This is a genomic window from Niallia yueguangensis (genome assembly GCF_052663115.1).
Genome location: NZ_JBQTCX010000026.1, coordinates 1 through 57,671, shown reverse-complemented (window position 1 = coordinate 57,671; position 57,671 = coordinate 1). Strand labels below are relative to the sequence as shown.

The window sequence follows — 57,671 nt, the reverse complement described above, 5'->3', positions numbered from 1 at the left end:
GCATGAACTGAAATCGTTTCAACTGTTGTTCTAAATAAGTAGAATTTAATTCATCCGCTGTTGCAAAATGTGTAAAAACTCCTTCAATCTTTATATTCTTATGGGGGGTTATTAGTCTTTCTACTTCTTTTATCTCTTCTTTATCCCTTAAACCAATTCTGCCCATTCCTGTATCAATCTTAATATGTATTTTCAAAGTATTTGCAGGTTCTAAAATTTCTACTGCCTTCTTAAGCCATTCTACTTCAAACATAGTCATGGTTATATCATATTTTACTGCAATGTTAATATCCTTATAACGAATCGCACCCAAAACTAATATTGGCGCCGTTATGCCCTTTTGTCTTAAATGAATGGCTTCATCTAAAAATGCAACTGCTAAATAGTCCGAACCAGAAAGCAATGCAGTTCGGGCAATTTGCAGCGCCCCGTGTCCATAACCATTTGCTTTTACAACCGCAAATAATTTACTGCCATGATTTAATCTTTTTTTTAATTCACTAACATTGTACGCAATACAATCTAAGTCAACCTCTACCCAAGTATCTCTGTGCAGCCTTTCATTCTCTAACATTATGGAACACTTCCTTTTTCCAGCAACTATTTCATCATATAATTAAATTATTCTACTCTATGTATGGCTTGTCAATATAAGAAAAGCGGAAGCGCCTTGCTCAGCACCGAAGAAAAATTTCTCTTGACTTAAAAAGTATTTTTTACTTTGGCTGTTTTCGTATAGATTGTTGCTTTTAAACTCGCAGCCTGAATACACTTCGTCCGTTTAGCGAGCGTCGAGCCTCCTCGTCGCATACGCTCCTGTGGGGTCTCGTCTTTCTCGCATTCCCACAGGAGTCTACGTGTATTCAGTCTGCTAAGTACTTCTTCTCCCATTTTTTCACGTGAAAAATAACAAACTTTGAGAAAACAGCCTTTACTTTTAGAGTTAAGAGGTTATCTTTCACAGGGGCTAGGCGCTGAAGCTGGATGCGGACACAACCGCCAAGTTATCCACAATCCCATTTCGTTTATAATTTCCTATACGAAAAAAAACAGCTTCTTAATGGAAGCCGTCTTTACTTGAAGTTATTTAATTGCTTCTCCTTGAACGGAACGGGCAATGCTTACCATTTCATCTTCTGTTAATGCAGTTGAAGCAATAATATAATCTACTCCTCCAAACGTCCATGAAACTTTATTGGCTGTAACTGCACCTATTGTGAAACCAAGGTCGACTGGATTACCAGTAACAACAATCGGTCCGGCAGTTGCTGGTGCAATTTCTGCTTTTTCCTCAATAATCGTGAATGATTTTTTTCCGTCATACGTTAATACAACACGACTTCCATTCTCTGTTGCTACTTTTTTCTCTTCCACCAAGCTTACACCTTCTAATTGCTCTTCAGGGTATTTAACAGAAAACGTTTTGTCTTCCACTTCCCCCATTACCGGAACAGCTAACTTAGCAGCCGTCATGCTTTTTTGCAAGTCAAAATCCTTCTTATCAAAATTCACATCAAATTTCACATTAGAAAATTTTACGGTAACAAGTGCATTTCCTTCTGTATCTTTTACTTTTACACTAACTGGGGAAAGGTCTTTTTTATTCAGTGTGATCTCTTGTGTTGGCAACATTTTATTATTTTGATAGCGTGTTTTTGTATCAAACACATAATACTTATCTGTTGCCTTAAATGACGACTCTTTATCTTCTTGTATATCTTTTACCAATGACTCATATAAATACGCTTGACTGCTGTTTTCTGGCCATTCACTCTGAAATTTAAAACTTTTGTTTAATGCAGGTGTTAATACATAGACCCCTTCATCATTTTTTAAAATCATTTGACTTTGATCTTTTTTGGCATTTTTCAGATTAACACGATAATAAGAAGGATCTTTATGCCAAATTTGCACTTCATATGTTTGCGGTTCTGTTCCCATTTTTAAGGTCATTTTTGCATCTGCTTTATAACCTTTTGTGGCAACTTTTTCGTTCAACTCTTTCATAACCGCATCCTTTGATTTGGCACCACAGGCAGTTAACAAAAGCATGACCATCAGTCCTACGAAAAGCAACCATAACTTCTTGTTCATTTTTTCAACTCCCTTATTCTCATTTCACGTCGAAGAAGAAATAAGAAAAGCGGAAGCGCCTTGATCAGCCCTGAAGAAAAATGTTCATTTGACTCAAAAAGTGCTTTTTACTTTTAGAGGCAAAGGGTTATTTTTCACAAGGGCTAGGCGCTGGAGCTAGACAAAGAAAAGCGGAAGCGCCTTTATCAAGATTAACAACTCCTATCTTTTCTTATTTCTCCTATTGCTCTATGAATATATGAGACAACCTAAGGAAATATAACCAAGCTTATTTTTTCACGTTCATTTTTCAATAATAACCTGCGCAAAGGCATACTCTTTACTATGAGTAATAGATAAATGAACACCTTGTTGAAATGGTTTTGCAATAAAAGGTTTTCCCAAACTATCTTTATCCACCTCAATATCCTGAAAACTCAATTTTTTACCAATACCAGTTCCCATTGCTTTGCTAAACGCCTCTTTCGCCGCAAACCGCCCAGCTAAATATTCTATTTGTCTAGTCTTCTGGTAGCTTTTATATATTGTTTGTTCTTTTTCTGTTAAAATACGCTGAACAAACTGTGGTTTTCTATTTATTATTTCTTGCACTCTGCTTAACTCAATTATATCAATTCCAATTCCTTTAATCATGCGGCACATCCTTCTATTTTCATCAATCAGAGCATAAATTTATTGTATCTTTTCCTTTATATTGGCTATTATGTAGGAAGGAGAGAACGAGGAGGTTTTATACAATTGTTTACAAGAAGAGAAAGTTTTAAAGAATATATAACATACTATCCAGTTGTTTCAACCATTTTATTTATTCATCTTCTATTATATATTTTAACTATTTTCCCTCTATTTCCAAACCAATATATTTTAGAAAAAACAATTGGCGTTAATTTATATATTGTTAATGGGGAATGGTGGCGTTTGATTACCCCTATTTTTATTCATGGCGGCTTCTCTCATTTTTTATTTAACAGTTTTAGTATCTTTTTATTTGGACCCGCTTTAGAAAAAATTCTCGGAAAAATTTCTTTTTTGTTTCTTTATCTTGCAACAGGGATCATTGCAAATATTGTTACACTTTTCATTGAACCTTTAACCTATACTCATCTCGGATCAAGCGGTGCCATTTTTGGATTATTTGGCTATTATATTGCTTTAATTGTTTTTCGGAAAGATATTATATCAAGGAATAATTCCCAAACTATCGCAACCATTGCTGTCCTTAGTTTAATTATGACATTTCTTCAGCCAAATATTAATATTACAGCGCATCTCGCCGGATTTTTATGCGGTTTACTTATAGGGAGCATTTTCCAATCTAAAGGAAAAAACATAGTGAACGCCTATAAAGAGGAATTTTCTAATATAAAGACACATGTCTCCTCTCGAAAAAAAACGCCAACTAAAAATGTAGTGATTTGGGCTATTCTTATTATTCTTGCCTTATTAGGATTGTTTAAATAAACTTGTTTCAGGCCGTCGACAAACGCTCGCTTTCTTCGTTGTTCGTCTCGAAAGACAAACGTTTTCGATCAGCCTGAAGTTCCTGCAAAAATGGGTCTCTGAAACTTATATCAGCAAGCCGAAACAAGTTCACTCTTTTTTGGAATAAGAATACCAGCTGTAAACCTTTTTAACATCCTCGATTGGCAAGTCAGAAACTGTACCACCAGACCCGCCGACTCCGGAAGCTGCTATTGCATGTAAAGAAGCTAAATCCACTCTTTTCTGCAAAAAACCTTCCTTATAACCAAGTGTTTGAATCCGATTTTTTCTCATAATTAAGGTTATTTTCCCTAAGTGCCGAAAAGAAATCGTTAACTGCTTCTGAGCTAAATGCCATCCTGCTGCACGATAGTTAAGATAACCCCAAAATGGTAATATCACCAGTAAAATAATAGATAACCAACCCCATACAGGGAAAAAGAACAAAGAAGCAGCAATTACAGGCAGTGCAATCCAACTATTTCGAAATATATATCTCCATGCAGCAAACTTTGGGGGCGTATGCAAAGCATCTGTTATATGATAATCGGGCAAAATCACACCCAATATCTTTTTCATTTTCTCTTTTTTAATAATAGGCAATACTGCCACACTCGATGCTTCATTATCTGATAAAGATCCTCCAGCACTTTCCAAATGGACGGTCGCCAGACGAAATGGCTGCCTGATTACATTTTCCGTTATTTTTACTGCTTGTATACGATGGAGAGGAATCGTTATTTGTTTCTTTTCTAACAACCCTCTCGTTATGACCAAATCATCCCCTACTTTTGAAACTGTAAAATTCGCGTATTTCAGCATCGTCATCATTAACGAAATAATCCATAATACTAAAAACACTAAAAAGACCAAAAATGTGATAATGGCAACACTGTTTGCTACAATATGCTGAAATTCCTGAAATAGTTTTTTGTATGGAATAAAGTCGTCAAATTGTGAAACAGTTGCGATAATTGCTGAAAAAACAACACCAACTCCACCAGATGTCGTCGCTAATAAAAGGAGCTCTTTTTTATTCATTTTATATAGTTCTTGCCTTGTTTCTTCTTGCTGCAGCTCTCCCGATAATTCGCGGTTCACTGACCTATTTTTATCTTTATTTATATACTCTCGCAATTGCTCTGCATTTTCCTTTGATATGGCAGTTAAAATCGCTTCCGCTTCGTTAGCTCCTCCAGCGGTTTCAATTTTTACTTTTACTAATCGAAACGGTCTGTGTAAAATTCCTTCTGTAAAATCAATGCTTTGAATTCTTTCGAACGGAATATAACGTTTCTTTTTTACAAAAATGCCGTGTTCAATTCTCAGTTCTTTTGATTGTAAATGATAGGTAAAGAAAAACCATGAAAGAATGCCGCTAATAATCGTGATTATCCCAAAACAAATGATGCCGATATTATAATAAGAATCCCATTTTGAAGCACTGCCGCCTACTATAATAACAGCAAGAAATGGAAAAATTATATCTTTAAGCTGTTTCAAAATATTAAAGACAATCGTGACGGGATGAAGTTTTTTCGGTTCAAACATCCTCTTCCGCCACCCTTGCTTTTTTTGAAATATAGTTCCTTAACTCCTCGGCTACATCCGTCCCCAAAACAGGAATTTCATGTACTGTGGCAGCAGTAGAAATAGATACAACAGCAAGATCATATTTTCGAAGCACTGGTCCTTGTTTTGTATCAACATGCTGAACACGAACCATTGGTACTAGCGTTCTTTTCACTACAAAAACCCCGTGCTGTATTTCTATTTCATCTTCCCTTACTTCATAGCGCCATCTTTTCCACTTTAATGTTGGCAATAATCCAACAAAAAAATAAAACCAAATAATAAAAAATACTACACTAAAAATAGAAAATAATATGTACCAGTCAAACAGAATCGTAAATGTAATAACCGCTGCACTTATAATCAATGGAAATAAGCTTGAAAGCATCCCTGATATTCTCCATACATTTATACCTTTTTCTGATAAGCGATGTTCAGGCTGGTTAAACATAAATGGAATCCCCCCCTTTTTTTCTCGTTCATTTTGATTAACACCCTTTATTATTTACGTGACTATCCCTAGATAGTTTCAAAAAAAGAAAATTAAGCACTTGCAAACTCCAACATTATAAAGGTGGTGCGAGGAAAGCCCTTTTAACACAGCAAAAAGCCCTTGTGAAGTTAGTTGCTTCACATGGGCTTGGCTTTTAGCGGTAAGAATTAGATTTTGAATTAGAATAATTTTTATTATTTGTTTGACCTGTTCGTTTGTTGCTGTAGCCTTGACGTTGACGAGAATTGTAATTTTTTCTTCCTCTGTCTTTATAACCGTTGTTTTTGTCATAAGGCTTGCGGTCACGCTTCATTGGCAATGGTTTTTCTTCTGTTAACTTAACTGGAGTTGTATCCGGTTCTTTTGTTAACATTTTAAGAACAGCTGCAACAATGGTTCTTGCATCCTTTTGTTCTAATAACTGATCCGCACTTTCTTTGTATGAATCTAAGTTATTTTCATCCACTGTTTGCATAATTTTTTCCATCACCGCTTTTTGTTGACCTTCTAACGCTTGATCAACTGTTGGAGGAATCATTTTCTCCATTTTTCTTTTTGTTGTATTTTCTACAACTTGAAGATATGATCTCTCTCGATACGTAATAAATGTAATCGCTACTCCTTCTTTACCAGCTCTTCCTGTTCTTCCAATGCGGTGAACGTAGCTTTCTGGATCTTGAGGAATATCAAAGTTATAAACATGTGTTACTCCTGAGATATCTAACCCACGAGCAGCTACATCTGTAGCAACTAATACATCAATTGTTCCTTCTTTAAACTTTCTAAGTACAGACATGCGTTTAGCTTGGCTTAAATCCCCGTGAATTCCTTCTGCTGTATATCCACGTAAATTTAACGCTTCTGAAAGTTCGTCAACACGACGTTTCGTACGGCCGAAAATAATTGCTAATTCAGGAGCCTGTATATCTAAAAGTCTTGTCAAAATATCAAATTTAGTTTTTTCTTGTGTTTCTATATAATATTGATCAATTAATGAAACAGTCATCTCTTTTGCTTTCACTTTGACAACTTGCGGCTCTTTCATAAAGCGCTCAGCCATTCTTCTAATAGGAGCTGGCATAGTAGCAGAGAATAATAGGGTTTGTCTTTCTGTTGGTATTTTCGAAAGAATTGACTCTATATCATCGATAAAACCCATGTTTAACATTTCATCCGCTTCATCTAAAATAACTGTTTGCACTTGATCTAAACGCAGTGTTTTTCTGTTAATATGATCTAAAATACGCCCTGGTGTCCCTACAATAATATGTGGATTTTTCTTTAATGCACGAATTTGACGATTAATATCTTGACCACCGAAAATAGAAAGCACTCTTGTTCGTTTTCCATAACCAATTTTGTATAATTCTTCTGAAACTTGAATAGCAAGCTCACGCGTCGGAGCAATAATAATACCTTGTATCACTTCATTTGCCACATCAATTTTATCTACTAAAGGCACGCCAAACGCAGCTGTTTTTCCAGTACCTGTTTGTGCTTGACCAATTAAATCTTTATTTTGAAGACTTAAAGGAATCGTTTCCGCTTGAATAGGTGTTGCTTCTTCAAACCCCATTCTTTTTAATGATTTCATCGTGGCAGTACTAATACCTAGATCTTGAAACTTTACCAATATATCCAATCTCCTTCTAGTCATTAAAAATATTCACATGATGGGTATGCCATCTTACTAATATGTATCCCTTTTCCTATCAACGAAACATATTAAAATGGATGTTGTTTATTATCCACATTCCACTATTCCCCGAATAATTAACTAAAAAACTAAACAAGTTTACATATAAGAGGTTGTTCAAAAAGTTCAAGAACACAAGCTTGTGAATCTCTTCGTTACGTCGTCCCAGTTCTCCCGTAGCAAAACTACCCTACGTTCCAGGCTTCGTGACTTCCGCACTTAGACTTCTCCGCTCAAATCGTCCTCTTTTTTGAACACACACTATAAGAAATGAAAAGTTTTGATAGATTTAATCAATCCATCATTTACTTTAACTGGAGAACTTGAGGCAATATGCTTATTTGTCAAATATAAATAGCATGAGATACCGTAAAATTGAATTCTGCTATGAGGAAATATTTCAAATGACTTCCATATTTTTTTACATTTACAGCTACTGTTTTTACAGTTAGCCAAAGACAAAGAAATTTCTTGTTTGTAACTGCTATTGCGAAATTTCTCTCTATTTGACAACTTTCTTTATACACAACTGTATAGCATGAGGGGCAGCAGCAACCAAAAACCGACCACTTTCGCTTTAAATTTGTTCATTTGACGAAAGAAAATCTCTATTATCAATATACTTTTACACAGCTAATACATGCTATTTTTCCCTATACACTTTAAAAATAATCTTATCACTTACATATTAGCTTTGCAATTATATGGCCTTTTTAAAAATAGGCACTTTTTCAGAAGCTAGGCTGCTTGTTTCTTTCCTATACATTATGGAACAAGGGAACTTAATGTTTTGGATAGGGGTTTTTCAGGCTGTCGACAATCGTTTGCTTTCTTCAGATGCATATTACCTCAACACGTTAACTCTGCTCTTCACAAGACTACATAATTGGAAAGACAAACTTTTTCGATCACCCTGAAAATTCGCAGATAAATTATGGTACATTTTCTAATTTTGAAGAAATACATTATTTTAAAAAGGAAAGAATTTCTGTAAATAGTTTTTCTTTTTCATTGCAATGGCAAATTAAATGATCCGATTCCTTTATATACAATAGTCTTTTTTCTTTTGCACGGATAGTATTATATAAATATTTTGCGCTTTTTATAGGTACTAGTCCATCATTTTCTCCTTGTGCGATAAATGTTGGCACATGTACCTTGCTCAAAAACGGACGAATATAATGCACTAACTTTCGAAATTGAACAGTCGCTGTTATAGGAGTAGACTTCATTTTTCTTCTATATCGACTAAATAGTTCGTTGTTTTTTAAATTACCTTTCCAAAAGTCATTTGCCATATATTTAATCTCGCCCCACATTTTAGATGGATTACCAAAATAAGCAGAAGCGCTCAATAGTATTAATTTTTTTACAGGATAATGAATAGCTAAGTAACTAGCTATTAACCCGCCCATGGAAAATCCAATTACATACACGGTTTTCTCTCTTTGCAGAAGTCTTTTCAGCTCATATTCGGCATGTTCAATCCATTCATTAAAATGAATGCCTTGTAATTGAAGGTTTTCCCCGTGTCCTGGCAGTGTTGGAATCACACATTCCCAATTTGTATGCTGTTCAAGAAAATTTGCCAATGGTTCTACTTCCCTGGGTGATCCAGTAAAACCATGGATACATAAACAAGCAACCATCAGACATACCACCTTTCCTTCCCAACATATATATTAAATAGTATATGAGTATTTTCAATGAACCAAGCATAAATTCAACCGAAATCCCATCTTCACATAAATGCTTATTCAAAAAGGGCCTTCCACAGGATGTGGTGACTTCAACGTTGCTCACAGGACGTGAGCGTTTTTAGTTGAAGATCCTCTAGTTAACGGAGAAGTAATCAAACGAAGAAATTGACCGCTTAACATTTAATGGATTTTCGAACATCCTAAATTATATTTTATACTATTAGTGTAAATATATCCATTATTATAACTTATCATCTACCAACTTAAGGGAAAGCTGATGATTCACTTCATTTAACTGCTCTGCCATTTGTGCTACTTGATAGGATGCTCCTGTTATTTCTTCAAATGTTCGTTGAAATTCATCCATAATTGTGTTGAAATTATTAATTCTCTCGGAATTGTTTTTTACGCTTCCGACTGTGTTATTTAGTATAGAAATAATTTTCTCATTAACAGATCTTAATAAGCTGGCATCTTGAGCTATCCGTTGATAACTGGATTCAAATTTGTCTACCGTATTTTGAACAGTGCTGATTTGCCCATGAATATTGTCTAATGATGCTTGGGTTTGTGTAGCAAGTTTTCTTACTTCTTGAGCAACTACTGAAAATCCTCTGCCATGAACACCAGCTCTTTCCGCTTCGATCGCCGCATTTAATGATAAAATATTCGTTTGATTTGAGATACCTCTGATTGTTTGCACAATCACTCCTATTTCATTTGAACTAGCGGTTAAAAGTTTGGTTAGGTGCTGGGTCTCTTCTATTAAAGTAACAACTGCATCTACTTGTTTTAAGGAAGATGTTACCTCTTGTTTTCCAAGTTCTACTGTCCGAAGTGTATCTGTGGATATAGTACTAATGCCATTTACTTCGGATAACATTTGATTTAACAATTTCTCTTTATCAAAAATAGCAGATGTAGTTTCTTCTGCTCCCGCTGCCAATGTCGCTGCGGAATCATCCAACTGCTGCTGCAATATTTGAATTTCACTTAATTTCATCATAGATGCTGTATATGCTTCTATATAAGTAGAGATCCCAATCTGCATATCAAAGGAACATAATTTTTGAAAAGAAAAATATAATTGTTTTATTTTGTTTATTGGTAAATTTTCATCTAATAAAATGGTAAAAAGTTCATTCTGTATTAATGTATATGCACCAATATACCATTCCGGAAATAGTTTAATTTTATTATGAACCTTTCCAATTCTAATACGATTTTCTATATAATTCTCATCCACTTTACCCGATACCATCTCTAATAAATATTGAGTTAGTGTTTTTTTTAAGCGGTCAATGGTCGAGTGTTCATTGATTATGTTCATTAAATGAGGAATTCCCTGTAACTTTCCATAAAATGCATTTACAATTTTATCAGCATTGTTCACCATAATTGGTTGAAGTTCAAGTAAATGCTCCATATCTTGCTCTGTTAACCCTACAAACTTTGTTTGAAAAGATAAATCTCCATTATTAAAAGTGATTGCTGGTTCTTTATTACTCTTTGAGCTAAAATGTGATGGATAACTAGATTTCTCTTCCCCTTTTTTACGATGCAAAAAACCAAATGGACATCTCGCCATGTTTAGCCCCCTATCAAATATGAATTTATACCTATAATTTCTAGTATAAATGATTTATTTCGACAATATTCTGCTATTTCTGAAAAAATTGTGAATTTTTCAAAAAGTCTCTTTTCGTATAGATTGTTTTTATTTAATCCGCAGTCTAAATACACTTCGCTTTCCGCGGACGAGTGCCGATCCTCCTCGTCGCTTTGCTGAGGTCACTGAAAAAGTGGATGCTATGAAATATAGATAGTGAAAATCCAAGCACTCAGAGGTTTTCGTTCGGTTTTCCGAGGCTTACCAACATGTTGGTCGTTTTCAAACTCTCTATACCATTTTTATCCTACTAAATATAAGGGTTTTACCTATAATTTATATAATAAAACACCTCTTCAGCGGCCTCGCTTTGCTCCTGTGGGGTCTCGTCTTTCTCGCTTTTCTAAGCAGGAGTCTACGTGTATTCAGACTGCTCAGTGCTTCAGCCATGTTTATTATTTTATTCAAAAAACAACAAACTTTTAGAAAACAGCCTTCAAAAATATAAAATAGGACTTCTATCATAAAAGACGAAGTCCTAAAACTGCTTATAGAGGATGTTCAAAAAGTCACCAAATGAAAAGTGTGAATCTCTTCATTAGTTTCGCTTCTAATTTGTTACTTTTTTTGAACACATACTTATATTAACTATTCAGATCGTTATGATAGTGACTTCACTACCTCTTCTAACCTCATTCCTCTTGAGGCCTTTACTAAGACAACTGTTTCGTTATCGATTATTTTTTTCAACGCTGTAATAAGATCATTTTTTTCCGTAAAACTAACTACATGATTTTCTGGAAGAACGGTTTGTGCACCTTTTGCAATAAATTGACCAAGATTTCCATAAGTAAACACATAATCGATTTCGTCTTTCGGTATGCTTTTTCCTACTTCCTCATGATACGTTTCTTCGTCCGGTCCAAGTTCTAACATATCACCAAGCACCAGTACTTTTTTATTAAATCCTGGGAGGTTTTTCAATACATTTATGGCAGCAAGCATAGAAGTAGGACTGGCATTATACGCATCATTGATTATTTGCACACCATTTTGCCCTGTTACCAATTCCATCCTCATATTAGTTAGTTTTAATGTTTTGAAGCCTTCATCCATGTCTTCAAAAGAAATCATAAAATAATCGGCAACTAACATTGCTGCTAACGCGTTAAGTATATTATGATTTCCGAGAATAGGAAGATTATAGACTTTCTGTGTTTTATTTATGTGGAAGCGACTACCGTTCTCCTTTTGCTGAATGTCAACCGGAAATAAATCATTTTTTTCGCCCATTCCAAATGTTTTTATATCCATTTGTGCGATCTTCGTTAATTTATTTGCAAGCAATGGTTCATCTCCGAAATAAACCACTCTTCCTCCCTGCTTCAACCCATTTATAATTTCTAATTTTGCATCTGTAATTCCTTCACGAGAACCTAAATCAAGAAGATGTGATTCTCCTATATTCGTAATAACGACTACATCCGGCTCTGCCAGCTTGGTTAAAAAGTCAATTTCTCCTTTGCTGCTCATGCCCATTTCAAGAACAGCAATATCTGTATCTTCTTTTAAATTCAAAACGGTCAATGGCAGCCCAAGATGATTATTATAGTTTCCTTCCGTTTTTTGCACCTTATATTTTAAGGAAAGCAGATTTGTTGTGATATCTTTTGTCGACGTTTTCCCGTTGCTCCCTGTAATGCCTACTACTTTTACAGAAAGTTCATTACGATATTTTTTTGCTAGCTGTTGAATACTTTTTAGTGGATCTTCTACATAAAGAAGCGGAAGATGCTTGGGAGGATTCGGAACATCTTTTTGCCAAAAAGAAGCAGCTGCACCTTTTTTAATAGCATCCTCTACAAATTGATGTCCGTCTACTTTTTCTCCTTTAAATGGAACAAATAAATTTCCTTTTTCAATTTTTCTGGAATCAATTGTAATTCCATTAATCACGATATCCTCTGCACCATTTATTTCTTCTTCCATGCCAATCATGTTGGCAATCTGTTTTAACGTACGTTTAATCACCTTAAACCCTCCAATCTATCTTTTTTCAAAATTATGTAAATAGTTAATTACTTAAAAAGGTTTGCATAAATTTCATGCAAACCCTTTATGAATAAGACCATTAAATAGTATACTTAATCGTCTGTTTCTCTTCATGTCTTTCTAGCGCAAGTTCCACAAGCTTTTCAATTAATGCAGAATATTCTACCCCGCTATGCTTCCATAGTAAAGGGAACATGCTGAATGGTGTAAATCCTGGCATTGTATTTACCTCATTAATATAAACCTTACCTTCTTTTGTTAAGAAAAAGTCAGCACGAACTAATCCAGAACAGTCTAATGCTTTAAACGCTCTTATCGCATTTTCTTTAATAGATTGATATTCCTCTTCTGTTATATCTGCTGGAATAATTAACGCTGTATCGCCATCTTCATATTTTGCTTTATAATCATAGAAGTCTTTTTTAGGGACAATTTCTCCAGCAACAGAAACTTCTGGATTGTCATTGCCAAGCACTCCCACTTCTATTTCTCTAGCAGTAACGCCTTCTTCAATAATAATTTTCCGATCAAATTGAAACGCTTCTGCAAATGCAGCATCCAGCTCTTCACGATTCGTACTTTTGCTGATTCCAACGCTTGATCCTAAATTAGCAGGTTTAACAAAACAAGGATAACCTAGTTCCTGCTCCACTTTTTCATATGCTGCTTGTTTATCTTTATTCCAATCATTTCTTATAAATGATGTATATTTAACTTGTGAAAGACCAGCCACTTCAAAGATATTCTTCATGATTACTTTGTCCATCCCAGCTGATGATGCCAATACACCGTTCCCTACATAAGGAAGATTTAATAATTCCAACAATCCTTGCACCGTTCCATCTTCTCCATTTGGTCCGTGCAGCAACGGAAATATTACGTCGAAAGTTCGATCTTCTGATGATTGGAATAAACGAGAAGAAAGTGCAGTTGATTGGATTTCATTCTTTGATTGAAACTCCAATTGCTTCACATTTTCTACAGGTCCTGTTAATTGTTCTCCGCGAATCCATTCACCACTCTCCGATATGTAAATAGGATGAATATCAAATTTATCTGTATTTAAGGCTTTTATAACCGCCATTGCTGTTTGCATACTTACTTTATGTTCAGCAGATTTTCCACCATATAATAAACCAAGCTTTTTCTTCATTATAAGTACCTCCAATTTATCAATACACTTGTTTATTCTACCACTAGATAAGCTTCTTCAAAAGAAGAATACTAAAATGGTAATTTCTTTTCATCTAAATGTAATAATTAAATATGTTTGAGATTAATTTATGCGAAATTAGGCAAACTGGTAGCTTATTTCATGAAAAAACGTTGATGTTATGCTCTGCAGTTCCTCTTCCTCGCATTCCTCATACTCTACAAGAAAACAAGTGGATGGACCAGAGGATTTTTTGATGTCCAATGAACAATCAATCCTTCCTTTTACAGACTCATTTAATAAAACTGACAGTTCATACAAAATCCCTTTCGATCCGACAGGCTGAAGTTTATATTTATTCTTTTTAGCTAATGTATAGAATAGAGATAACGGTGCGATTTTATCTTCTTCTTCCACCACTTCATTTCCAACAAGCGGGCTGCCGATAACCGCTATTTTGCTATTTTGAAAAGAATATTCGTTTTCAGAACTGCTTTTCCCAAGCACGGTAACGCCAACTGCCGACTGCTTTAAGGAGAAATTACTTTCCGTACTTCCAGTAATCGCCAATTCCTCACTTAAGTTCAATTCCACGATGCCTTTATTTATCCCTGCCAAAAGCTTTTGCCACGCATCTTCTCCACTAAAATTTTGCAAAATAACAGAAAAAGGACTTCCTCCTGCTGCGATACATTCCATTACTGCAACACGAAAGGAATAATAAGCTACCGTTTCATAAGAGGCTTGCACTATATCCTCTGCTTTCATCCCAATGGCTCCACAATTGTCAGCGGCAATAATGATGTTTTCCTTTTGATTAAAAGGGACAATTTGAATATCTTTCATAGACGACTTTTTCTCCATAACGAAATGGACTGCAATCTTGGTATTAACACATAAGCAGCAGCTGCATTGATGACTGCCCCTATCAATAAAGATGGAATAATCATTGTGTAGAAACCTTTGTTTATAAGAAAAAGAAAAGGAATCGGTAATATAATACTATTTACTATGATAAACACAGCATAAGCAAAATATTTTTTTCCACTTCTATATATATAAGAAAACAAGCATATCAATAAGGACATTTCAACGCTAATAATAAAATGAAATGGACCAAGTGGGAAACCGATAATCAATGCGGATAATAAATGTCCAACTCCCGCAACAATTCCACCACTGATTCCCCCTAACAGCACACCTGCTATTAAACTTGGAAAACTATCCAAGGCAACACTTCCAACATGTGCGGGGATTTTTATATATGCCCCAACAGCTGATAAAGCAATAAATAATGCCAAAATACTAATTTTCTTTCCGTTCATTCTTTTTTCCTCCTCGAAACACTTTAGCACTTCGTTCATATTCAACATCTGTTACATTGCTGCGATAATTAATCACTCTTGCAAGTGCAAAGAAATAATCGCTTAAACGATTTAAATATTGCAAGGAAAGATCAGAAACGTGCGCATCTACTTTTTTCAAGGAGACTACTAATCGTTCCGCTCTTCTTGTCACCGTTCTTGCAATATGAATGCTGCAGGCAGCTGGTGTTCCACCGGGAAGAATAAATCGTTCTAATGGAGGCGCCTCTTCGATAAATTGGTCAATTCTTTCTTCTAAATATTCGATTGTATTTGCAGTTAACTTTAACGGACGATCTTTCAAAACACTTGCTAAGTCGCCGCCGCAATCAAAGAGCTCATGCTGAATTTTTTCCAAATCACTGATGATATCTTCAAATGCTTTCCCCTGTAATTGTACAACCGCCTGACCAACAAAAGAATTTACTTCATCCACCGTTCCGTACGCTTCGATGCGAATATCATCTTTATCTACTCTGCCGCCAATAATGCTTGTTTGTCCCTTATCACCTGTTTTTGTATAAATACGCATTCATTTCCCTACCTTCCTTTATTTTAGTTGATCATTTAAACCATACCAGACAACATCAACACGATCAGCCATTCTTACCGCTTCTTGATAAATTCTTCCCGTCCAATCACGCCATAGCCTGTCTTCCTTTTTTAGCGGCACAATCCCTTTTGTGATATCACTTCCGATTACAATGACTTGATGATTGTCTCCATCCTTTTCCCAATTAATCAATCGTTTGATTAAGACCTGAAAATAATCAAAAGCCTCCTCCTGAAGCGTCGATAACTTATGTTGAATCAAATATTCAAACCCTTCCAACAATAAAACAGGCCTTTTCATTTCAGTCAATTGTTCTAACACATCTATTCGATCTTTTTCATAAAAGCAAACGATTTCCAAGTCTTCACTATCAATCGGAAGTTGATAAAAGTTTAACGCCCATCTCTTTTTTCCATTAAAGCTGCCTCCTGTAATAAAGTGCATCTTTCTCTCCTCCTAAAACTATCGATATCGTCCCATATCAATGTAAAGCCACTTTCTACTGCTACTGTATAATCAAAAAAACCGTTCTTTTCCTTACCATAGCGATGCAGTAAATAACGGATGACCCCACCATGTGTCATAACTGCTATTTTTTGTTCAGCTTTACTTTGATTAATCAACATTTGCCAGCCTGTTTCAATCCGTTTTGTAAAATCAGGAAAAGATTCGCCGTTAGGAGGAGTAATAGTAAAGGGATGATCGATCCAATTGCGATACGATGTATTTTCTTTTAACTGTTCATACGTTTTCCCTTCCCAATTGCCAAAATTCAGTTCCCGAAAGCAAGAAGACTCTATTATTTCCTGATCAGGAAATAGATAGGACGCACTTTGTTTCGCCCGCAGCAAGTCACTTGAAAACAGCTGATCGTAATGATTGGCATCCAGCCGTTTCGCTTTTAATTGGCAAATCCCTTTTTCGCTCAACGGACTATCCATCCAGCCAATATATGCTTTGTTTTCATTCTCCTTTGTTAAACCATGACGAAATAATGTAATAACCATACGGTTGCCCATAATACTAACTCCGTCCCTTCCACTGCCGCTCCCAACAAATCTCCGGTTAAGCCGCCAAACCATTTCACGATTTTTTTCGCTAAAAAGACGTAGCATACAGCACCGCTAATCATTAACAGCAAAATCTCTAAAAACGCCTCCTGATAAAATAAAAATATGATTCCGAAACATACCGCCACATATCCAAAATAAACTGCCGTAATATTTCCAGTAATCGCCCTTTTGAAAAAAGAACCAAGTCCGTCCTTTTTCGCTTCAGGAACACGAATTAAGATAGTTCCCATTACTATTTTTGAGAAAAAGGGAAGCAACAAAACGAGAAAATACGTTTCAGCTTGAATCCCATTCACTATTTCATAAACAAAAAATAATTTTGTACTTAAAAGCACAATGACAGATAATACGCCAAAAGCTCCAACGCGAGGATCCTTCATAATTTCCAAACGTTTTTCACAATCCTGATAAGAAAAGAACGCATCACTTGCATCCATCCAGCCATCTAAATGAAGTCCGCCTGTAATCACGATCATCAGTATCCAGAGAAAAAAGGAAACAGCGAGAACAGAAAATGGTGTGAAATGAAGCAATCCATATACAAAAAAGCTATAAAGCAAGCCTTGCAGTAAACCTAATAAAGGATACGTGCGGATGCTGCTGCTTACAAACTCTTTTTCCATTGGCAGCGTTTTATTGATGGGTACCGCAGTAAAAAACTGTATATTTAATAAAAATCCTATCCATACTTTTTTCATTAATGTGTACCTTTTGTCATCCTTTCTTTCTTATCGGAATACCACTTTCCACTAAATATGCTTCTGTTGCCATTTGAACAAAGGATTGATGCAGCTTGCCAAGCAATCTACTATAAGTGATGATTAGAGGATTTTGCAGTGCTTCAAATGTCACCTCATTGCTGACAACAATAAAAATGTTGCATCGCTCACTTAATGACAAAACGATTTCTTCTATCTTCTGCTGCAATTCCATAAGTACATCATCGTTCCAGGTCTGTTGTTCTTGCTGAAAAAGTTCGTTGCCTACTAATGTTGTTAAGCAATCAAATAAAACAACATCCTTCTTGCTAAAATGGGGCAGCAATTCTTGTAAGTTAGTCGGCTGCTCCCATGTAGTCCATTGTTGTTTTTGATTTTTCCGGATTTTTTGATGACGTTCGACTCGCTCTCTCATTTCATCATCCGTTACGACACCTGTTGCTAAATAGTGAAGCCGAAGCTTGTAGTTTTTTGCATAATGTAAGGCTAAATTTTCTGCAAAGGATGTTTTGCCGCTTCTTACTCCACCAGTGACAAAAATAAAGGTCGGTTGTTGATCCATTTTTTGATAACTCCTTGCAAGTGCTCATTTTCCTGTTTATTTTTAATGGCAAATCGCAGCCATTTACCGTCTAAACCAGGATAATTATATGTATGTCGTGCAACAATGCCTTCTTTTAATAAAAACTGAAAAAACTCCTTTTGCTCATCGAAATTAGGATCTTTTAATAAATAAAAGTTAGCATGTGATTCTGTCATCTGAAATCCAATTTTTTTATAAAATGCGCACAGTTTTTGTTTTTCCGTTTCAATAAATTGGATCGTATCCGCTACAAAATCCTCTTCCGCTAATAACAGTTCCCCAGCATGTAATGCAATGTTATTGACACTCCAATGCGTTTGCAAGGAAGCAAGCTTTTTAATCATCTGTTCATGCGCCATGATGTATCCTAAACGAATTCCTGGAATGCTGAACATTTTCGTCATCGATCTTAAGATTAACAAGTTAGGATAATGCTTTAATTCAGGCGCCATTTTTTCATAATCTTTTACAAAATCATAAAATGCTTCATCTAAAATAAGCAAGCAATCATATTTTTTGCAAACATCTAATAAACGAAGAAGCTCTTTTTTTTCATAATAAATGCCTGTTGGATTATTCGGGTTGCATAAAAAAACAGCCTTTACGTTTTTTAATGATGCTTCCATGTCTTCTATTTGCAATAGCCAGTCTTTATCGTTCACCATATGATAATTCACTTCGCAGTTATTTACTTTACACGCTTGTTCATACTCGGAAAAAGTCGGCTGAATAAGCAGTACCTTTTCCCCTGTCAACATTCTTCCAATTAAAGAAATAAGTTCTGCGGCACCGTTTCCAAGCAATAGCTGATTTCCTTTTATATTTTCTATGTCAGCAATATTCTTAATCAACATCCTCCCTTTTGGATCGGGATAGTAATGGATGGTATTATACAAGCTGGCCCATTTCTGCTGCAAAACAGCAGGAGGCCCTAATGGATTAATATTGGCACTAAAATCAATTATTTGTTGTGGAGGCGTTATATCCATTTGTTCATATAAATAATGTGGATTCGCTCCATGTGATGGCAAATTCAATCAAAAAACCTCCAATCCATAAAAATAAGAGAAAGAAACAAGTCGCTTTCGTTAATATAGTATTGCTAAGGATAATATGCTCTTTATCCAGTTCTGCTTTTGGTTGTCCCATTTTGGCACGGTTGGAAATTTCTCCTTTATAATAATTGATGCCTCCTAACTGCACACCTAATAAAATGGCAGTTGCTGATTCGCCCCAGCCACTGTTTGGCGAAGGATGTTTTTTTGCATCTGCAAACAATGTCTGCCACCCTTCCTTAAATGTATAAAAGGGAGAGCGTAGAATAAGAAGCAATAAGCATGCGGTGATTCGACTAGGGAGAAGATTTACGAGATCATCTAACTTTGCTGAAAAATAGCCGAATTGCTCATACTTTTTATTTTTATAGCCGACCATAGAGTCACATGTATTAATAGCACGATAAACAAGACTTAGAGGAGCACCGCCTATAAAAGCCCAAAATAAGGGAGCAGTAACCCCGTCACTAGTGTTTTCTGCCACTGTTTCAACCGTTCCGCGAACAATTTCCTTTTCCGTTAATGTTTCTGTATCTCTTCCAACAATGTAAGAAAGTTTTAGACGTGCTTTTTGTAAATCATTTTTTTTCAAAGGTTTGTATACATCAAGTGCTGCTTCTTTTAAGCTTTTTTGTGCGATAGTAGTAGCTATCAAACAACTTTCCACTAGGATTCCTATACTAAAATGAATACGATAACTTGTATATACAATAAAAAACGCTATTATATACGTGATTCCTAATACAACAAGCAGCATGTATAATCCTTTTTGTTTGCGATTATTCCCTTTATTCCATTTCTTTTCTAATACTGAGATTAACATCCCCATCCATTTGACTGGATGTGGCCAGTTTGGTGGATCGCCAATTATTTTATCGATAATAATCGCAATTGTTATGCTGATTAGATGATAAAGCATCATGATTGTAACCTGCCATTTCTTTTATTTAATGCCTCTGCTAAACATTCCGCTACACCGGTTGCAATCAATTTTCCTAATAGCGTTATCGTTCCCGCAAACTCTATCTCTGTACCTTCTTGGGTTGCTGCTACTAACATACTGTCTGTTGACGTTCCCGTTGCAATCGTTTCCGTTATCGGGTCGACCACTTGCAAATCACGAAGTACACTTGCTTTTGCTTCTGTTGCGGTCATAATACTTTGAATATATGCTTGGTCTGACAGCTTTCCATTAATAAAAATCCATATATTTATCGTACCTGGATTAAAGTAAGAGAAATGTTCCTTGCTTCTTGCCGCATCGACGGCATTACCAACACCTGCTGTGATCACAATAAAAACAGAAAAATTATCTTCTTTATAAGTTCTATAAGCAACATCTTCTACATAAACAGCCGTCATCATGCTTACGGTTTTTTCAGGGATAAAATCATGTTTAAGCAAATAATTTTTCATTTCTTGCTGATAATCATCACACTGATAATTTTTATTGACATGTCTATTTACAAAATGGGAGTACCAGCCTATTCCAGCACCTGTCACCCCTGATGAAATCGTTTTTAACGATTTAGGAGATGCTAAAGCAACATGTTGTGATGAAAGCTGCAAATATTGTTCATCTATTATCACAGCGCTGCTACCTTCCATTTTTTCAGGAGAAAGGACGATTTGTGGTGCAGCAGTTTGTGGATGAGGCGTTCGTTTTACTTTTGTTTTGTATACCTTCTTAATAGCTGCTTCTTGGAGAACCTCTGCTGGAATAGAATCTGCTTCGATTCTGCCATCATGAAGCAGCAAAAGACGATCACAATATAAACCTGCTAAATTCAAATCATGAAAAATACTAATGATTGTTAATCCTTTTTCACGACTCCATTGCTTCAAATTATCCAACAACTCTTTTTGATAAGATAAATCAAGATGATTTGTCGGTTCATCCAATAATAAGATTTCAGGCTCTTGAGCCAAGCTTTGCGCTAAATACACCCTTTGTCTTTCCCCGCCGGATAATGTTTGAATCGATGCATCCTGCAAATGGGCTACACCTGTTAATCCCATTGCCTCTTGCACGATTGCTTCATCTTCCTGGCTCCAAGACTGCAGCCAATTTCGCTGGTAGGCATATCTTCCAAGTGATACTATTTCTTTTACCTGATAGGAAAAAGACTCTTCTGCATGTTGGGAGAGAACTGCTACTACTTTCGCCAATTCTTTCTGTGTATAAGCTTCCATGCTTTTATGTTTTATGAAAATTTCGCCTTTTTCCCTTTTAAGTATTCCACTAATCAGCTTGAGCAGCGTTGTCTTGCCACTGCCATTTGGGCCTAATATGCCTAGAAGCTCTCCTTTTTTTACGGAAAAGGAAAGATTAGAAAAAATGGTCCGGCCAGAGTATTGAAAGGAGATATTATTTACTTTAAGCATTCTTTTTGCTCCTTCCTTTTCGACGCTTTAATAATATCACCGCAAATATTGGTGCACCGATTAACGCCGTTATTACACCAATTGGCAGCTCTGTTGGAGAAATAATCGTTCTAGCAACTAAATCAGCTAGAATAAGGAAGCTGCTTCCTATTAGCATCGATAGTCCTAGCAAATATTTGTGATCCGGTCCGACTAATATTCTAACTACATGAGGTATTACTAACCCAACAAACCCTATCGTTCCGGAAACAGCTACCGCTGCACCAGTTAAAATCGAGCCCGCCAGCAAAATAAGGATTTTTCTTGTTTGAACATTTACACCTATATGCTGTGCCCGTTCTTCTCCAAAGGCTAGTGCATTTAATTCTTTTCCTTGCAGAAGCAATATACCTGATCCAATGATAAAAAACGGGAGAATAATTTTAATATAGACCCATCCTCTCATGGAAACACTGCCAAGAAGCCAGCCAATGATTTGTCTTAATTCATCTCCAGTTAAAGCAATCATTAAAGAAATAAACGCACTTAAAAAAGAACTGAAAATAACTCCTGTAAGGATAATCGTTTCCACTCGCATCATTTTGTCCATTTTTTGAGCAAAAAGCAGCACACAAAAAATGGTAACAAAGGAACAAAGGATACTTAATAAAGGAAGCGTAAAGCTCCCAATAAACGGGATGCTTACTTGAAAAAACAAGGTGATAACAGCTCCTACAGATGCACCTGACGAAACCCCAAGCGTATATGGATCCGCGAGTGGATTCCTTAACAATCCTTGAAATGCAGCACCTGCTATGGAAAGACATGCACCAACGAGCCCTGCAAGAAGCACACGAGGCAAGCGAATATTTTGAACAATATTAACATACATTGGATCTATATGAGTTAGAAAATCTCCAGGAAGGATCATACTAACAAGTATTTTTATTACGTCTATAACAGGAATGGACACTGTTCCAACCGATATGGCTATAATAATAGAAAAGAAGAGAAAAAAAGCGGCATATAAATAAGCCGCTCCTTTTTTATTTAAATACATCTGGATATACTGCTTTTGCAAATTCTTCTACCCCTTTTACTAAGCGAGGACCAGAACGAGTAACTGTATCAGAGTCTACATCTGCTACTGATTTATTCTTTACAGCAGTGATATCTTGCCAGCCCTTGCGTTTAGAGATTGTTTCAGCAGGATTTTCTGTTGCATAAATGCCATAAGTAGTAATAATTACATCTGGATTTGCTTTGATGATTTCTTCTTGATCTACTTGAATCCAACCTTCTTCTGTTACAACATTTTTTGCATTAATTGTATCTAGCATTTCTTGCATAAATGTATTTTTTCCTGTTGTATAAATACTAGGTTCACCGCTAATTTCAATGTAAATAGATTTTTTATCCTTATCTGCAATTTTAGCTGCTTTATTTTTTATTTCAGCGATTTTATTTTTCATTTCTGCGATAACTTTTTCTGCTGCTTGTGTTTCTCCAGTAGCTTTCCCAATCATTGCAATACTATCATAAACACCTTCAAAGTTTGCTGCATCATTTACAACGATGACATCAATGCCGGCATCACGCAATTGTTGTAATCCTTCTTTTGAATTATGTGCACCAGAAGCATGTGCTAATACAACATCTGGTTTTAAAGAAATAATTTTTTCGACATTAAAATTAGAATCTCCAATTTTTTCAATTTTCGCAGTTTCTGGCGGATAATTATCATAATTAGAAACGCCAACCATCTCTTTTCCTAATCCTAAAGCGAAAGCAATTTCCGTGTTGCTTGGAATTAAAGAGACAATTTTTTCTGGCTTTTTATCTACTACAACTTCTTCATCTAGTGCATCTTTAATGGTAACTGGAAAAGAAACTGCATCTGTTTTTTTAGTATCTGCTGCATTATCTCCCTTTTTTGTTTCTCCACATCCAGCAAGCACGCCGACAGCCAAAAGAAGTGCAAAAATATAAGTATAAAGCTTTTTCATTCATCTTCCATCCTTTTCAAATAATAATTGATAGGCTCTGTTAAATTTCAGTGTTGATTTATAATGGTCAGGAAATTCACTCGCTTTCCGCGGACGAACTAGCAAGCCTCCTCACTCGTACCTAACTGCGGGGTCTTGCCAGCCCGTTTTTCCGCAGGAGTCTCGCAAATTTCCTTCCAAAATCAACATTATTCGTTTAACACAGCCAGTTGATAAATAAAGACTGTTTTCTAAAAGTTTGTTGTTTTTGAATAAAATAATAAACATGGTTGAAGTACTGAGCAGTCTGAATACACGTAGACTCCTGCGGGAAAAGCGAGAAAGACGAGACCCCACAGGAGCGTAGCGACGAGGAGGCTCGGCACTCGTCCGCGGAAAGCGAAGTGTATTCAGGCTGCGGGTTAAATAACAACAATCTATACGAAAACAGCCAACAACAAAAAACATCTCTACAGACTAAATAGAGATGTTGAGATAACTTTAAATGGATTCAAAGCATACTCCACACCTTCCTATCCTCGTAGGTTTTACAGGTGTATAGAAAATGGCAGGTCTCCTGACTTATGATTTTTGCTCCCTGAACCTTCCCGTATCATACAGTGGTTATCTCAGTTCACAATCATTTACAGTGGCGGGACCGTGTTGGAATTTCACCAACTTCCCTTTTAAGTCTCTCATTAGATGGATTTTTCATACGGTTACATCAGTTTACATACTGCCCTAAATAATTGATGTATGTCCATTTCAATATCCTCTCTAATAAAGACACCAATTTTCTAACTATTTCATTTTTCATCACGTTTGATTATACACTAAACAACACGAAATTTGTCTAGTTATCATAAATGTTTTTCGAGATAACAGGAACAGCACTATTTAATGCAATATCTTGTGTCGAGAGTTTACAGTTGTAGCCGATCAACATTACCCCTGCATTCTCTGCTTCTATTAAAGCCTCCGCAAATTTTTTATCAATGTGAGGAGCAGATGTTATTCTTTCTACATCTTCTCGTTGGGCTATAAATAAAATCGCTGTATGAATGTTCTCTTCTTGTGCTATCTTTGTTATTTCTTTCACGTGCTTCGTACCTCTTGCGGTAATTGCATCTGGAAACATTCCAATCCCATTTTCCGCCAAAGTTACACTTTTGACCTCAAGAAGCAGAGATGTACCGTTATAATGCTCCAATAAAAAATCCCAGCGTGAATGTCCATATGTGTATTCGGACTTTATCCATTTATAATCAATTAGCTCTGGAATAATGGATTGTTTCACCATTTTATCAACAAGCATATTTGGAAACGTAGTATTAATGGAAACCAGTCCTTCTTTTGCCTCGACTAAAACTGCTGTCCACTTTGTTTTGCGGTTTGGATTTGTACTTGGTAATACGTAAATTCCAACCCCTTCTATTAATAACTCCTTTAATCTCCCTGGATCGGCTAAATGCACCACTTCTACTGAATGAGTAGTTTGTGAATAACAATGCAAAATAAAACGATTCGGTCTACTGATAAATGTCATTCTTGTCAAAGGGCTTGGAAATTTAACTGAAACGCTTTTTTTCATTAAGCTCACCATACTAAAGAATATCTACTTGCCATTCTTTTGTTTTTTTATCAAAAATAAGTTTTGCATCACAAGCTTGTGTGCTCTTTTTTTCATAATCTTCATACATGCTATCCATGTTAGAAAAATCTTCAATCACCCAAATTGGAATTTCAAGACGAAAACGATTTTGCACTGTTTTCTGTATAGAAAGAACCATCCCTTCTTTCATTAAATCTTTCAATATGGTGATTGTTTGTTTATCTATTGGTGGATAGGTTCTTTTTTTCCTTATTCCAAACAATGTTTTCTCTAATTTCAAATGGGATAATTTGCTTGTTATCACTTCACAGAACAAATAGTAAAACACATCTAATTTTTTATAGTATGTTTTATTAAACCATCCATCATCATGGGCTAAATAAACAAACTGATTGTTTAGCTGCTGATAAAACGGTGCTTTTAAATGATCTTTTATATGCCCAAGATAAAGAAGCTCCGCAATGGTCTGCCCTTCTAATATATCCAAAACCTCTGTTTCTTCAAAATCTATCCAAGAAAAATCGCCGTAGCCGTACACATCATCTTTTACTAACTTTGAAAGTTTATGTTTTGGAACATATTCAAGCATCGTATGAGAATGAAACTCTCCTTCCTCGAACTGATGCTTTAATAATAATATTGAAGGAATCGATTCCCCTAAAAACTGATAAAACTCGTGAAATTCAATTCCATAGGAAAGAACAAAACGATCCTTTTCATGTAAATGAATATAAATAACATCACGAATATCATGATTTTTTTTCATAAAGTACCCCCCAACCTTTATAGCAAGTGATAAGAAAAGCGGAAGCGCCTCAACATCAACACTCATACATCCTGCATGCACTTCGCAGTTAGACACTAGTCTAAACTTCATTCTTTCTTAACTTTGGCTCTGTTAAACTTGTCTGTTGATTGCAGCGAGAGGCATTCGCTTCAATCAACAATTAGCTTTAACACAGCCTAACTTTAAAAAGTAGTCTCTTCTTTCTTGATTCCATGTAGGCTTATTTCTTATACGCTTCATAGTATTGACGATACTTCAAAAAACAGGAGGATTAAGGGAGCCTTCCCTAGTTATTTTTTGAAGCATCCTCTCAATAAGCCGAAAATTTTCCTACTATGATACATAGTATAAGAAGGACATTTGTTCTCCATCTTAGTTTATCAAAAAGAGAAGAAAATAACTTATTACAAATTTGTTTCAAAAGTAATATTTATTTTACAAATTAAAAAGAACAAAACACCATGTATCGAACATGTCGTTCTGTTCTTTTTTGCAAACAGCATGATATTAAATATTGGCTGTTTTCTCAAAATTTGTTGTTTTTCAAATGAAAAAATGGAGATGAAGTACTCAGCAGACTTAATACACGTAGACTCCTGTGGGAATGCGAGAAAGACGAGACCCCACAGGAGCGTATGCGACGAGGAGGCTCGACGCTCGCTAAACGGACGAAGTGTATTCAGGCTGCGCGTTTAAAAGCAACAATCTTTACGAAAACAGTCTAAATATTTGTCCGTTTTAATAGCCTTTTAATACTTGTATTAGATTCTCTTAACACAATTTCTTTATCTAATGTTTTCATGATTTTATTTTCCATCACAATTTTTCCATCAATAATTGTTGTTTCGACATCTGCACGTGTTGCGGAGTAGACAATTCTTGAAATAGGATCAACATCATAAGAAGGAAACGTATGAAAATTGTAAAGGTTTAATATCGCTAAATCTGCTCTTTTGCCCACTTCAATACTGCCAATCTCCTTTTCCATGCCAACTGCTTTTGCTCCTCCAATTGTCGCCATACGAAATACGGTTCTCGCATCCATGGCAGTTGGTCCATGCAGCGGTTTTTGAATCAGTGCTGCCAATCTCATTTCATTAAACATATCTAAATTATTATTGCATGGTGCACCGTCCGCCCCTAAGCTGACAGAAGCATGATCGCAAAGTAGATGATGCGTTTCTGCAATTCCAGAAGCAAGCTTTAAATTAGATCCAGGACAATGGCTGACATGAACGCCTTTTTCCTTTATGATTCTTTTTTCTTCTTCATTAAGCCAAATACAATGAGCCAAAATTAATCGATCGTTTGCTAAACCTAGATGATCCAAATAAACCACATTTCGCATGCCCGTTTCTTCTTCAACGATGTGGATTTCTCCCAAATTTTCAGAAGCATGTGTGTGCACTCTTACATTATAGTGATCCGAAAGGGTTTTAACTTCTTTTAATAATGTTTCCGTACAAGAAACAACAAATCTTGGCGAAAAAGCGTATTGTATTCTCCCATCGTCATACTGATGCCATTTCTCTAATAAATCCACACTTTGCTGAATGGACTCTGCTGTTTTTTCCTGAAGAGGCAATGGGACTTGGTCTCCTTTATCCATCATTACTTTCCCAGAAACTGCCCGAATTCCACTTTCTGCAATGGCTTGAAAAGCATAATCTGTATGATGAACGGTTTCCATATCGACGATTGTTGTCGTACCACTTTCGATCAGTTCCCCTATTCCTAACATGGCAGAATAATAAATCGACTCTTCATCATGAGCTGCTTCTAACGGCCATATTCGTTTGCGCAGCCAATCCATTAACTCCAAATCGTCAGCTTTCCCACGAAACAAGGTTTGACATAAATGAATATGTGTTTGTACAAAACCAGGAATGACGGTTTTATTTGTAGCATCAATTATCTTATCTGCCTCTGTTTCCTTCAGATTCTCCCCAATTTCCTTAATAATATTGTTTTCAATTAATATATCTCCTGTTACTATTTCCTCCGATTGGTTCATCGTAACAATTTGCGCGTTTTTAATTAAAATATTCGTCATATTGCTCCCCCTTTTGCATGTTCTTTCCCACAAAAAAAGCCACGAAAAAAACATGCATTATCCATGCACATTTTTTTCGTAGCTAGAAATTTACGGTTTCTAAGTAGAGACCCTTAAACCAATTTTTAAGGATATACGAATTAGTTATATACGGTATACATTTATTTTAATGTAATTACAAAAAGCTTCAACAATATTGTCAGAAAATATTACAAAGTATTTTTCCAGAAACTTTTTACAACCGTACTAATCAGTAAATTTATCCATGTCCTTCTGTTAGAAAAACTTTTTCTTCCAAAAAATAATCGCTGTTGTGGTTGATAAAAAAATAGCAACGAGAAGAATAAAGAAAAAAGCATAAGGATAATCTTGAAAAGGCAACCCGACGTTCATGCCATAAAAGCTAGAAACCATCGTAGGGAATGCAAAGATAACTGTAATAGAAGCTAGAAGCTTCATGACAATATTGACATTATTCGAAATAACCGATGCGAAGACATCCATCATTCCATTTAAAATAATCGTGTAGGTATCAGCCATTTCCATTGCCTGTGTATTTTCGATCATAACATCTTCCAACAAGTCTCGATCTTCTTCGTACATTTTTAAATAATTTAAACGAAGTATTTTTTCAAGTACAGCTTTGTTTGATTTTAAAGAGGTACTGAAATAAACTAAACTTTTTTGCAAAGCCAAAAGAGCATAAATTTCTTTATTTTTCATGGACTGATGAAGTTCTTTCTCAATCTCGTCCGTTTTCTTGTTAATCTGTTTCAAATACCTTAAGTAATACGTAGAAATGGCATAAAGAATTTGTAAAGAAAACCTTGTTCTTTTGAAAGAATAAAATCCCTTGACTTTATTTTGTTTAAAACTTTCTAAGATAGGGGTTTCCTTCAAAGAAATGGTAATAAAACAATTATTGGAAATAATCATTCCAATCGGAATCGTTTCATAAATAGGAAAGCCTGCTTCATCGTGTGTAATGTACGGATAATCTACAATAATCAATATATTGTTATCCTCTGTTTCGATTCGGGACCTTTCTTCATCGTCGAGAGCGTCTTTCATAAACTCAACTGGTATATTTAAATGATTTGTGACATGATCAATTTCTTCTGTTGTAGGATTAATCAGATTAATCCAACACCCTTTAGAAATTTCGTTTACTTCTTGAAGTTTTCCAGTTGAATCCGTTAAATACATTTCTAACATGGTTTACCCTCCTCATTTAAATAGAGGAAGACTTATTACCTTTTAAGGAGTTAATATTCCTCGATAACTTATATTCCCTTCCGTAAAATGCAATTTTGACTTCCTCCGAAATATTTACTGGTTCAGGTTCAAGAGAACCGAAGCTACTCAAAATATCAACTCCTTTTGCTTTAGTTTCATATAAAAAGGAAACTTCTCATGATAAATATACTTAATTCCTGTTTATGCGTTTTTCCTCATTCGAGTATTTAACACATCTTCGATTTCTTGTATGAGAAGCTCAAGGGTTTCCTCTGAAAAATGAGCATCCATAACTTCTTGTTGATGTAAAACATATATGGGCTCTTCTTCTTTCATTTTTTGCTCATAATGAGTGGAAGCAAATACAGACCATTCTCCATCTAACCAAATAGCAAGCTGATCAAATTTTCCTTCCCACAAAATTTCCCGAAATACTTCCTTTTCCTGTAATTCGAGATCTATGTCCATTTATCCCCCTCCAAATAAGAGTGCCATGATTATTATACAGTTAAATGTTTAGGATTTCTATTCCTCTTATTTAAAATATAATAACTGTATCATATGACTTATTCATACTTATCCTTGCTTTATAAAAGTTAAATATACAGGTTTTCCTTTATAAACCATAAATGATATCTTTTCTTTATTTATATATTTTGGCATTGCAAAAGTCTTTCTTGCGAATTTACTGTAGGACAAAGAGAGGATTCTATGTTAACTATTTTATTTAATGAAAATAGCTTGCATAGAATCTCTCTTTTTTTATATTAATGGAAACAAATATAGAGAAATTGTCGTCTATATAAGTGTGTGTTCAAAAAGGCAACAAATTAAGGAGTTTATAAAATGAATGATAGACGTAATAGTTTTTCAGATAAATTTGATTGGTCGCTTTGCTTTCTGCTATTGGTATTTTGTTTATTAAGCTGTTTTTCCATCTATAGTGCACAAAAGGCAGGCGAATCGTATTTAACATCCCAAATTTTCTGGTATATCGTTGGTTCTTGTGCCATTGCAGTATGTATGTATTTCGATAATGAACAATTTAGAAAACTAACATGGATTTTATATGGAACTGGCATTTTCCTTTTAATAGGACTTCTTGTGATGCCTGACACTGACTTCACACCGGTAATTAAAGGTGCCCAAAGCTGGTATGTTATTGAAGGAATCGGCAGTATACAGCCTTCAGAGTACATGAAAGTTTTTTTTATTTTGGCATTATCAAAAATCATGTTTGACCATCATGAAAAAACAATTTATCCATCTGTTAAAACAGATTTTATGTTATTAGGAAAAATGATATTAGTTTCCATCCTCCCTCTTGGATTAGTCATTAAGCAAGATTTAGGAACAACGCTTGTATTAATGGCCATCCTAGTCGGAATGATATTAGTGTCAGGAATTACATGGAAAATTATTATCCCTTTATACGGAACTGTTATTACATTTGCTTCAACCGTCCTCTACTTAGCCATTTATGAAAGAGCGTTTATCATAAAATATTTGGACATTGACGACTACCAATTTAAACGAATTAACTCTTGGTTAGATCCTTTCGAAGCGGGTGATGATGGATTACAGCTCGTCAAATCGTTGCGGGCGATCGGTTCCGGCTTAGTATCAGGAAAAGGAATTGGGAATACTGGTGTATATATCCCAGAAAGGCATACCGATTTTGTGTTTACCATAATTGGAGAAGAATATGGATTTATTGGCGGAAGTATAGTAATTAGCCTTTATTTCGTTTTAATATATCATCTAATAAGAACTGCTTTTTCGGCAAATGATTCCTACAGCATTTATATTTGTGTCGGCATTATCAGCATGATTACATTCCATGTATTCGAAAACATCGGCATGACGATTCAATTACTGCCAATAACAGGAATCCCGCTTCCCTTTATTAGTTATGGCGGAAGCTCCCTTATGACTAATATGCTGGCAATGGGATTAATCTTTAGCATCCGGTACCATCATAAATCATATATGTTTTCATCTCCTTCATTTTAAAAAACAAGAGAGTGAGAAAGTTCACAGCATGACTTTTTCTCTTCTTGTTTTTTTATTGCCGATTATTTTTTCAGTCTTTCAGCCATCTGTAGCTTTTCTGCTTCTAGCAAAAATAAAATTGATTTTCTATAAATAGAAAGTAGTTTTTTATCAAATAATGAAGAGGATGAATTATTATCCTAAAATCGTTCGTTTACAGAAGAAAAAGGGGAGGTATTATCAATAAATACGTTTATTTATCATTCATCTAAAGGTTTTATTTTATTATTTCTGCTATAGAAGATGAATTTGACTATTCTATGAAATATGCAGAATAGTCTATCTATTATAAGGTTTTTATGGTATGTTCAAATTAAGGAAAATTTTTTATTATAATAAAAACTAAATTAAAATAATTATAAATAAGTATTGATTTTAAATTAAAACTTGTTATAATTATATTATCACTTACTTGAAGGGAGCTTTTAAAATGGGATTACAAACAAAAGTAGATTTACAAAAAGAATTAAATGTACAAATTGCTAACTGGAGTGTACTTTATACGAAACTGCATCAACATCATTGGTATGTAAAAGGACCTTTCTTCTTTACACTACACGAAAAATTTGAAGAGCTTTACGATGAAGCTGCAGCTGCTGTTGACGAAATTGCAGAAAGATTGCTTGCGATTGGCGGAAAACCTGTCTCTACATTAAAAGAGTTTATCGAAACGTCTACTTTAGAAGAAAGTACAGAACCATTATCTACAACAGAAATGGTAAAATCAGTTGTAGAAGACTTCAGCCATATTAATACACAATTAAAAGCTCTTGCAGAACATGCCGATCAATTAGAAGATATTATTACAAATGATCTTGCTGTCGGTTTAATTGGAAAAATTGAAAAACATGTATGGATGCTTACTGCTTATTTATCTGAATAAAATGATAAAAGCGAAAGCACCTTGTTCAGCGCCAAAGCTAGACAACTTGAAACATATAAATTCTGATAAGGTTGTCCCCAATACACTTCGTTGTGTATTAGGGACAACCTTTTTTATTTGCAAAAAACTTCCTACATAGTTGAAACTATCCTTCCTCTAACCAAAAAACTAACTGTTTTCTCAAAGTTTGTTGTATTTTACATAAAAAACATTTGGAAAAGTGTTTCTTAGCAGCCTGCATACACGTAGACTCCTGTGGGAATGCGAGAAAGACGAGACCCCACAGGAGCGTATGCGACGAGGAGGCTCGACGCTCGCTAAACGGACGAAGTGTATGCAGGCTGCGAGTTTAAAACAACAATCTATACGAAAAAGGCCTATAATAAAAAGAAGATAATCATAACAATGTTCAAAATTGGAGGCTATTGGGATGAATAAACAATTTGTTGTTATAGGGCTAGGTAATTTCGGAGGCAGCCTTGTAGAAGAATTTCATGAAATGGGTGTAGAAGTTTTAGCAATTGATCAATCTCTTGAAAAAGTGGAAAAATACCAAGGTATAGCAACACATTGTGTTCAACTGAATGCATTCAACGAAGAATCATTTAATCAATTAGGACTACGCAACATGGATCATGCGTTTGTTTCATTTGGGGATGATGTAGAATCCAGTATATTAACTACTCTTATCTTGAAGGAATTAGGCATCAGCCAAGTATGGGTTAAAGCATCTGACAGCTATCATAAAAGAGTGTTAGAAAAAATAGGAGCAGACCGTGTTATTCATCCAGAAAGAGATATAGCAAAAAGAATTGCCCATCATGTTGTATCAGAAAAAATGATTGATTATATTGAACTTTCGCAAGAACATGGCATTGTCGAAATGATTGCCACAAAAAAAATGAATCATAAATCGATACTTGAGCTAAATGTTCGAGCTAAATATGGATGTACGATTATTGGCATTCAAAGAAAAGAAACAACCATTGTATCCCCATCTGCTGATGAAGTTATTTATAAAGCAGACGTATTAATCGTACTTGGCAGTAATAAGGATTTATACCGTTTCGAGAAAGAAGGTTTCTAATAATAACAAGGCTCTATTAATGGGAGAAGAAGTACTCAGCAGACTGAATACACGTAGACTCCTGTGGGAATGCGAGAAAGACGAGACCCCACAGGAGCGTATGCGACGAGGAGGCTCGACGCTCGCTAAACCGGACGAAGTGTATTCAGGCTGCGAGTGTAAAAGCAACATTTTATACGATAACAGCCTTATTTTAATAACTCATATCCGTCTATTAACTTTGACAATGGTACAATAGCAGCTTCTTGTTGGAACACAGGGATGTATTCCTTTAACATATTTACAACGATTGGTCCTGATACCCCGACATGTCCAATTGCAATAGATTGTTCCTGTTTGTCCAATTCACCTGCTAATTTGTTTGCCTGTTTTACAATATACTGATTGGAATAAATATGATCAAAAAATAAATCGTTTTCTAAATATGGGACATGCAGCTCTTCCGCCAATTTTTTCACAACACTATTGCCTGTTGTTTTACTGTCTAAATAAAATAAATTATGTGCTTGGCATTCTTCCAAGACGATGCGCATAACCCGTTCATCTTCTGTCGCTTTTGATCCCATATGATGATTCATCCCAACGGCAAATGGAATACTTTCAATTGCCTTCTTCACTCTTTTTCGTATTTCCTTATCACTTAAATCCGTTGTAATGGCACCAGGCCCTAGCCAACTTTTTTTTCCTTTTTTCGGTTCTAATGGTAAATGAACAATAACTTCATGTCCTTTTTGATGGGCGCGGATAGCATCCTCTTTGCTTGTTGATAAAAATGGCATAATGGCCGCAGTTATTGGAACAGGTAAATTTAACATTTCGTCTGTTCCCTTCATATTATTGCCAAAATCATCAATCACAATTGCCAATACATTTTTATGCACTTTTTGTTCTGCATGTGTATCAGTACTAAAGGAAAATAATACAACAAAAAAGAAAGTAAATTTTTTTAACATTATATCCTCCTCTTTTTTATAGTATTTTCTATCTTGATTTACTTCATGCTATAAAAAAGAGGGTTTAATTAGATTTTGAACATATTTTAATGTTTCTCTTTATAATGGAGATGTTTTATTGACACATTATTAAAATGAGCTGTGCCTCCTTCTGCAAATAAACTTATTCCTTTGTCATCTAGTTCAGGGAATACTTCACTAGAATAAACAATTTTCCCATCATCAACAAACACTTCAATGGATGTTTTATCTACAAATATTTTTAAATGAACATTCTTTTTCTTTTTATCGAATGGTGCTTTTGACTCTAAGAACCGTCTGCTTTCATCAGGCTGTCCAGTATTCCCCCTGTTTACATAAGAGTACCCTTCATCTGCCTTAATGCCGACATCGATATGTCTTGTTTTATCATCAGATTCCCGCAGCCTTACGCCAACATTGTTAAGATCAGACCAGCTTATATCAGCTTCCAATAAATAGCTGTCTCCTTTTGATTTCAACGTCTTTATCTCATCTACCTTTAAGTCTTTATAAGACTCTGTTGATTTCACTATATTATTAAGCATTTGTACTGGCTGTGATAATAAACTATATTCATTATTTCCTTGTTTTTGCAATGTTATTTCACGAACAATAGAATTAATGCCGTTAAAATTTTCTTTTAACGTAGGTGTGTTATTGGCATAGTCCCAATTATTCATCCAGCCTAAAGCATAACGTTTAGTGCTGCTTTGTCCATCATCAAATGTTACCGCACCGTACCAATCAAAACCATAATCTAACCATTTTGGTTCAGCATGATCCGCAATAAATTGTTTGCCGTCGAATTGGCCTATCCAATATGCATAGGTATTCGGCTTCCCATGCGCTTTTCCATTAGCGCTAGCACCTAACACCCATTTATTTGTCCCGTCATCTGCTTGGATTTGAAATAGATCTGGGCATTCTACTATTCCGATATTCTCCGTAATAACCTCACTGATATACGACCAGTCTTTTAAATTATCAGACTCGTAAAAACCAATTTTTTCTCCTTCTGCCATTAGTGCAATCCATTTATTATTTTGCTTGTCCCAAATAATTTTTGGATCTCTGAAATCTTTTTGTCCTGGGTTAGGCATAACCGGTTGATCACTGTAAGAAATAAAGGATTTTCCTCTATCCTGACTGTACCAAAGATATTGTTCCTGCTTCCCTCCATCTGCTGAAGGCTGTGTTACAATCGCAACAATTGCCCCTTCACCAAAACCTGCCGTGTTATTTTCATCGATTACAGCAGAACCACTCCAAGGATCTCCATTCTTATTTGTATATTTTGGAATAGCAATTCCTTCATCCTGCCAATGAACTAAATCTTCTGATGTCGCGTGACGCCATTCAGTGCCATTCCCATTAGGATAGTCGCGGTTATAAAGATAATAGTAGTGAAATTTGCCATCAAAATAGATAGGTCTTTGGGGATCATTTATCCATTTATCAGGCGAAGTAAAATGATAACTTGCTCTATATGTAGGTTTTTGTTCCTTTTGTTCATTAGGCTTTTCCTTTTGGTTAGAATCTTTATCATTTGATTCGTATACTATAATGGCAATAAGCAACAATACAATAAAGGAAAGAATAAACCAAAATACTTTTTTGTGTTTAAATATTTCTTTCTGCAGAAATAAAACCTCCCTAGTTTTTTAACATTTAGTTTCCCGTATACTTATACCATACTTTTTCACATGTTAAAAGGAAAGAAAAAATGCCGATACGAATATCGACATTTTTTTCTTTCCCACTTTTCTTTATTCCATGATTAAACCTTTTGTGAATGTACAATTGGTTTATATTTTCCATTTTCAATCTTTTCAATTTTGTTAAAGTGCATGAGCTTTTTTAATGATGCATTGCAATAGGCAGAAGCATCATAAGGATCTCGACCAACCTTTAAGCCAATTTCTGTTGGACCAATTCCAACACTTTCGCCTTTTTCCTTGTACAAATCACATAAAGCTCTATAAATATTATTATCTTTTTCTGTAATTCGCAGCTTGGAATGTTGTTTCAATATGTATTCCTCCCATGTATTTTCCCCTGATCTCTAGTTGTTTTACTTATGAATTTTTTTGATGTACATGTTCATTTATTTTTCCTTATTTTCCTCCTAAAAACGACTAGATTAAAAATAAATAAAAGTAGAAAAACATTACTATGTTTCCATTTGATAAACCTTCTCACTATAAGAATACTAATCATTGTGAAAAAATAACATGAAATTATGCCTTTTTTTCACAAAAATAGATATTAAGTTTGAGAGAACAACGAGAGAACAACAGACTTTAGGTAAAATAACTTACATTCCTCATGCTACCAGATACGATAAAAGACTTATTTAATTGAATATTTTTTCCTTCTATATACATGCAGATATTAATACGAACTAGCATGAGTTTTCACTGACAACCCGATATCGAATGAGACTATGTATAAATAGAGTCTTACACAATAGAGGCAGCAAGCTAAACCATTCTACAAACAAAAAAATAACCACTAAGCATTACTACCGTGATTATTTTTTCGGATATCCGCTATTAATGATTAAACTTTACATGCCCATTCATTCCAACTTTTTCGTGAAATGGTAGCAGCTTTAATTTTTTCACTTCTTCAGGATAGTTTACCATCATTTCTTTTAACAGCTCTTTTGTTGTTTTATTTTTTGTATCCAGTCCAAGCTTTTCAGCCGCTGTGATGATTTGTTTTTCTCTTACTTCCTCTGCTATTTTCCCGAGCTCTTTTCCCTCTGTTTTAATACCCATTTTTTCTGCTTCCGAATATATGATTTTCTCTTGAACTTCTTTTCCTAGTTGTTGCATATTTTTCCCTTTTGTATCAATACCTAATTCTTTTGCCTTTTTTTGAAGTTTTGCTTCGAATACTTCTTTCATTAACACTCTTATATCTTTATTGTCTGTTTTAATCCCTAACTTTTTTGCTTCATTTTTTATATGCGTTTCATGAACTTCCATTGCAATTTGTTTAATATCTTTTCCTTCTGTTTTTATCCCTAATTTCTCCGCTTCTTTTTTGATTAATACTTCATGAACTTCTTTTTTTATTGTTATATAATCTTTTCCTTCTGTTTTTATCCCTAGACTTTCAGCCAATTGTTTTAAAAAGGCCTGATCCTCTTCATTTGTTTTTTCTCCTGCTTCTGGGGATTGTGGAGCAGCTTGTATCATTCCTCCATGACTAGGTAAAACAAGTCCGACCATACATAATAAGAGTATGAATAGATGTTTCATTCTAATATTCCTCCTAAACTGCCAATTTTTTTCTCCTTTTTATCATTTCCTATATTTAACTAAATATGTAATAATCTTTTGTAATCTACTTTCATCATTAACAGCATAATCATATTTTATTAACATAAGAAAAGGCTCTTTTCGTATAGATTGTTGCTATTTAACCCGCAGCCTGAATACACTTCGCTTTCCGCGGACGAGTGCCGAGCCTCCTCGTCGCTTTGCTCCTGTGGGGTCTCGTCTTTCTCGCTTTTCCCGCAGGAGTCTACGTGTATTCAGGCTGCTCAGTGCTTCAACTATGTTTATTGTTTTTTTCAAAAACAACAAACTTTTAGAAAACAGCATAAGAAAAAAAGAGGCTATCTTAAAAGAAGTTTAACTTTCCTCACTTCTTTAGATAGCCTCTTTTCGTTTTCACGTATGTTTTTAAGTTTGCAGATTACTTATTAAGATAATTTTTGATTTTATAGTCTGCTTTTTTCTCTTCTAACCATGTGCTGTATTCTGTTTTCATTTTTTGTTCTACCAATGCCGCTTTTATTTCTTCTTTATGATCTTCCAACTCTGCCTCTTTTGCCTCTTTATGGCCTGTTACTTTAATTAGATGGTAACCGAAATCTGTTTTTACTGGGTCGCTGATTTCATTGACTTTCATCGAGAATGCCGCCTTTTCAAATGCTGGTTTCATTTCCCCTTTACCAAAATAACCAAGTTCGCCGCCACTTTCTTTAGAAGCTGTATCTGTCGAGTACTCTTTTGCTAAATCAGCAAAGTCAGCTCCATTGTCTAATTTTTTCTTTACTTCTTTTGCCGTTTTTTCATCTTTTACTAAAATATGACTTGCTTCTACTTGCTCCGCTTGTGCAAGCGCCGCTTTATTTTCATTAAAATAGGATTTGATTTCATCATCTGTTATTTTAACTCTTGGTGCTAATAATTTTTTTATTTTTAAATAGCGTACCATTTGCTCTTCAATATCCGCTTTTGACGCATTGTTGGATTTTAATGCAGTATTAAAAGCCTCTTCGCCACCGTACGATTCCATTAATTTATTTAATTCTTCTTTTTTCTCTTTATCCGTTATTTTAATTTTTTCCTTTTCCGCTTCTAAATCCACTACTTTATCAGCAATAAGACTATCAAGAGTGGCTGCTCCATATTGTTTATTTAATGCTTCATTCAATTCGTTTTTGGTGATTTTTTCTCCGCCAACTGTTGCTGCTGCATCATCTTTTTTCACTAAATATACAGCACCTATAACTAAGGCAATTAAAACCGCCCCTAATATTGGTAAAAATATTTTTTTATTCTTTATCATTGTCTTTCCTTTCTATTTTCCCTTTAATTTACTATAGTATGAGTACATGCAATAATATTACCATGAAAATATTACCAAATTATAAACAACTCATCTTTATTTTATTGGGTCTTTTCGTATAGATTGTTGCTTTTAAACTCGCAGACTGAATACACTTTGCTTTCCGTGGGCGAGCGCCGAGCCTCCTCGTCGCTTTGCTCCTGTGGGGTCTCGTCTTTCTCGCTAATCCCGCAGGAGTCGTGCGGACGCCTCTCCTAACCAACATGATGGTCGTTTTCAAACTCTCTATACCATTTTTATCCTACTAAATATAAGGGTTTTACCTATAATTTATATAATAAAACACTTCTTCAGTGGCCTTGCTATACTCCGTGGGGTCTCGTCTTTCTCGCATTCCCACAGGAGTCTACGTGTATTCCGTCTGTTTAAGTACTTCTTCTCCCATTTTTTCACGTAAAAAACAACAAGCTTTGAGAAAACAGCATTTTTATTAAGCTCTTCCCTAACTAGTTCGTATTCGCATTGCTCGCTAAAGTCAATTCTACTGTTTTAGGCTTGCCGTCATGATAAACCTCTAGTTTTATTTTGTCTCCTATTTTTACTTTTGTGTATAAATATTTTCTTAAATCAGATGACCCTTCAAGCTTTGTGCCGTTAACCGAAACAATAACATCTTGAACTTTTAATCCTGCTTTCGCTGCTGTAGAATTTGGATCAATATTTGTTATCATCACACCTTTTGTCACACTATTAGGAAGATCTTCCAAATACATACGCGGTACTTCTTCTAAGCTGGCTAAGCCGACCCCGATATATGGACGTTCCACCTTTCCTTTATCAATAATTTCATTTACAATTGGAATAAGATCATTACTTGGAATCGCAAACCCAAGGCCTTCCACCCCATTTTCAGAGATTTTCAAACTATTAATGCCAATAACTTGGCCGGCTGCATTAATTAAAGCTCCTCCACTGTTTCCAGGATTAATCGCTGCATCTGTTTGAATAACATTAAACTGCCAATCTCCAGCAGAAGTGTTTACCGTGATGCTTCTATCAACTGCACTGACAATCCCTTGTGTAACTGATCTAGAAAAATCTAAGCCAAGTGGGTTTCCAATTGCCCAAACTTGATCCCCAGGTCTTAAGGTAGAAGAGTTTCCAAAATCAATCGTATCAGAAGCATGTTTTGCATCAATTCTTACTACCGCCAAATCAGTAAGTGCATCTGCACCGATTAGTTTTCCTTCCGCCTTATCGCCATTATACAGCGAGATTTCTAAACTATTAGCACCTTCAATCACATGATTATTCGTCACAATATACGCATATTTATCATCTTTTTTAAAGATAACTCCTGACCCAGATCCACTTTGCACATCATCCTGTGAGCTTGGGGAAAATTGATTGGTTTGTTTCTGTAAATTAACAATGCCAACAATTGCTTTTGATGAAGTTTCCACCATATCCGCAATGGACTTTGAACTGTTATTAGATACATTTGCAGTAGTCGTTTGAGCCGTTATAGCACTAGTGTTGTTCGTTTCTATTTTATTTGATAAATCATCGATTCGCTGCTCAACCTTTGCATATTGATCCTGATATAAACCGGTATACGGAATCGTAAAGACCGTTAATGCCGATCCAACTATTCCTGCTGCTAATAAGGAAAAGAAGCCTTTTAATTTAGATTTCTCTGCACCTGCTTTAGAACGCTGCGCTGCCGGTTCTTCAATCGAGACAGCAACCATTTCTTCCGGCTTTGCTTCTTGAAATCTATCTTGCTGCGCTGCCTGTACAGTTGCTTCCCATTCTTCCTTTGAGTCAACTTCCTTGTTCTCATTAGATACGGATGGCTCGTGGCCATCCTGATTCCTTGCAGCCATTTCAGCTTCTGCCTGGTTATTTTCTTCTGCCGTCACTTCTGTATGATTGATTAAACCTTCCTCTTCTCTATTCGTTGCATCCGCTGAAGCATATTCCTTTTTTTTATCAAATTCACTCATTATAAGTGCCTCCTTTATTCATCTATTAAAAACTGTCTCTCCTTCGTAACGACTTTTCGTTTTTGGAGGTGATCAGGCCATTTATTTAATCCTCAAAGTTGATTGTTGCCTTATAGTTACATCATAGCCAGAATATATGAATAAATTATTAATAAACTTTGAAAAGACCTAGAAATATCAAAGAACAAATAGAGACGTCAGCTATTCATCCATAGGAAATATAATCGTAAATTTAGTTCCTTTTCCTTTTTTACTTTCGACAGTAATGATTCCTTGATGGAATTGCACGAGCTGCTTTACGATCGATAACCCTAATCCAAACTCTCCATAAGGTGTATTTGTTCTGGAAATATCCGCTTTATAAAATCTTTTCCATATATTCTCTATTTCTTCTGCTTCAATGCCAATTCCTGTATCCTCTATTTCAATAACGGTTTTGTTTTCTTCCACCCATCCCCGCAGCCAAATCAACCCATTTTCAGTAAACTGAATACTGTTTTTTGTAATGTTAATAATGATCTGAATTAATCGGTCATAATCTGCATATATCATGACATCATCTGTAGCAGAAACGTTAATTTTCACGTTTTTTTCTTCCGCCTGTGTATATAACTGCTCTTGGATAATTTCGAATACCTCTTGCAGCTCAATCATTTCTTTCCTTAACACAATTTGATTGGAACGAATTTTATCGTAATCTAAATTTTCATTTACTAAACGGATAAGTCGTTTTGTTTCCTGACTTACTAAGTTAAGCCCTTTTTCCTTTTCTTGCTCTGGAATCATATTATTATTTAACCCTTCTATCACTCCGCTTATGGTCGTTAAAGGTGTACGCATTTCATGGGATACGTCTGACATAAACTGTCTTCTTCTATTCTCTAATGCATCAATCGCTTCTTTTGATTCACGCAGTTTTCCAACCATGCTGTTAAAATCATCCGCTAATTCCCCTATTTCATCAAAATTTGAGGAAGGGACTTTTACATTGTAATCACCAACTGCAACAAGGCTTGTAGCCTCCTGTAATTTTTTTAACCTTCTTACGTGGATACGTGATAATAAAATACTTAATAATAACGCTACACTAAAAGCAAAAAACACCGTATAAACTAGGTATTTATTGATTTTATTAATCATATCTTTAGAGTCACTTAAGGGAGCGGTAAGGGAGATGACTCCAGCAACCTCCCCATTCACCCAATAAGGAATAGCAACAAGCGTAACCTCTTGATTTCCACGTCTTGTCTTATCTTTAATAATTCTTCCTTGTCCGTTCTTTATTTCATTCCACTCTTTATTTGTTATGGAAAAGTTTCCTCCAACTGCATAAAGCCGATTTCTTTGTGTATCGAACATCCCAAAGCCTATTCCTCTGCTTCCTAAAACATCATTATATTTTACAAGTGTAGATTGATACTCGGCAGGGGATGGATTTTCTTGCAAATCTGATAGTATATTAACACCATATTCAAGTAGTTCCTGTCCTTTTATTTCTAATACCAATTGTTCAACAAAATGAGTAAATACCAAACTAACCACTAAAAAGGCAACAATAATCACACTAATATGGCTGATTAATTGCTGATAAATATATTTAATCCTCATTAATTACCACCGTTTCATCAAATTTATAGCCTACTCCCCATATGGTATGGAAAAAAGGCTGGTTTTCGCGGCCAATTTTTCTTCTTAACCTTTTGATATGAACATCTACTGTCCGGTCATCACCGTAAAACTGAAATCCCCATACTTGATCCAAAATCTGTTCTCTTGAAAAAACTTGTCTTGGATGCTGTACAAAAAAGGACAAGATATCAAACTCTTTTGGCGTCAAATTAGGAATTCGTTTATTTTCAATAAACACTTCCCTCGTCTCTTTATTAACCATCACAACACCATTGGTTTCTTTTATTTCGTCCCCATCTGATTTGTTCAGTCTTCTCGCTATTGCTTTCATTCTAGCAGTTAATGCCAACGGACTAAAAGGTTTGGTTACATAATCATCTGCACCCATTTCTAGACCGAGTACTTGGTCAGATTCTGAATCTTTTGCCGTTAACATAATAATAGGGATTTCTTTATTTACTTCCCTTATTTTCCTACATACTGTTATACCATCCATTCCAGGTAACATCCAGTCAAGTACAATAAGATCATACTTATTTGTTAAAAAATGCTGATATCCATCTAAGCCGTTATGAATAAATACTCCCTCAAAATGATCTTTTTCAAAAAACATTTCGAGCATGGAGCAAACACTTTCATTATCTTCTATTACTAGCACTTTCATATTTGCACCCTACCTTTGCCTTTTATTCATTATTTTCTTCTCATTAAACCGATATTTTAGATTTTTCGCAATCCGTTTTCTATATATTTAAATCATTGTTAATGGTTAGGAAATAATTTGTTCATAATTTCTATTTTTTGTTCTTTTCTTCATTGCGATATACTTAAGAAAAGAAAGGAAAAAACAATGATTATAAAGTTAGATAATAGTGATTTAGAAATAGCAAGAGAGATTTTAGCCATTCAATCAGCCTCATATAAAGTAGAATCAAAAATTATTAATTATAAAGATTTGCCGCCATTAAAAGAAGATTGTTCGAGTATTAGAACATGCATGGAAACCTTCGTAGGATATTACAGCTGTAATCGTTTAGTTGCCGTTATTTCTTATAAAGAAATAACAGATTCTATAGAAATATGTCGACTTGTTGTTCATCCCTCTTCATTCGGCAAAGGTTTTGCAACAAAGCTGCTTCATCATCTTTTACAGAAACAACCAAAACAAATGACCGTTTGTACAGCTGCTAAAAACTCACCGGCCCTGAAATTATATAAAAAATTGGGATTTCAGATAGTAAAAATCTTTGAAGTTGAAAACGGGTTGCAACTCGTAAAATTAGAAAAAATAAACGAAGAGACTGCCATTTAGCAGTCCCTTCGTTTTCGATATATCTATTTACACATATTTCTTTTCATTCCAAATAGATCATTTTCTTGGTTATTGACTATCGGCGGGATAGATAATGCCTGTTTGTTTTCTTGCTTCCTCCATTATTTCCATAACAGCTAAAGATACTTCATGCGAATTAATAGCAGATTCTACTTTTCCAGCTTTAATTAATTCGATAAATTCTTTTGCTTCGTAATACATCGCTTCTTCTTTTTGCGGTTGTGTTACGTCTTCCTTTTCGCCATTTCGATAATAAATATTCACTTTTTGCGGTGTGTTTATTTGATCCAATAAAATATTTCCCTCTTCTCCTTGTATTTCAGAAGGGATATAAGAATTGGTGATTTTTGAATACATCATAATAATATCCATATCTTTGTAGCTCATTATTATGCTTCCTTCACCGTCGACACCTGTCTCTAATAAATAACTAGATGCTTTAACGGATAAAGGTTTGCCAAATAAATAAACCATTGGATAGATGCAGTAAACGCCAATATCCATTAGTGAACCATTGGATAGCTCTGGTTTAAATGCATTCAAAACATTTCCTTCTTTATATGCATCATAGCGGGAGGAGTATTGACAATAACTCACAAATGCACGGCGAACCTTCCCAATTTTATGCAAATTCTTTTGGACGATTTGAAAATTTGGCAGCATCGTTGTTTTTAATGCTTCCATCAATAAAACATTATTCTCTTTTGCTGCAGAAATCATTTCCTTTAATTCTTTTACTGTTGATGCAATCGCTTTCTCACAAAGGACATGTTTTTTATTCGTTAAAAAAAGTATAGACTGTTCCGCATGAAGAGAATTAGGGCTTGCAATATATACAGCATCCAAGCAGTCGCTTTCTGCCATTTCTTTTAAGTCGGTAAATACATTTGCGATCCCGTGTTTTTTAGCAAAGCTTTCTCCCTTTTCTTTTGTTCGTGAATAAACTGCCGTTAATGAAAAATCTTCTAATTGTTTTGCAGCCTGGATAAATGAATCAGTTATCCAGTTTGTACCTATAATACCGAATCGAACAGTCATCTTATTCCTCCTTTTTTTTAAAAACAGTAAGCTTGATATTTATCAATTTCTTCTTTTATTTTGTATACTTTATAAAAAAATTGCAATCATATATATGCAGTTTTTTATACTCCGTCTTATGTAATTTATACTTCCCTATCCCGCTGCCAACATATGCTATTTTAACACTCACTAGTACTACTGACATTCACAACTTGTATAGCGTTTGTAACTATAAAAAAGGTCTAATCTAAACCGACTCACAAGAATATAGCAACTAGCTATTCTAGTAGACGATAATAGATTAGACCTGAAAACATAACTTACTTGTTAATATGTTTTTATTTTATTCTTATTAATAATGCACATGTCCTGATGTCATTACCCAAATAGTACCTGCTGCTACGACAATGGCACAAAAGAAAGCATACACAATATTAATCACTTGAACTTTTCCTTCTCCTTCTGTTAAGTGCATAAACATAACCAATTGAAGAAGAGCTTGGATTACTGCTAAAGTACCAATAATCCACATGATCGTTTTAAATGGTAAATCAGTATATTTCGCTCCTACTGCTGCAAATGTAAGCAATAAGGAAACGATAAATCCTGCAATATGTCCGATTGGAAACTTTTCATTTTCATGATTTTTCGCCATTTATTACACCACCCTTACATTCTTGCTAAATAAACGAATGTGAAAATAAAAATCCACACTACGTCTAAAAAGTGCCAATATAAACTTATAATAAATGTTTTACGAGCAGTAGTCGGCGTTAAACCGTGTTTTAGTATTTGCATGATTACTAAAATAGCCCATCCAATACCCATTGACACATGCAGTCCATGTGTACCTAACAAAACAAAGAAGCTAGAAAGGAACGCACTTGTTTGCATCGTTGCTCCTTCATGAACATAGTGAATAAATTCATTCACTTCAAAAAACACGAAGCCAGCACCAAGCAATAAAGTGATTGCCAACCATGTGATTAACCCTTTTACATTATGACGGCGCATTTGCCAGATTGCGATTCCACAAGTAAAACTACTTGTTAATAACAGCAGTGTTTCGATCATGACATCCTTCATTTTAAAAAGTTCTTTAGGAGTTGGGCCTCCAGCAAAGTTATTTGCCAACGAACCGTAAGCTGCAAACAATGTTGCAAATAATACTACCTCAGCACCTAGGAAGATCCAGAAACCTAGAATATTCAAGCGGTTTTGTTCCGTTTGATACTCTAACGGTAAAGATGTATCTACTTTAGCCATTATTTCTCACCTCTCCATGCACGTTCCGTTTTCTTAATTTCATCTATCTTCACATGATAGCCATCATCATAATCAAAGGAACGCAGAATTAATCCTACAAAAATACCGATACTTGCAATTGCCGCGAGTAGATGCCATTCAAATATCATAAAGAATCCAACTGCACCAAATACGACACACATATAAATTGGCAGCCATGAATTGCTCGGCATATGAATTTCTTTTAACTCATCTTCTTTTAACACTAAACCTTCATTATTCTTTTTCATATACCAGAATGCATCTAATGATTTTACTTCTGGTTCTTGTGCAAAGTTATAGAATTGAACAGGTGAAGCTGTATGCCATTCTAACGTTCTTGCATTCCATGGATCAGTAGAAATATTTCTGTCTGCTTTACGTGCACTATAATAAATGTTATAGCATAATACAGCAAAACCAGCTGCTAAAATAAGAGAACCTATTGCTGATAATAAGAATAATGGAGCAAATCCAGATTCAACTGAGAATGTATAAGAACGTCTTACTGCACCTTTTAATCCTAAGAAGAACATTGGCATAAACGTCAAATTAAAACCAATATTAAATAACCAGAAATGCCATTTTCCTAAACGTTCGTTTAATGCATGACCGAACATTTTTGGCCACCAGTAATAGAAGGCAGCAAATACTGCATACACTACACCAGGAATTAATACATAATGGAAATGCGCCACTAAGAATAATGTATTATGGTATTGATAGTCAGCCGCAGCCATTGCAAGCATAACCCCAGTTACCCCACCAATTGTAAAAGTCGGAACAAATGCAAGCGACCATAACATTGCCGTTGTGAATTGAATGCGACCTTTTCTCATCGTAAACAACCAGTTAAATATTTTAACTCCTGTAGGTACTGCAATTAACATCGTCGTAATCGAGAATACAGAGTTAACAACCGGACCTGAACCCATTGTGTAGAAATGGTGAACCCAAACTACCATACTTAAAACTGCAATCCCAACAATTGAGATAATCATAGATTTATAACCATATAGCATTTTTCTAGAGAATGTCGAAATAATCTCTGAAAACATACCGAAAGCCGGTAATATAACAATGTAAACCTCTGGATGTCCCCATAACCAGAATAAGTTATTCCATAACATCGCATTTCCTCCACCAGAAATGGTAAAGAAATGTGTTCCAAACAAACGGTCAAATGTCATTAATGCTAATGCAACCGTAAGAATCGGGAATGCAAAAACGATAATAATATTTGTGATTAATGCTGTCCAAGTGAACATTGGCATTCTCATTAATGTCATGCCTTTTGTACGCATTTTTAAAATCGTAACAACAAAGTTAATACCCGTCATTAATGTACCAATACCTGCAATCTGCAAAGCAATTGCATAAAAGTTATTTCCAACGCCTGGTGTAAATTCTTTACCTGCTAACGGGAAATAAGATGTCCAGCCTGCATCAGGCGAACCACCAATAACGAAAGAAATATTAAATAACATCGCACCACTAAATGTTAGCCAGAAGCTAAGCGCATTTAACTGTGGAAACGCTACGTCTCTTGCACCAATTTGCAAAGGCACAACAACGTTCATTAATCCGATTAACGCAGGCATTGCCATGAATAAAATCATGATAACACCATGTGTTGTAAATACTTCATTATAATGCTGTGCATTTAAAAATTTCATATCCGGCGTAGCTGTTTGCGCCTTCATCATTAATCCGTCGACTCCTCCACGGAAAAACATCAAGACAGCAACGATAATATACATAATCCCAATGCGCTTATGATCAACTGTTGTAATCCATTCATCCCAAAGGTACTTCCACTTCTTTAAATATGTTATCCCAACAACAGCACCAATCATTGTAAGAAGTATGCCGATTTGAGCGGAAAGAATCAATGGATCACCTGTAATAACAATATCTTCCCATTTAATGTCCATGATGTTTATGTTCACCTCCGTCAGATTCTTTACCATCTGTACCCTTTACATTTTCATTAGTAAAAGTTTTTCCTTGATAGCCATGCACTCTATATAGCTCAGGGTTTAAATAGTAATTAGAGTCGCCGCCTTTTCCATGATTAATCCATTCTAAATGAGTATTAGAGAATGTCATACGACCTAGATGAGTCGGCTTTAAAATTTCTTTATACTTATCTTCTGTAAGCTTCGGCGCAGTATCTTTTACTTCTTGCACCCACTTATCGTAATCTTCTTGAGTTTTCGCTTCTACATCAAACTGCATTTCTGCATAGCCTTGACCATTAAAGTTGGTATTTTGCCCTAAGTATGAACCTTCATTATCTGCTACAACATATAAATCCGATTCTGCACCATACATTGTATACTTTTGACCAGCAAGTGCAGGAATCCACATTGACTGCATCGTTCCAGCAGAAGTTAATTTAAATTCAACTGGCACACCAACAGGTATATTTACATAGTTAACTGTTTCAATGCCTTCTTCTGGATAACTGAAAATCCATTTCCAGTCTGCTGAAGTTACATTAATTACAACAGGTTCTTTATCTTTATAATCCTTCGGTATCTCTTCTAAAGCGTAGATTGTTTTTACCGTAGGAATTGTTAATGCAATAATAATTAAAAGTGGTATAACTGTCCAGATAATTTCAAGCAATGTACTGCCATGTTCTTCTGGTGGTTCATAGTCTTTATTTTCTGGCTTCTCACGATATTTCCAAACTATATAACCAAATAATGCAAATACGACAATACAAACAATTGCCATAAATACGATGGACCAGTTAATTAAGTCCATGATGCTTTTTGCTACAGGCCCTTGTGGATCAAATACGACCATTGATTCGCACCCACTTAGAATTAAGATAGGAACGATGCTTAAGAGCGATAATAAAAAGCCCTTTTTCGCCTTCATTTTGTACAGCTCCTTCCAGTTCATGTTAAATGTTAAAATATTCACAGAATGTTCGAAATTTAGCCATAGAACATTCACTTTCATAAGGTAAAATATCTATTATTACTACCTGTATGATAATAACACATCTGCAATATTGTAAATGTGACAAAATTCGTAAGGATAAAATTACCAATTCACTCTACTCAGATGCCCTTATACCAACTAAATTATTATAGCAGATGAAACTATGAAATGCTATTTTCATAGAGGAAAAAATTTATCAAGAAAACGATTACAATCTTGTAAGTTCAGTAGTTTTTCTCCAACTTTTAAGAAAAAGCATGAAGATTCTCTCCCTAAAACTCCAATAGTATCTACTACTATATTTATTTATTAAATTTTATGCTATTAGTTTTATCACACCTTTTTCAAAATAAGCATCCCAAAATCACACTTTAGGATGCTTATTCTTTTTAGTTCCCAATTATTTCTTTCACCTTATTTTTTACTTTCTCATTTGCATTTTTTGCGTCTTTTTTCATCTCTCCAACTACTTGATCCCAATCCCAGTTTGAAGATTTCTCTTTAATTGTTTTTTCCATTTCCTTCGCTGTTTCTTTTATCGCTTTTTTTGTATCTTCTAGACGCTGTTTCTTTTCTCCATCATTTTTTAATTGATCACTAACTGATAATACGTGGAAATTTTCTGGCTCTACATATTGGACAGCCTGATCCATCATTGTTTTAAAAATAGGGACAACATCCCCTGAGCTTTTACTTTGCAAATAATGCGTTCGGTCTGTTTTATCATACCCTAACCACATGGCGCCAACCAAGTTCGGCGTATATCCGACAAACCATTGATCTTTTGTACCGGAAACGTTAGGAAATGGCAGTTGTGTGGAACCTGTTTTTCCGGCAATTTGAAATCCTGTCACTTTAGCTCCTTGCCCCGTTCCTGACTTTATCACGTCTAATAACATGGAGGTAATATCATCTGTTACTTTTTTTGAGGTAACGTTTGTTGATATCGGTTTATACTCTGCTAATACATTGCCTGTAGGCCCGACAATTTTTGTTATTAAATGACTCTCCATTCTTACTCCTTCATTTGGAAAGGTGGAATACGCTTCTGCCATTTCTAACGGTGAAACACCTTTACGCATTCCGCCTAAAGCGATGCCTAAATATTCATCTTCTTTTTCTAATGGAATGCCAAAGCGTTCTAAAGAATTCAACCCATTCTTCAAACCTATTTGATCTAATAACCAAACAGCCGGTACATTTAATGATTGCTCCAATGCTTCATACATCGGAACTTCACCTTTATATGTTTTAGTGAAATTCTGGGGCTTATAATCACCCTTTTTAAAAGGTTTATCCTGCAAAATTGAGGTTGTTTTATATCCTTCTTCTAATGCAGGTGTGTATACAGCTAAAGGTTTTATTGTTGATCCAGGCTGTGCCTGTATTTGTGTCGCTCTGTTAAAACCACGGAAAACATGTTCTCCTCTGCCTCCAACCATACCTCTTACACCGCCAGTTTCCGGATCCAATAATACAGCTCCTCCTTGCACTAATGTGCCATCCGAGCTCGATGGGAATAATGAATCTCTTGCAAATGTTTTCTCAAGGGTTGCCTGCAAATTTTGATCCATTTCGGTGTAAATTTTATATCCTCTTTTTAATAACTCATCCTGTGTTAGTCCATATTTAGATATTGCTTCGTCTATTACTGCATCAACAAAATAAGGATACTCTCTTTTAATAAATGTTCCTCCGCCATCTTTTAGCGTTATTTTTTCAGCTAATGCTTCTTTATACTCCTCATTTGTAATTATTTGCTGCTCTTTCATTTTACGTAATACAACATTCCGCCTTTTTACAGCACCATCATAGTTTTCGTATGGATCTAAAGCAGACGGTGCCTGCAATAATCCTGCAAGCAGTGCAGCCTCGCTTATTGAAACGTCTTGAATATTTTTATGAAAATATTTTTGAGAAGCAGAACTGATTCCCCAAGCCCCACTGCCAAAATAAACATGATTTAAATACATTTGCAGAATCTCATCTTTTTTATAATGTTTTTCAATCTCTACTGCTAAAAACAACTCTTCTGCTTTACGTTTGTATGTTTGCTCCGATGAAAGCAATGCATTTTTTGTTAACTGTTGTGTAATCGTACTTCCTCCGCCTGTTATTCTTCCGGCAAGCAGATTTTTAAAGAAGGCGCGAGCAATTCCTTTTACATCAAAACCATGATGCTTATAAAACCTTTCATCCTCGATTGCGACAACTGCTTCCGGGACATAATCCGGCAAGTCTTTTAATGTTATTGCTTCCGTTCGATCCGTTTTTATCTTTGTTGCTTCTTCTCCATTTTTATCATATATAACTGCAGCTTGGCTAAGACCGGCTTTTAATGAACTAACATTGGCCTGAGAAGCTAAATACGTAAAATATAAAATGGAAAGTAGAACAACTAATAAAAGGACTAAGAGGGCAATTTGCGTGATATGTCTTCTTTTCCAAAAACAACGGATATTCTTTAAATAGGGGTTTATTTTTTCCATTCAACTATCTATCCTTTACTTTTTATCTTCATGCTTCCTAATGAGATGACACATCACTTTTTCTATTCAGCAAAACAGAGACGTTTTCTAAAAAAACTATATGCTCTTTTTTCCATAAATTCAAGAATTAATCTTTTCCATTATTATTTGTTTCTTTTTTTCATTTAGTCCGTTATTTTAAAGAGCAAAAAAGCTGCCGAAAAGGATTGATACCTTTTGGCAGCTTTTTTAAATGGCTGAGGTTGTTGCTTTTAAACTCGCAGCCTGATCTGTTATTCTCCTGCTTGAACTTCTGCGTACATTGGATTATTTTCATCAAAACTTTTCATTATTTCAATAAAATGAATATGATGTTCTTCGATACTTTTTAACCTGAAGACATAACCTTCCTCTATAATTTCTTCGCCTTCTACTGCATCAAAGTTATTCGTTAAGAACCATCCTCCAATTGTATCGACTTCTTCTTCTTCTAAGTTTGTTCCAAGAAGGTCGTTTACTTCGTTGATTAAAACTTTTCCGCTTACAATGTAATGGTCTTCATTCATTTTTCGGATATCTGCCACTTCATCCTCATCAAATTCATCACGGATATCTCCAACTATTTCTTCTAAAATATCTTCGGCTGTCACTATACCTGAAGTTCCACCGTATTCATCAAGTAAAATCGCCATATGCGTTCTTTCTTTTTGCATTTTAATCAGCAATTCACGAATAGGAATCGTTTCAATTACCCGAATAATTGGTTTCATATATTCTTCCACTTGAAGTTGGTCCTTATTTTGAATTTTAGCTGTTAAAAATTCTCTTATATTGATTAATCCTAATACATTATCTTTATCTCCATTTACTACTGGATATCGAGTATAATTTTCTTCTTCCAAAATATTCATTATCTCGTCAAAAGTATGATCAATATTAATGGTTACCATTTCCGTACGAGGAACCATAATTTCTTTTGCTATTCTTTCATCAAATTCAAAGATGTTATTTACATAATTTAACTCATTTTTATTAATTTCTCCACTTTTATAACTCTCAGACAATAAGATCCGCAGCTCTTCTTCTGAGTGTGCCAAATCATGCTCTGACGCTGGTTTTAGTCCAAATAAACCTGATAATACTCTAGCCGAACCATTTAACAGCCAAATAAACGGATATAGAATGCGATAAAACAAAATAATTGGCGGAGAAAATAGTAGAGTAACCGATTCAGCTTTTTGAATAGCTACTGTTTTTGGTGCTAATTCTCCTACAACTACATGAATATAAGTAACAACAAGAAATGAAATAATGAAAGAAATAAGATGAGAAACAGATTCAGACAGCTCGAATTGTTTAAATAGTGGTTCTAATATAGCAACTACTGTTGGTTCCCCTATCCATCCTAACCCTAAAGCAGTCACTGTTATTCCGAGCTGACATGCAGATAAATATTCATCTAAATGAGTTGTTACTCTTTTAGCTGCTAATGCACCTTTTTTCCCTTCAGCAACTAATTGATCAATCCTAGAGGTTCTTACCTTTACAATCGCAAACTCTGTTGCAACAAAAAAACCTGTTAATGCTATTAAAATGACAAACAAAAGCAAATTAAAAATTTCCAATAACCAGCCTATAAAAGGCTTACACCTCCTGATATTTTAAAACAAATTTAATTTAACAGAAGCAACAAAGTTTGTATTAGAAAAATACTATTAGACATAGTATTTGTAACTTCCCTTTTTTTATGTTCTACAATAAGTATTTCAGTTCTTAATTATAAAGGTGGTGGTTATATCCATTGAAGATAATTATTATCTGTTTACATGCTTAAATGAAATTTGCTTGTTTATCCACTTTTATAATATTTTGCACTAGAACGTTCAGCTTAGCAGAAGACCAAGGGTTGTTTAACAAACAATGGTTTACTTTAGTCACATCTGTTATTCTTGCTGCTTCTCCATATATTAATTTCACATCCCCATGGTTTCACCCCTAATCATCACGTTTTAGTATTACCATTAAATTATATAGGCTTCACTTCACTATATTCAAGAAAAAAACTTTATCCTTATCTTTTTGAGAGGCTGTTTTCGTATAGATTGTTGCTTTTAAACGCGCAGCCCAAATACACTTCGCTTTCCGTGGGCGAGCGTCGAGCCTCCTCGTCGCATACGCTAAGGTCACTGAAAAAGTGGATGCTATGAAATAAAGATAGTAACAATCCAAGCAATCCGAGGTTTTCGTTCGGTTTTCCGAGGCTTACCACACGCTTTCCGCGGGGCGAGCGCCGAGCCTCCTCGTCGCTTTGCTCCTGTGGTCCTGTGGGGTCTCGTCTTTCTCTCTAATCCCGCAGGAGTCGTGCGGACGCCTCTCCTAACCAACATGATAGTCGTTTTCAAACTCTCTGTACCATTTTTATCCTACTAAATATAAGGTTTTTACCTATAATTTATATAATAAAACACTTCTTCAGTGGCCTCGCATACGCTCCTGTGGGGTCTCGTCTTTCTCGCATTCCCACAGGAGTCTACGTGTATTCCGTCTGCTGAGTACTTCTTCTCCCATTTTATTACGTAAAAACAAAACTTTGAGAAAACAGCCTTTCAAAAACCCTTACATCATATTAATTGACGTTTTTATTGAATCCATTATAATTAACTTATGTTACTCATCACTTGATATTCACCATAATGAGTAACATAAATAAAAGGAGATGCTTACATGGAATTTGTGGAGGCAATAAAAGATATTAAACAAATTAACAGCATGAAGCGGTATTTAAAAAAGATCTCCGAGAGAGATTATCTACTATTTGTTTTAGGCATTAATACCGGATTAACCATTACCGAACTTTTGGATATTCGTGTTAAAGATCTTTTTAACGGAAAAACTATTAAAGATTTTTACAAAATAAATAAAGATCACTGCAAAGAAGAAAATAACATCTATTTAAATCAAAAAGTTCAAAAAGCGATCTTGCATTATGTGCAAACGACTTGTTTAGCACAAGACAACTATTTGTTTCAGTCAAAAAAAACAGATCATCACATAAGCAGGCAACAAGCATATCGAATTATTCACCAAGCTGCAGAAGCAATCGGGCTGGAAGCAAAAATCGGCACTCACTCTATGCGCAAAACATTTGGATACCATGCATATAAACGTGGTGTTGCGATATCTTTGCTGCAAAAGCGTTTTAATCACTCTACAAAACAAGAAACATACAACTTCTTAGGAATAACAAAAGAGGAACATTCGATTCCACGAATTGACGTTAATTTATAAGCCATTTTTAGGAGGATATACAGATGAACATTAGAGAAATTGCATTACCAGGTATTGGACAAAAGTATGAATTAGTTACAAAAAACAATGATAAAGTTGTCATCGTTATTCATGATGACGGAAGAAGAGAAGTGTTTCATTTCGATGACGATGATCATGAAGAGAGTATTTCTTGTGTTGTATTTAATGATATAGAATCAAGACAAATTGCAGGTATTTTAGGCGGCATGGCATATAAGCCTAAAGCATTGGAAACAATAGAAGTCGCTTTTAATGATTTAATAATCGAATGGTATAAAGTAGAATCTGGATCAAAAGTAGTCAACCAAACAATCGGAAATAGCGATATTCGCAATAAATATAACGTAAATGTGATTGCCATCATGAAAAAAAATACAGAAAAAATGTTAAGCCCTGGACCTGAAACAGTTATTGAAGCAGGAGATACATTAGTAATTTCTGGAGAAAGACAATCGCTTAAAAAGCTTATTTTAGAACTTCTTTCACGAAATGCCGGAGGTGAAACTTAATGGATCATTTAGTATTTGAAGTAGGAACCGCACTACTTCTTGTAGCATTGGCTGCAATCGTTGCGGGTAAACTAAAATTTTCCATTATCCCTTTTTTAATAATCGTCGGAATGTTAGTCGGACCACATGCCCCCCATTTCGGGATTATTGATCTACGCTTTATTGAGAGTGCAGAAATTATCAATTTTATGGGTCGCATCGGCGTACTTTTCCTTTTATTTTATTTAGGCCTTGAATTCTCAGTGGGAAAATTAATTAAATCAGGACGTTCTATTGTCACAGGCGGTACCATTTATATCCTTATTAATTTCTCTTTAGGCCTTTTATATGGGGTCTTAAATGGATTCAAAATATTAGAAGTTCTTATTATCGCTGGAATTATCACTATTTCCTCCAGTGCCATCGTCGCGAAAGTACTAGTTGATTTAAGAAGAACAGGAAATGCAGAAACAGAATTAATCCTTGGCATTATTATGTTCGAAGATATTTTCCTTGCCGTTTATTTATCTGTCATTTCTGGTCTTGTACTAGGGGACTCTACCTCTTTAATCGGTACGCTTGTAAGCATTGGTACAGCATTAGGATATATGCTGCTGTTTTTTATCGTCGCTAGAAAAGCAACTCCATTATTAAACAAACTGTTAGACATTACTTCCAATGAGATATTTATTATTGTAGTGTTTGCTTCCTTATTTTTCATTTCAGGATTTTCAGAAACTATTCATGTTGCCGAAGCAATTGGTGCACTTTTGTTAGGGCTTGTTTTTTCTGAAACAGAACACAGTCATAGAATTGAACAAATGGTCGTTCCATTCCGTGATTTCTTTGGTGCCATCTTCTTTTTTAGCTTTGGTTTAACCATTGATCCTTTTGAGCTTGGCGGGGCAATTTGGTTTACACTTGGAGCCGTTATCCTCACCATCGTTGGAAACTTTATAGCAGGAATGATTGCTGGCCGTAGGTCTGGATTATCGCATAAGGCATCTTCCAATATTGGTCTTACTATCGTTTCAAGAGGCGAATTTTCCATTATTGTAGCAAATTTAGGTATTGCAGGTGGACTCCTTCCCATGTTAAAGCCTTTTTCCGCATTATATGTACTAATTCTTGCCATTTTAGGACCTTTATTAACAAAAGAATCTTCGAAAATTTTTCATTTTTTAAATAAAATTTTCAAATGGAAAAAACCGAAACCGGCAAAAAAAACAGCAGAAGACATTTCTTAAATCTTTTTTAGTTATTTATACTTGTTTTTAAGGTAAAATAAAAGAAGATAACATATAAAGATAAGGGGAACATGCTGTGGAATTAGTGAACAAAATAATATCGAGTAAAAGCTTAAAGCGGATTAGCATCTTTGCATTAATCATTTTAGGAATCTATCTATTAAGAAGCATGGTTAATTTAATGCTTTTTACCTTTATACTTTCCTTTTTAATGGATCGATTAGAAAAAATTATTTCCAAAAGAATTTCCATTAAAAGGAATATCATAGTTAGTGTGCTCTACTTAGCTATTATCGGGCTATTATCTTATAGCTTCGTAAAATATTTGCCAATATTAATAGAAGAAATAACTTCATTAATTAGACAGCTCATCGATTTTTATACAAGGCCGCACGATAACGCTGTCCTTAATTATATTGTAAACGCCATTAAAGACAGTGATATCAACAGCTATCTGGAACAAGGGCTCGGTTTAGTTGTAAAATACTTTACTGATATCAGTGCAATTGGCATACAATTTATGCTAGCGATTATATTAAGCTTTTTCTTTTTATTAGAGAAACCACGATTAATAAAATATAAAGAAAATTTCAAAAAAAGCAAAATAGCAGCCTTTTATAACGAAATAGAGTTTTTCGGAAAAAAATTCGTATTAACTTTCGGAAAAGTTTTAGAAGCACAATTTATCATTGCATTAGTTAATTGTATCTTAACAACCATTGGTTTATGGATTCTTGATTTTCCACAACTGCTTGGTTTATGTATTTTAGTATTTTTATTAGGGCTTATCCCAGTAGCAGGTGTTATCATTTCGCTTATCCCCCTGTTAACGATCGGATACACAATCGGCGGCTATGTGTATGTTATTATCATTATTATTTTTGTCTGTATTATTCATGCACTAGAAGCCTATATTCTTAATCCTAAATTAATGTCTTCTAAAACAGATTTACCCGTTTTCTTTACATTTATCGTCCTCATTTTTTCTGAGCATTTCTTTGGAGTATGGGGGTTAATTATCGGGATTCCAGTATTTGTTTTCCTTCTTGATATTCTGCAAGTGAAAAGCATCGAGACCGAAAAATAAAAAAAGGGTGTACTTTGGATTAACTTATCC

Annotated in this window: 51 protein-coding genes and 2 riboswitches (1 of these 53 running past the window's edge); of the genes, 9 read left to right on the top strand and 42 right to left on the bottom strand. The window is 35.0% G+C overall.

Features of this window, described 5'->3' with window-relative positions; translation table 11 throughout:
- From alr to acpS, 3 genes are all read right to left on the bottom strand, one after another.
- Positions 1–574, bottom strand: partial view of an alanine racemase gene (gene alr, locus ACTYA4_RS19025; protein ID WP_443482975.1) — the start only. It extends 587 nt beyond the left edge of the window; 574 of the gene's 1,161 nt are visible here — the first part of the coding sequence; its start codon is at positions 572–574; the stop codon falls past the left edge of the window.
- Positions 575–1,083: 509 nt separating this feature from the next.
- Positions 1,084–2,094 carry a LolA family protein gene (locus ACTYA4_RS19020; RefSeq protein WP_443482976.1) on the bottom strand — a complete coding sequence of 337 codons (1,011 nt, stop codon included), beginning with the start codon at positions 2,092–2,094 and terminating at the stop codon, positions 1,084–1,086.
- Between the two features lie 282 nt (positions 2,095–2,376).
- A complete protein-coding gene (acpS, locus tag ACTYA4_RS19015) occupies positions 2,377–2,727 on the bottom strand; it encodes a holo-ACP synthase (RefSeq protein ID WP_443482977.1) in 351 nt (116 codons plus the stop codon).
- Between the two features lie 105 nt (positions 2,728–2,832).
- Between acpS and ACTYA4_RS19010 the strand changes: the two genes are divergently transcribed.
- The gene (locus tag ACTYA4_RS19010) at positions 2,833–3,555 is read left to right on the top strand and encodes a rhomboid family intramembrane serine protease (protein ID WP_443482978.1); all 723 of its coding nucleotides are present in this window, start codon (positions 2,833–2,835) and stop codon (positions 3,553–3,555) included.
- 129 nt (positions 3,556–3,684) lie between these two features.
- Here the strand turns inward: ACTYA4_RS19010 and ACTYA4_RS19005 are convergent, their stop codons facing one another.
- From ACTYA4_RS19005 to ACTYA4_RS18890, 24 genes are all read right to left on the bottom strand, one after another.
- Positions 3,685–5,127: a PH domain-containing protein gene (locus tag ACTYA4_RS19005; RefSeq protein WP_443482979.1), complete on the bottom strand. Its 1,443-nt coding sequence runs from the start codon at positions 5,125–5,127 to the stop codon at positions 3,685–3,687.
- Complete coding sequence (locus ACTYA4_RS19000; protein ID WP_443482980.1) at positions 5,120–5,599, bottom strand: PH domain-containing protein; 480 nt, start codon at positions 5,597–5,599, stop codon at positions 5,120–5,122. Before ACTYA4_RS19000 ends, ACTYA4_RS19005 begins: the two co-directional genes overlap by 8 nt.
- Before the next feature lie 196 nt (positions 5,600–5,795).
- Positions 5,796–7,274, bottom strand: a complete 1,479-nt coding sequence (cshA, locus tag ACTYA4_RS18995) for a degradosome RNA helicase CshA (protein WP_443482981.1) — start codon at positions 7,272–7,274, stop codon at positions 5,796–5,798.
- Between the two features lie 1,028 nt (positions 7,275–8,302).
- Positions 8,303–8,986 (bottom strand): alpha/beta hydrolase, encoded by a 684-nt coding sequence (locus ACTYA4_RS18990; RefSeq protein ID WP_443482982.1) that lies wholly within the window; start codon positions 8,984–8,986, stop codon positions 8,303–8,305.
- A 292-nt stretch (positions 8,987–9,278) separates the two neighbouring features.
- Positions 9,279–10,625, bottom strand: a complete 1,347-nt coding sequence (locus ACTYA4_RS18985) for a protoglobin domain-containing protein (protein ID WP_443482983.1) — start codon at positions 10,623–10,625, stop codon at positions 9,279–9,281.
- A gap of 681 nt (positions 10,626–11,306) precedes the next feature.
- The gene (locus ACTYA4_RS18980) at positions 11,307–12,677 is read right to left on the bottom strand and encodes a UDP-N-acetylmuramoyl-tripeptide--D-alanyl-D-alanine ligase (protein WP_443482984.1); all 1,371 of its coding nucleotides are present in this window, start codon (positions 12,675–12,677) and stop codon (positions 11,307–11,309) included.
- 100 nt (positions 12,678–12,777) lie between these two features.
- On the bottom strand, positions 12,778–13,854 hold the full coding sequence (locus ACTYA4_RS18975) for a D-alanine--D-alanine ligase (RefSeq protein WP_443483024.1): 1,077 nt from the start codon (positions 13,852–13,854) through the stop codon (positions 12,778–12,780).
- A gap of 135 nt (positions 13,855–13,989) precedes the next feature.
- Positions 13,990–14,697 carry an ATP-binding protein gene (locus ACTYA4_RS18970; protein WP_443482985.1) on the bottom strand — a complete coding sequence of 236 codons (708 nt, stop codon included), beginning with the start codon at positions 14,695–14,697 and terminating at the stop codon, positions 13,990–13,992.
- A complete protein-coding gene (locus ACTYA4_RS18965) occupies positions 14,694–15,176 on the bottom strand; it encodes an ECF transporter S component (protein WP_443482986.1) in 483 nt (160 codons plus the stop codon). Before ACTYA4_RS18965 ends, ACTYA4_RS18970 begins: the two co-directional genes overlap by 4 nt.
- Positions 15,157–15,747 carry a cob(I)yrinic acid a,c-diamide adenosyltransferase gene (locus ACTYA4_RS18960; protein ID WP_443482987.1) on the bottom strand — a complete coding sequence of 197 codons (591 nt, stop codon included), beginning with the start codon at positions 15,745–15,747 and terminating at the stop codon, positions 15,157–15,159. Before ACTYA4_RS18960 ends, ACTYA4_RS18965 begins: the two co-directional genes overlap by 20 nt.
- Before the next feature lie 18 nt (positions 15,748–15,765).
- On the bottom strand, positions 15,766–16,212 hold the full coding sequence (locus ACTYA4_RS18955) for a bifunctional adenosylcobinamide kinase/adenosylcobinamide-phosphate guanylyltransferase (protein WP_443482988.1): 447 nt from the start codon (positions 16,210–16,212) through the stop codon (positions 15,766–15,768).
- The gene (locus tag ACTYA4_RS18950; RefSeq protein WP_443482989.1) at positions 16,161–16,787 is read right to left on the bottom strand and encodes a histidine phosphatase family protein; all 627 of its coding nucleotides are present in this window, start codon (positions 16,785–16,787) and stop codon (positions 16,161–16,163) included. Before ACTYA4_RS18950 ends, ACTYA4_RS18955 begins: the two co-directional genes overlap by 52 nt.
- A complete protein-coding gene (gene cobS, locus ACTYA4_RS18945) occupies positions 16,745–17,539 on the bottom strand; it encodes an adenosylcobinamide-GDP ribazoletransferase (protein ID WP_445505841.1) in 795 nt (264 codons plus the stop codon). The genes ACTYA4_RS18950 and cobS overlap by 43 nt, the downstream gene beginning before the upstream one ends.
- A gap of 16 nt (positions 17,540–17,555) precedes the next feature.
- Positions 17,556–18,122 carry a bifunctional adenosylcobinamide kinase/adenosylcobinamide-phosphate guanylyltransferase gene (locus ACTYA4_RS18940; protein ID WP_443482991.1) on the bottom strand — a complete coding sequence of 189 codons (567 nt, stop codon included), beginning with the start codon at positions 18,120–18,122 and terminating at the stop codon, positions 17,556–17,558.
- Complete coding sequence (cobD, locus tag ACTYA4_RS18935; RefSeq protein WP_443482992.1) at positions 18,080–19,180, bottom strand: threonine-phosphate decarboxylase CobD; 1,101 nt, start codon at positions 19,178–19,180, stop codon at positions 18,080–18,082. The genes ACTYA4_RS18940 and cobD overlap by 43 nt, the downstream gene beginning before the upstream one ends.
- Positions 19,137–20,120, bottom strand: a complete 984-nt coding sequence (gene cbiB / locus ACTYA4_RS18930; protein ID WP_443482993.1) for an adenosylcobinamide-phosphate synthase CbiB — start codon at positions 20,118–20,120, stop codon at positions 19,137–19,139. Before cbiB ends, cobD begins: the two co-directional genes overlap by 44 nt.
- Complete coding sequence (locus tag ACTYA4_RS18925) at positions 20,117–21,583, bottom strand: heme ABC transporter ATP-binding protein (protein ID WP_443482994.1); 1,467 nt, start codon at positions 21,581–21,583, stop codon at positions 20,117–20,119. Before ACTYA4_RS18925 ends, cbiB begins: the two co-directional genes overlap by 4 nt.
- The gene (locus ACTYA4_RS18920; protein WP_443482995.1) at positions 21,576–22,643 is read right to left on the bottom strand and encodes a FecCD family ABC transporter permease; all 1,068 of its coding nucleotides are present in this window, start codon (positions 22,641–22,643) and stop codon (positions 21,576–21,578) included. Before ACTYA4_RS18920 ends, ACTYA4_RS18925 begins: the two co-directional genes overlap by 8 nt.
- Positions 22,609–23,568 carry an ABC transporter substrate-binding protein gene (locus ACTYA4_RS18915; RefSeq protein ID WP_443482996.1) on the bottom strand — a complete coding sequence of 320 codons (960 nt, stop codon included), beginning with the start codon at positions 23,566–23,568 and terminating at the stop codon, positions 22,609–22,611. The genes ACTYA4_RS18920 and ACTYA4_RS18915 overlap by 35 nt, the downstream gene beginning before the upstream one ends.
- 529 nt (positions 23,569–24,097) lie before the next feature.
- Positions 24,098–24,291: riboswitch (cobalamin riboswitch) on the bottom strand.
- Positions 24,292–24,400: 109 nt separating this feature from the next.
- Complete coding sequence (sfsA, locus tag ACTYA4_RS18910) at positions 24,401–25,138, bottom strand: DNA/RNA nuclease SfsA (protein ID WP_443482997.1); 738 nt, start codon at positions 25,136–25,138, stop codon at positions 24,401–24,403.
- Positions 25,139–25,151: 13 nt separating this feature from the next.
- On the bottom strand, positions 25,152–25,925 hold the full coding sequence (locus tag ACTYA4_RS18905; RefSeq protein ID WP_443482998.1) for a hypothetical protein: 774 nt from the start codon (positions 25,923–25,925) through the stop codon (positions 25,152–25,154).
- Between the two features lie 742 nt (positions 25,926–26,667).
- The gene (locus ACTYA4_RS18900) at positions 26,668–27,999 is read right to left on the bottom strand and encodes a 5'-deoxyadenosine deaminase (RefSeq protein ID WP_443482999.1); all 1,332 of its coding nucleotides are present in this window, start codon (positions 27,997–27,999) and stop codon (positions 26,668–26,670) included.
- Between the two features lie 59 nt (positions 28,000–28,058).
- A riboswitch (purine riboswitch) is annotated at positions 28,059–28,158 on the bottom strand.
- Between the two features lie 117 nt (positions 28,159–28,275).
- Positions 28,276–29,214 carry a magnesium transporter CorA family protein gene (locus tag ACTYA4_RS18895; protein ID WP_443483000.1) on the bottom strand — a complete coding sequence of 313 codons (939 nt, stop codon included), beginning with the start codon at positions 29,212–29,214 and terminating at the stop codon, positions 28,276–28,278.
- 222 nt (positions 29,215–29,436) lie between these two features.
- On the bottom strand, positions 29,437–29,703 hold the full coding sequence (locus ACTYA4_RS18890; protein WP_443483001.1) for a hypothetical protein: 267 nt from the start codon (positions 29,701–29,703) through the stop codon (positions 29,437–29,439).
- 378 nt (positions 29,704–30,081) lie between these two features.
- Between ACTYA4_RS18890 and ACTYA4_RS18885 the strand changes: the two genes are divergently transcribed.
- The 3 genes from ACTYA4_RS18885 (at position 30,082) to ACTYA4_RS18875 (ending at position 33,257) form a co-directional block, all read left to right on the top strand.
- A complete protein-coding gene (locus ACTYA4_RS18885; protein WP_443483002.1) occupies positions 30,082–31,248 on the top strand; it encodes an FtsW/RodA/SpoVE family cell cycle protein in 1,167 nt (388 codons plus the stop codon).
- A 469-nt stretch (positions 31,249–31,717) separates the two neighbouring features.
- Positions 31,718–32,170 carry a Dps family protein gene (locus ACTYA4_RS18880; protein WP_443483003.1) on the top strand — a complete coding sequence of 151 codons (453 nt, stop codon included), beginning with the start codon at positions 31,718–31,720 and terminating at the stop codon, positions 32,168–32,170.
- A gap of 430 nt (positions 32,171–32,600) precedes the next feature.
- Positions 32,601–33,257 carry a potassium channel family protein gene (locus ACTYA4_RS18875; protein WP_443483004.1) on the top strand — a complete coding sequence of 219 codons (657 nt, stop codon included), beginning with the start codon at positions 32,601–32,603 and terminating at the stop codon, positions 33,255–33,257.
- A 188-nt stretch (positions 33,258–33,445) separates the two neighbouring features.
- Here ACTYA4_RS18875 and ACTYA4_RS18870 read toward each other — a convergent pair whose 3' ends face one another.
- The 8 genes from ACTYA4_RS18870 to ACTYA4_RS18835 form a co-directional block, all read right to left on the bottom strand.
- Entirely contained in the window at positions 33,446–34,210 is a 765-nt protein-coding gene (locus tag ACTYA4_RS18870) for a divergent polysaccharide deacetylase family protein (protein WP_443483005.1), read from the bottom strand.
- Between the two features lie 86 nt (positions 34,211–34,296).
- Positions 34,297–35,871 carry a 2,6-beta-fructan 6-levanbiohydrolase gene (levB, locus tag ACTYA4_RS18865; RefSeq protein WP_445505842.1) on the bottom strand — a complete coding sequence of 525 codons (1,575 nt, stop codon included), beginning with the start codon at positions 35,869–35,871 and terminating at the stop codon, positions 34,297–34,299.
- A gap of 137 nt (positions 35,872–36,008) precedes the next feature.
- Positions 36,009–36,260, bottom strand: coding sequence for a hypothetical protein (locus ACTYA4_RS18860; protein WP_443483007.1), 252 nt, complete (start codon positions 36,258–36,260; stop codon positions 36,009–36,011).
- Positions 36,261–36,783: 523 nt separating this feature from the next.
- Positions 36,784–37,497: a hypothetical protein gene (locus ACTYA4_RS18855; protein ID WP_443483008.1), complete on the bottom strand. Its 714-nt coding sequence runs from the start codon at positions 37,495–37,497 to the stop codon at positions 36,784–36,786.
- Positions 37,498–37,936: 439 nt separating this feature from the next.
- A complete protein-coding gene (locus ACTYA4_RS18850; protein WP_443483009.1) occupies positions 37,937–38,815 on the bottom strand; it encodes a peptidylprolyl isomerase in 879 nt (292 codons plus the stop codon).
- A 506-nt stretch (positions 38,816–39,321) separates the two neighbouring features.
- Positions 39,322–40,566: a S1C family serine protease gene (locus ACTYA4_RS18845; protein WP_443483025.1), complete on the bottom strand. Its 1,245-nt coding sequence runs from the start codon at positions 40,564–40,566 to the stop codon at positions 39,322–39,324.
- A 456-nt stretch (positions 40,567–41,022) separates the two neighbouring features.
- A complete protein-coding gene (locus ACTYA4_RS18840; protein WP_443483010.1) occupies positions 41,023–42,429 on the bottom strand; it encodes an ATP-binding protein in 1,407 nt (468 codons plus the stop codon).
- Complete coding sequence (locus tag ACTYA4_RS18835; protein WP_443483011.1) at positions 42,419–43,114, bottom strand: winged helix-turn-helix domain-containing protein; 696 nt, start codon at positions 43,112–43,114, stop codon at positions 42,419–42,421. The genes ACTYA4_RS18840 and ACTYA4_RS18835 overlap by 11 nt, the downstream gene beginning before the upstream one ends.
- 186 nt (positions 43,115–43,300) lie before the next feature.
- Between ACTYA4_RS18835 and ACTYA4_RS18830 the strand changes: the two genes are divergently transcribed.
- Complete coding sequence (locus ACTYA4_RS18830) at positions 43,301–43,762, top strand: GNAT family N-acetyltransferase (RefSeq protein ID WP_443483012.1); 462 nt, start codon at positions 43,301–43,303, stop codon at positions 43,760–43,762.
- Between the two features lie 69 nt (positions 43,763–43,831).
- Here ACTYA4_RS18830 and ACTYA4_RS18825 read toward each other — a convergent pair whose 3' ends face one another.
- From ACTYA4_RS18825 to ACTYA4_RS18795, 7 genes are all read right to left on the bottom strand, one after another.
- Positions 43,832–44,821, bottom strand: coding sequence for a Gfo/Idh/MocA family protein (locus ACTYA4_RS18825; protein ID WP_443483013.1), 990 nt, complete (start codon positions 44,819–44,821; stop codon positions 43,832–43,834).
- A 334-nt stretch (positions 44,822–45,155) separates the two neighbouring features.
- Entirely contained in the window at positions 45,156–45,458 is a 303-nt protein-coding gene (gene qoxD, locus ACTYA4_RS18820; RefSeq protein WP_443483014.1) for a cytochrome aa3 quinol oxidase subunit IV, read from the bottom strand.
- Positions 45,459–45,472: 14 nt separating this feature from the next.
- Positions 45,473–46,069, bottom strand: coding sequence for a cytochrome aa3 quinol oxidase subunit III (qoxC, locus tag ACTYA4_RS18815; protein WP_443483015.1), 597 nt, complete (start codon positions 46,067–46,069; stop codon positions 45,473–45,475).
- Positions 46,069–48,021 (bottom strand): cytochrome aa3 quinol oxidase subunit I, encoded by a 1,953-nt coding sequence (qoxB, locus tag ACTYA4_RS18810; RefSeq protein WP_443483016.1) that lies wholly within the window; start codon positions 48,019–48,021, stop codon positions 46,069–46,071. Before qoxB ends, qoxC begins: the two co-directional genes overlap by 1 nt.
- The gene (gene qoxA, locus ACTYA4_RS18805) at positions 48,011–48,976 is read right to left on the bottom strand and encodes a cytochrome aa3 quinol oxidase subunit II (protein WP_443483017.1); all 966 of its coding nucleotides are present in this window, start codon (positions 48,974–48,976) and stop codon (positions 48,011–48,013) included. Before qoxA ends, qoxB begins: the two co-directional genes overlap by 11 nt.
- Positions 48,977–49,431: 455 nt before the next feature.
- Positions 49,432–51,531 carry a transglycosylase domain-containing protein gene (locus tag ACTYA4_RS18800; protein WP_443483018.1) on the bottom strand — a complete coding sequence of 700 codons (2,100 nt, stop codon included), beginning with the start codon at positions 51,529–51,531 and terminating at the stop codon, positions 49,432–49,434.
- A 272-nt stretch (positions 51,532–51,803) separates the two neighbouring features.
- A complete protein-coding gene (locus tag ACTYA4_RS18795; RefSeq protein ID WP_443483019.1) occupies positions 51,804–53,135 on the bottom strand; it encodes a hemolysin family protein in 1,332 nt (443 codons plus the stop codon).
- A 1,099-nt stretch (positions 53,136–54,234) separates the two neighbouring features.
- Here ACTYA4_RS18795 and ACTYA4_RS18790 point away from each other — a divergent pair.
- The 4 genes from ACTYA4_RS18790 to ACTYA4_RS18775 all read left to right on the top strand — a co-directional run bounded on the left by ACTYA4_RS18790 (position 54,235) and on the right by ACTYA4_RS18775 (position 57,641).
- Positions 54,235–54,798, top strand: coding sequence for a tyrosine-type recombinase/integrase (locus ACTYA4_RS18790; protein WP_443483020.1), 564 nt, complete (start codon positions 54,235–54,237; stop codon positions 54,796–54,798).
- Positions 54,799–54,821: 23 nt separating this feature from the next.
- Positions 54,822–55,328: a cation:proton antiporter regulatory subunit gene (locus ACTYA4_RS18785; protein ID WP_443483021.1), complete on the top strand. Its 507-nt coding sequence runs from the start codon at positions 54,822–54,824 to the stop codon at positions 55,326–55,328.
- Positions 55,328–56,554, top strand: a complete 1,227-nt coding sequence (locus ACTYA4_RS18780) for a cation:proton antiporter (protein ID WP_443483022.1) — start codon at positions 55,328–55,330, stop codon at positions 56,552–56,554. Before ACTYA4_RS18785 ends, ACTYA4_RS18780 begins: the two co-directional genes overlap by 1 nt.
- A gap of 76 nt (positions 56,555–56,630) precedes the next feature.
- A complete protein-coding gene (locus ACTYA4_RS18775; protein ID WP_443483023.1) occupies positions 56,631–57,641 on the top strand; it encodes an AI-2E family transporter in 1,011 nt (336 codons plus the stop codon).
- Positions 57,642–57,671: the final 30 nt, after the last annotated feature.

Coding starts and splice junctions, on each gene's coding strand:
- ACTYA4_RS19020 (WP_443482976.1), bottom strand. CDS start 2,094: ATGAACAAGAAGTTATGGTTGCTTTTCGTAGGACTGATGGTCATGCTT.
- acpS (WP_443482977.1), bottom strand. CDS start 2,727: ATGATTAAAGGAATTGGAATTGATATAATTGAGTTAAGCAGAGTGCAA.
- ACTYA4_RS19005 (WP_443482979.1), bottom strand. CDS start 5,127: ATGTTTGAACCGAAAAAACTTCATCCCGTCACGATTGTCTTTAATATT.
- ACTYA4_RS19000 (WP_443482980.1), bottom strand. CDS start 5,599: ATGTTTAACCAGCCTGAACATCGCTTATCAGAAAAAGGTATAAATGTA.
- ACTYA4_RS18990 (WP_443482982.1), bottom strand. CDS start 8,986: ATGGTTGCTTGTTTATGTATCCATGGTTTTACTGGATCACCCAGGGAA.
- ACTYA4_RS18985 (WP_443482983.1), bottom strand. CDS start 10,625: ATGGCGAGATGTCCATTTGGTTTTTTGCATCGTAAAAAAGGGGAAGAG.
- ACTYA4_RS18970 (WP_443482985.1), bottom strand. CDS start 14,697: ATGAAAGATATTCAAATTGTCCCTTTTAATCAAAAGGAAAACATCATT.
- ACTYA4_RS18965 (WP_443482986.1), bottom strand. CDS start 15,176: ATGAACGGAAAGAAAATTAGTATTTTGGCATTATTTATTGCTTTATCA.
- ACTYA4_RS18960 (WP_443482987.1), bottom strand. CDS start 15,747: ATGCGTATTTATACAAAAACAGGTGATAAGGGACAAACAAGCATTATT.
- ACTYA4_RS18955 (WP_443482988.1), bottom strand. CDS start 16,212: ATGCACTTTATTACAGGAGGCAGCTTTAATGGAAAAAAGAGATGGGCG.
- ACTYA4_RS18950 (WP_443482989.1), bottom strand. CDS start 16,787: ATGGGCAACCGTATGGTTATTACATTATTTCGTCATGGTTTAACAAAG.
- cobS (WP_445505841.1), bottom strand. CDS start 17,539: ATGAAAAAAGTATGGATAGGATTTTTATTAAATATACAGTTTTTTACT.
- ACTYA4_RS18940 (WP_443482991.1), bottom strand. CDS start 18,122: ATGGATCAACAACCGACCTTTATTTTTGTCACTGGTGGAGTAAGAAGC.
- cbiB (WP_443482993.1), bottom strand. CDS start 20,120: ATGATGCTTTATCATCTAATCAGCATAACAATTGCGATTATTATCGAT.
- ACTYA4_RS18925 (WP_443482994.1), bottom strand. CDS start 21,583: ATGCTTAAAGTAAATAATATCTCCTTTCAATACTCTGGCCGGACCATT.
- ACTYA4_RS18915 (WP_443482996.1), bottom strand. CDS start 23,568: ATGAAAAAGCTTTATACTTATATTTTTGCACTTCTTTTGGCTGTCGGC.
- sfsA (WP_443482997.1), bottom strand. CDS start 25,138: ATGAAAAAAAGCGTTTCAGTTAAATTTCCAAGCCCTTTGACAAGAATG.
- ACTYA4_RS18905 (WP_443482998.1), bottom strand. CDS start 25,925: ATGAAAAAAAATCATGATATTCGTGATGTTATTTATATTCATTTACAT.
- ACTYA4_RS18900 (WP_443482999.1), bottom strand. CDS start 27,999: ATGACGAATATTTTAATTAAAAACGCGCAAATTGTTACGATGAACCAA.
- ACTYA4_RS18895 (WP_443483000.1), bottom strand. CDS start 29,214: ATGTTAGAAATGTATTTAACGGATTCAACTGGAAAACTTCAAGAAGTA.
- ACTYA4_RS18890 (WP_443483001.1), bottom strand. CDS start 29,703: ATGGACATAGATCTCGAATTACAGGAAAAGGAAGTATTTCGGGAAATT.
- ACTYA4_RS18885 (WP_443483002.1), top strand. CDS start 30,082: ATGAATGATAGACGTAATAGTTTTTCAGATAAATTTGATTGGTCGCTT.
- ACTYA4_RS18880 (WP_443483003.1), top strand. CDS start 31,718: ATGGGATTACAAACAAAAGTAGATTTACAAAAAGAATTAAATGTACAA.
- ACTYA4_RS18875 (WP_443483004.1), top strand. CDS start 32,601: ATGAATAAACAATTTGTTGTTATAGGGCTAGGTAATTTCGGAGGCAGC.
- ACTYA4_RS18870 (WP_443483005.1), bottom strand. CDS start 34,210: ATGTTAAAAAAATTTACTTTCTTTTTTGTTGTATTATTTTCCTTTAGT.
- ACTYA4_RS18855 (WP_443483008.1), bottom strand. CDS start 37,497: ATGAAACATCTATTCATACTCTTATTATGTATGGTCGGACTTGTTTTA.
- ACTYA4_RS18850 (WP_443483009.1), bottom strand. CDS start 38,815: ATGATAAAGAATAAAAAAATATTTTTACCAATATTAGGGGCGGTTTTA.
- ACTYA4_RS18845 (WP_443483025.1), bottom strand. CDS start 40,566: ATGGTTGCTGTCTCGATTGAAGAACCGGCAGCGCAGCGTTCTAAAGCA.
- ACTYA4_RS18840 (WP_443483010.1), bottom strand. CDS start 42,429: ATGAGGATTAAATATATTTATCAGCAATTAATCAGCCATATTAGTGTG.
- ACTYA4_RS18835 (WP_443483011.1), bottom strand. CDS start 43,114: ATGAAAGTGCTAGTAATAGAAGATAATGAAAGTGTTTGCTCCATGCTC.
- ACTYA4_RS18830 (WP_443483012.1), top strand. CDS start 43,301: ATGATTATAAAGTTAGATAATAGTGATTTAGAAATAGCAAGAGAGATT.
- ACTYA4_RS18825 (WP_443483013.1), bottom strand. CDS start 44,821: ATGACTGTTCGATTCGGTATTATAGGTACAAACTGGATAACTGATTCA.
- qoxD (WP_443483014.1), bottom strand. CDS start 45,458: ATGGCGAAAAATCATGAAAATGAAAAGTTTCCAATCGGACATATTGCA.
- qoxC (WP_443483015.1), bottom strand. CDS start 46,069: ATGGCTAAAGTAGATACATCTTTACCGTTAGAGTATCAAACGGAACAA.
- qoxB (WP_443483016.1), bottom strand. CDS start 48,021: ATGGACATTAAATGGGAAGATATTGTTATTACAGGTGATCCATTGATT.
- qoxA (WP_443483017.1), bottom strand. CDS start 48,976: ATGAAGGCGAAAAAGGGCTTTTTATTATCGCTCTTAAGCATCGTTCCT.
- ACTYA4_RS18800 (WP_443483018.1), bottom strand. CDS start 51,531: ATGGAAAAAATAAACCCCTATTTAAAGAATATCCGTTGTTTTTGGAAA.
- ACTYA4_RS18790 (WP_443483020.1), top strand. CDS start 54,235: ATGGAATTTGTGGAGGCAATAAAAGATATTAAACAAATTAACAGCATG.
- ACTYA4_RS18785 (WP_443483021.1), top strand. CDS start 54,822: ATGAACATTAGAGAAATTGCATTACCAGGTATTGGACAAAAGTATGAA.
- ACTYA4_RS18780 (WP_443483022.1), top strand. CDS start 55,328: ATGGATCATTTAGTATTTGAAGTAGGAACCGCACTACTTCTTGTAGCA.